The organism is Bacillus sp. SCT118 (genome assembly GCF_058566435.1).
Window position 1 is genome coordinate 3,753,872 of record NZ_CP191225.1, and the last position, 57,671, is coordinate 3,811,542.

Sequence of the window (57,671 nt, forward strand, 5' to 3'; positions counted from 1 at the left end):
CTTGATGATCGGGATTTCTATGATCATGATGCCTGCACAGACAAACGGTTTAAACCAACTGCCGCGCGAATTTTATCCAGACGGCACCGCCATTATGAACACGCTGCAGCAAATGGCCGGCGCTATCGGAACAGCGGTTGCGGTCAGCATTATGGCTGCAGGCCAGCATGATTATATGAGTACAGTTAAAAACCCTGCCGATCCGGCAGTCATCCCGCAAGCTTTGACAGCGGGTGTACAGCACGCATTTGTGTTTGCAATGATTGTTGCCATTATCGGTTTAATTGGCGCTTTCTTTATGAAGCGCGTGAAGGTAGATCATTAACATGAAAAGCCCCTGACCTAGTGTTCAGGGGTTTTTCTATGTTTACTTATAGACCATTTTCGCCGCGACTTCATCAATCGCGTGCCGCATTTCCTCCTTCGTATTATAAAAATGGGGAGCGAGACGGATAACATTGTCCCGCGGCGCGCAAATCACTTTTTTCTTCTTCAGCAACGCCGCCGTTTCCGATGCCCGCTCATCCCGGATCGCAACCATGCCCGGCTGAATCCCCTCTTGTCCCGCCGCCAGCTTCAGGCCTTTTTCAGCGGTATATTGAACTGCATCGGCACAGATCGTTTTCACATGATCCCGGATATGAGAAACCCCAATATGATTCAGCAGCGATAAAGCCGCTGCAGCTGCGTATACGCTGATAAAAGCTGGGGTGCCCGTTTGAAAACGACGCGCGTCTTTTGCATAAACCCCATCAAATCCGTTCTCTCTGCCGAACCAAGCTGATGCTTTCGGCTTCAGTGCGTCAGCCAGCTCCTTTCTCACATAAAGAAACGCCACACCCGGTATGCCGAGCAAATACTTCCGGGTGCCTGCTGCCAGCATATCTACGCCCCATTCCTTCACATCAATGGGAATATGCCCGGCTGATTGATAAGCATCTACAAACAATAAAGAGCCCTTTCTCTGAGAAATCTCGGCAATCGCTTTTATATCCTGAACATAGCCGTCACGATAATGAACGTGAGGAACACACGTCAGTACTGTTTCATCCGAAATATGCGTTTCATACTGTTCAAGCGGCAGCACGCCGTCTATTGATGGAATGACGGATACGGTATAATCGGAGTGTGCCTGCCAAACATGAGGCACCGCCGGAAAATCCATATCTGTATATACAACGTGCTTCTTTCCAAATGCAGTTAAGGACGATGCTACAGAAACCAGCGCATCAGAAACTGACGGCACAATCGCCACTTCATCCGGTTCAGCCCCGATCAGCTTTGCAAACTCGTTTCTCGCAAACTCTGTTTTTTCGATCGCTTCTTTCCAGTTCGTCCCCATATACAGCAGGCTATCATGATAATCCTGGATCGCCCTTGATACTGGCTCTGCCAATGCGCTCTGAGAACAGCTGGCAAGCATCGTATGCGTCTGCAAGGTTGGGAATAAATGACGATACTGCTGCGGCAAATGCTCCATTATGATTCACTCCTTTACATTATTTTGATGAAAAACCCATAAATAAACAATAGAATGAAAGAAAAAGGAGATGGGAAAATGAGAAAAAAAGTGCTGATCACTGGCTTTGACCCTTTTGACAAAGAAACCGTCAATCCATCATGGGAAGCGGCGAAACGGCTTAATGGCTTCGAGACGGAAGAAGCCATTATTACAGCGGAACAAATTCCAACCGTCTTTAGATCCGCTCTGGACACTCTGCGCCAAGCCATTCAAAAACATCAGCCAGATATCGTGATTTGTGTCGGCCAAGCAGGAGGACGGATGCAGATTACACCGGAACGAGTGGCGATCAACCTTGCAGATGCGCGAATCCCCGATAACGAAGGACAGCAGCCGATTGATGAAGAGATTTCTCCAGACGGACCCGCCGCTTACTGGACAGGGCTTCCCGTGAAACGAATGACTGCTAAGATGAAGGAACACGGCATTCCAGCTGCGGTTTCCTACACAGCGGGGACCTTTGTATGCAACTATTTGTTCTACGGGTTAATGGATCACATTAGCCGGACATCCCCGCACATTCGCGGCGGTTTTATTCATATTCCTTACATTCCGGAGCAAACAATCGACAAAACAGCGCCGAGCCTCAGCCTGGACACGATTGTCCGGGCATTGAGAATCGCCGCTGTTACGGCCGCACAATATGATGAGGATGTGAAGTCACCGGGCGGTACGCTGCACTAAGCGGCCGCCGCTGTTTCTTCCCTCAGCCTCTTTTTATAGACAAACGCCGATAGGGTGACACTCACTTCAAACAGGACAAGAAGCGGGATCATCACGAGAAAATCAGAAATAAAATCAGGCGGTGTAATCAATATGGACACGACAATCAGCAGAAAATAGGAAAGCTTTCTCGCTTTGGCCAGTCTGTAAGGATTTAAGAGGCCCAGCCTTGTTAAAAACATCACCACCAAGGGCATCTCAAACAAGAAGCCGAACGGCAGGCTCAAATTCACCATAAACCTAAAGTAGCGGTCAGCCGTAAACATTGTTTCAAAGTGGCCGGAGGATAAATGAGTCAAAAAACTGAGCACGATCGGAAACAAGACAAAGTATCCGAAGGAGATGCCCGCCAAAAACAACGCAAATAAACCTGGTATGTACATGAGCGTTACCTTGCGTTCCGTTTTCGTCAGCGCCGGTGCAACGAAACGCCACAGCTGGTACGCGGCAACAGGGATAGAAGCCGCAATGGCACAAATGCCGGAAAGCATCATATACACCCAGAGGATTTCACTCGGCCCAAGCACAGCCAGCTTTCCATCCAAATCCCTGATCAGCCAGTCATAAATGTCCTGTACGAACAAAAAAGCCGTGATGAGAAATAGTAAAAATGCCGCAAGGGTGACGATAATCCGGCGGCGAAGCTCTTCTAAATGCCCGATCAGATGGGTTTCTTTTTTATCCATTCAAAAAAGCCCTCCCTTTCATAAAAAAAGAGGCAGACCCGGTGTCTGCCTCATCAGCATTCAGCCCGCGTTTTTGTCCTGCTTTACCGCTGTCAGCTCAGCTGATTTCTCTTCTTTTTCATCACCAGACACAAGTGATTTTGTGGCGCTTTTAAATTCCAGCAGTGTCCGTCCGGCGGCACGCCCGATTTCCGGCAGCTTGGAAGGGCCAAAAATAATGAGGGCGATGACGAAGATCAGAATCAAGCCCGGTATTCCAATGTTTGAAAACATAATTTCCACTCCTTAATTCGTGATTTTTGCCCGCTTCTTAATCATTTGTTTTTCGTGGGCTTTGTTGTGCGCAAAGAAACGATCCTCTTCGACCTCATCGGATTGCTTCACCCCGCCTTGGATTGTTGTGGATGATACCTTTCTCAACCCAGTTTGGTCTTTCTGGTAAACGAATGAAGCCCTCGTGGAAATGGCTGCGCCCGGCTCGGTCACAAACGGCATCACCCGATAATCGGCTTTCCACTGGTGAGGCGTCACTGTACAGCGGACATATCCGCGATAGTCGTTAAAGAACTTGATGTGCGGATTTTCTTTTAAAATTTGGTCCGTATCCGCTCGCTTATCGGCTCCGTTTCCTCCGGATGTGATCGAGGTTCCGACAAATTCGGCTCCGAATATTTTTGAACTTGTCTTCTCGAAATCGACATGCAAATTCGATGCCCAGCTTGCGTGTACATCACCTGTCAGTACGACAACATTATTCAGATTTTTACTTTTAATGAAATTGATAACCCGTTCGCGCTGAGCCGGGTAGCCGTCCCACGAATCCATGCTGTAGATCGGACTTGCGCTTGTCCCGAAATTCCACTTTGCAAAGAAAATCTGCTGCGCCAGCACATTCCAGTGGGCTGTCGAGCTGCCCAAATTGTCGAAGAGCCACTGCTCCTGTTCTTTTCCAAGCAGGGTCCGATTCGGATTGCGCGATTCATCAGAAGGCGGCTTATTGCCGTCGTTATTGGCTTGGTCGTCCCTGTACTGGCGGGTATCAAGCACATTGAAGGACGCCAGGTTTCCGTACGTAAAGTGCCGGTACAGCTGCATATCTGGGCCATTCGGCAAAGAGGAAATGCGGAGCGGCATATGTTCATAGTATGCCTGGTATGCTGCCGCGCGGCGGAGCACGAATGCTTCAACCGACTGTCCTTTTTCAGGTATTTTATTGGCATAGTTGTTTTCAACTTCATGGTCATCCCAAGTTACAACCCAAGGGAATGCCGCATGTGCAGCTTTAAGATTGGCGTCAGAACGGTATTGAGCGTGACGGTTCCGATAGTCTTGCAGCGTAATGATTTCCGCGCTGTTGTGCGTGCGGACATTGCCTGTTTTTGATACATATTCATTTGGGCCGTATTCATATATGTAATCACCGAGATGGAAGACAAGATCAAGCTTTTCCTTTGCCATATGCTTGTAGGCCGTATAATATCCGTGCTCATATTGCTGGCAGGAAGCAAATGCAAAGGTCATTTGCGGCACATTGGCGCCAGGGGCAGGCAGTGTTTTTGTTTTTCCGACAGGGCTTAGTTCATGGCCGGTTTTGAAACGGTAATAGTACACTTTGTTTGGCTCAAGCCCGTCCGCTTCCACATGAACGGAATGGGCAAGACTCGGTTTAGCCATTTCAGTGCCTTTTCTTACGATTTTACGGAAATGCTCATCCTTTGCGACCTCCCATTTGACAGGCACTGCTTGCTTCGGCATTCCCCCGCCATTCAGCGGATCTGGTGCCAGGCGTGTCCAAAGCACGACGCTGTCAGAAAGCGGATCACCTGACGCTACCCCTAATGTAAACGGATAGCTTGAGAATTTAGGCGCAGCATTTACTTCAAAGGCCCCAACCGACTGGGCAATCGTTAATCCAAGAGAAAGTCCTGCAATCTTCCCCGCTCCTTGAATAAATTTACGGCGGTCAAACGTATTGTTTTGAAAGCTTTCCTCTTTCAGTTTCTGTACCCATTCATCAAAACGACTGTCGTATGCCATTCAAGATCCCCTCTCTCCTCATTGATCGTCTCCATTATAGGAAATCATTGTTAAACGACTGTGAAGAAGTGTGAACCGATTGTAAGCGCTGAACATCAAAAACAGGTCTTCCCTCACAAGCCTGCCGCTGAAACATGCCGAAAGCTGGCTGAATGACGCGTTTTCTGCATATCCTGTCGTTTGCAAGCCGCCCATTCGGACTATTTTTCTTCACATGATCTTAAAAAAACAAAAACACCGAGCCATTTCGCAGAATGACTCAGTGCCTTATCAGTTATTTCGAAAACAATCTGCTGAAAAAGCCCTTCTTTTTCGGCTTTTCAGCAGGAGGCTCTTGTTCTCTTACAATCCCTTTTTCCTTCGCTTCTTTCAGCCAAAATGGAAATTCAGCAAGCAGAGCATCATAAAGCTCATCATCAGAAATGCGGTCAATCTCTTCGATATGCAGGAAGTTCGTGTTATCAATGACACGCCCTTCTAACGTATCCAGTTTATTGAGAAAATCAAAGTTTCCGTTTCTGATGCCGACAAACTGCCAGAACACCGGTTTATCAGAAGAAGCTTCAATTATCGGTTTGATTGACTTTTTACAGCCCCCGTCATTGATAAAAACAATGAAAGCAGGATACGAGCTCGGTTCCTCCGCAACATATTTGCGCAGCACGTCCTTCATGACTGGCGGCTCATCATTTCTGCCGAATTTATGCAAGCTGTTATTATTTAAAATTTCACGATCGACATAGCCCGAAAAATCCTTTTCTGAAACTGGCTTTAATCGGGAAAATTCATTATCATACACCCATACATCCAGCAAACCGTTATCATCAAACTGATCAGCCACTGCCAAAATCCGCTCCACCACATTTTGAACCGTCCCGTTTTTGTAGAGCGGTCTCATCGATCCCGTCATATCAAGAACCAGTCCGACACGAGCCGTCACCTTCGTTAACTGCTTTTTCTCCAGTACGATCTTTACACTTTTCTTTTGCAGGTCAATTGTTGCCATTCTGTCATCTCCGTCAGCTCTTTTTTCTTCGATTATCTCACAGGCATATTTTCCATTGCATCTTTTCAAAGAAAAACACCGTTCAATTTGAACGGTGTCCTGTCTCTAAAATGTGTTATATACATTTTCACACGTCTCCGCCGTCGGCTGATAAAAGCAGTGTGACTTAAATCTGGCCACAAACGGCTGGTTATACCACTGGGCTGGACAGTCCCCCTCCGGCCTGAAGTACCATAAACTAAATTTTGCAGGCCAGCGCCTTTCACCATTAATCGACCGGCGTGCAAGGGCACGCTCGCTATCTCGAGCCCTTTGATAAAAATATCCATGAGTCACAGCCTCAAACGCGTGTGGCTGATAAATCATCTGCCTGATGGTGCGGAGGCCTTTAAAATCTGAGCAATTCGCCCGCAGCCGATTAATTCCAACGTTGCCGACAAGCAGCATACCCTGCTTGCCTTCACCTTCCGCTTCCGCTCTGAGCAGCCTTGCCATCAAATCGACATCCGCACTCGTTGCTTTCACGACCGCCATCACGTCACCTCCTCTTGATCTCTTTTCATCATATTTCATTACTTCAGAAGTGATGACGGAGGGACAGGAGAGTTTTTAAATTTATTCATCTAAAAACAGCAAACATAATGGGCTGTTGGGCATCAAAGCAGCGTCCGGTGCAGTACAAGCCTCACATTTCCGCTGTCGAAGCGCCGCAGCCTCAATTCCTGGATTCACATCATTGACCCCTCCCCAGCAGATTTGCACCCGCCTCCGAAAAGAAATAAGGTTTAACTTTTTACATTTGAGGAATTATACATAACAAATCAAATGACAAAAGGAGGAATTGTAATGACACATGTGAAAGCGCTCGCTATTAAAGGTATTATGACGATTATTGTGTTGTATCTGGTGCTTGGTCTGGGCTTTGGTTTCACGTTTGGTGATACGCTGCTAATGACGATTGTGTTAGGGGTTATTTCTTATTTGCTGGGCGATCTTTATGTATTGCCGAAATGGAATAATATGATTGCAACTTTGGCTGATTTTGGCTTGGCTTTTCTCGTGATTTGGCTGATGGGCATGCCGCTTTCTATGGGGATGACTGGCGGTGAAGTTGCATTGGCGGCTTTATTCGGCGCGATCGTCATGGCAATCGGTGAATATTGCTTCCATTTCTATATGATGAGCAAAGAGATTGGCAAGAAACATTATCTTGAAACAAGAACAGACTCATAATGGAAAGGCCGATGCTGACAGCATCGGCCTTTTATACATATTGGGCGCCTTTGTTTACGCATCCTGCTTGTCCGCATTCCTGATCGCCATGTAGGAAAAGAACAATCCGAATGCCGCTAACGATAGCGGGATATACACAACAGATGAAATCGAGAAGCCCGGACTTGTTGAGCTGATGAGCATCACAATTACTACAGATGAAATGATGGTCGCCGGAACTGAGTGTTTACGCATCCCAAAAAAAATGGGAACTAAACTGGTTCCAGCGGCGCCAAAAGCGAAAACCGCCATTTTGACCGCCTGTTGAGAAATGATCTCGGAAGTAAGTTCTCCCGGTATGAAATGGTAGATCGAGTTCAGCCAAAAGAAACCAGCGGCTATGAGTATATTTGAAAGTAAAATCGTGATAAACGTCAGTCCGCTCGCGATCATGAGCTTAGCGGTGAGCAGCTTTTTACGGCTGATCGGGTACGTGAACATCACAAGAATGGTTTTGTTTTTATATTCCGAAATCACCAATTTTACGATCAGCACAGCGCCAAATACGATAAATACCGCTCTGACGAAGGTGCCGATGATGAGGAATGCTTCATCCGTACTTTGGAACGAAACCCCGCCATCGGCTTTTTCGGAATAACTGATCAGCCACATAAAGCCCATAATGATCACGTTGGCAATGAGGGCACCTCTGATATACCAGCCCATTTTCATTTTTCTTAATTCGATTCTGATCAAATTCATCAACGTGTCTCTCCTCCTTTACGCACTGATGCTATTGCCGTTGATCAATTTGATAAAATAATCCTCCAGCGACGTATACTTTTTGTTCATTGATTCAATGTCTACATCATTTAAAATCAGCGCTTTGGATATAGAAGCCTGTGAGGCTTCGGCTTCGTAAATTCGGATTGTTTTCTCATTTAAAATTTTAAAGTTGGTTAATTGCAGCTCTTTCTCAAGAACGAAGCAGGCCTTTGTCTGATTCGATGTAACAAGCTCGATGTATTCAGTGTTCTGGCCCCTGACATCCTCCATTGATACCTCTTCAAGCAGTCTGCCGTCCCGAATGACGCCGATCGTGTCCGCGATTTGTTCGATTTCACTCAGCAAGTGGCTTGAGATCAGCAGCGTCATACCGTACTCTTTGCTCAGCACTTGAAACAATTGCCTGATCTTTTTAATGCCGATAGGGTCAAGACCATTCACCGGCTCATCCAGAATGAGCAGATCCGGCTTCGTGAGGATGGCACGCGCAATTCCAAGGCGCTGCTTCATCCCGAGGGAAAAGGTTTTGACGGGTTTTTTGTCGATTTGTTTTAAATTCACCATATCCAGCACTTCTTGTATGGCTTTTTTATTGTGGTAACCCATATATTCACAATGCAGATCTAAATTTTCTTCAGCTGTCAGGTTTTCATAAAAAATCGGATATTCAATCATGCTGCCGATGTTCCCCAGCACCTCATATGACGTGTGGGTGAACTTGTTCCCAAGGATGATGATTTCACCGCTAGTCGGTTTGACAAGGCTCGTCAGCATTTTCATCATGGTTGTTTTCCCCGCGCCGTTCGGGCCGAGAAAGCCATAGATTTCACCTTTTTTAATATGCATGCTGACATTGGATACGACCTCTTTGCCCTGATACGTTTTGGTCAGTCCGTTTGTTTGTACGATATAAGTCAACTTTGTTGCTCCTTCCCTCTCTTTTCCTGTTTTCTATTGTAGCGGCGAGCCCTGTCATTTTTATTTCTCAAACCTTAAGAAATTCTTACGATTAATATGTCATGCGTTTCAATGTGATCGTAAATGCAGTCTGTTCGTACGGCTTGCTTTGGACGGATATGGTGCCTCCCATTTTTTCTGTAAGCCGTTTTGTGATGGTTAAACCCAGTCCGCTTCCTTGAAATGCTTTATTTCTGGATTCTTCAAGTGTGTACAGCCTCTCAAACACCCGCTGCTGATCGGTTTCACTAATCCCTTTTCCGCGATCCCATACGGTGATGGCGATGTTCCTCTCATCATAAGACAGCGTCAGCCCGATTAACTTGCCGGCCGCGCCATATTGAATCGCATTGGACAATAGGTTTTGCAGGATTCTGTCCAGAGCCTCTTCATTCGCCTGCGCATACACCGGCGTATCGGGAATATCGATGGCTGCTTGAAAGCCTTTTGACTGAACAGTGTCATAATAGTGAAGGATATTTCGTTTGCATATGTCGTTCATATGTACTTTGGTGATCGGGATCTCTTTATCTTCAGATTCTAATTTCGCTAAATCAAAAAAGGAATTGATCATCTGAATAAGTTCATTTGTTTTCTGGCGGAGCTTCCCCAGCAATCTTTCCCGCTCTTCGTCCGGCATGTTCGGGTCACTTTGAATGGCTTCGATATAACCGAGAATGACCGTTAACGGCGTTTTCAGGTCGTGCGACATATTGGTCAGCATCCGCTTCATGGATTGCTCTGTTTTGGCAAATTGGGCGCTGATCTGCTGACGATTCTCAACGATAAGATTGATGTTAACAAGCAAGTCTTTGAGCGCATGATCGTTTGTAGGAAGCAAAATTTGTCCTGCCGAATCCCGGCTGAGCATGTAGCTAAGCTGGTCAGCCGTGTAAGCCAGATTCCCGTCCCGCTTCTTTTTCATTATGAATTGAATCACATTCAGACACGCCAGAGCGATGACAGTGGCCACCCATAGCACTGTCATTCTAAAACTCTCCTAATTTATAACCGATGCCCCATAGCGTTTTAATATATTGAGGGGAGGAGGGGTCATCCTCAATCTTTTCTCTGAGCCTCCGCATATGTACGTTAATGATGTTCTGATCATCAAAGTACTCTTCATTCCAAACGGAACGGTAGATTTGTTCTTTCGTAAACACTTTTTTAGGATTTGATGCGAATAAGCACAGCAGCTGCCATTCTGTTGACGTCAGCTGAAGCGGCTCTCCGTTTTTCAAAACGGAAACATTGTCTATATCTATCGCAAGCTGGTGAATCCGGATCACCTTATTCACAGCCGGCTCCTCTGCCGAATATTGCGTCGCCCGCCGTATCGCGGCTTTTACTCTGGCTGTCAGCTCAATCATCGAAAACGGTTTGGCGATATAATCATCCGCCCCAAAACCCAGTCCCAATGCCTTGTCTACATCTCCGTCTTTTGCCGAAATCATTAAGACCGGTATATTGCTTTTTTCCCGGATGATTTTCAGAAAATCCATGCCGTTCAGCTTCGGGAGCATGATATCAAGGAGGACCAAATCGTATGAATCCTGCTGAAACAGCCGGATGCCCTCTTCTCCGTCGAAAGCATGCACAATTCCAAAGCCTTCTTTTGTTAAATAATGATCCACCATTTCACTGATTGAGTGGTCGTCTTCTACAAGCAATATGCGCTGCATCTTCTCACCTAACCTTTACAAAATCAAAAAACACACACGTAATTACACTTATTGTAATTGAAAAACGTGTGTGTTTTATGAAAATTATTCTTTTTTTCCTATTTTCCTATTTTCAGCTTCCTGTATTCTATGCCCGTAATGACAAAGAATACAGCAGCGCATCCAATGACTTGAATAAGCCCGAGCCGTTCACCGAGAAATAAAGCTCCATAGAAAATCGTCAGGATAGGCCCTGCCATTGAAATGGCGGCGGCTCGCTGTGCCCCGATTCGTTTTATGCCCTCAAGCATTAGCACAAATGGAATCACTGTGGTCACGACTGCAATTACCGCGAACAAACCATACATAGAAAGCGGATATGCTGCCATTGGCGTATTCATGCCAGCCGCCGATTTTATCCCTGTGTAAAGCATCATGGCAGCTCCAGCAGCTGTCATCCCGTATGCATTGAGACGGATCCCCCCGATTTGATGGACGAGATGCCCGGAAAGGACAAGATAAGCAGCATAGACCGCCGAAGATAACAAAATGAATACAGCTCCAATCATATTCGCCTGGAAAAGCTCAGCATTCCAGCCGCCCAGCGCCAAGAAAAGCCCAAACATGACCGCCAGAACTGCGAAAAGGTCCTGAATTGAGGACATTTTCCGGTCACGACACGCGGTGAATCCAAACACAAACAACGGATAGCTCATCAGCAATATACGTTCAACCATTGCGGATACATGGTTCAGCCCGATAAAATCAAGCAAGGGAGACAGAAAAAAACAAAACACTCCCGCGCCACAAGCCTTCCATAGGTCTCCTTTTTTCTTACCGTCTGGCATTGGAGGTCGGTATATTAAAAAAATCAGCCAAAACAGCGGAACAGCCAGCAGCTGCCTGTATAGCAGCACGGCATCTGGCTCAGCACCCATTTGGTATGCCCATTTTATCCAAATCGATTTAGACGCAAAACAAACTGTTCCGATCAGCAAAAAAATCGTACCTGCTGCGGCCTCACGAATCTTACTCTGCTCTTCTGCTCTCATCTCAGCTCAGCTTTTCTCCTTTACTTATTCAAATGCTTTTGGATAAAATCCAGAAGCGTATATCCTTGAGCAGTCAGAATAACACCTTTGCCGCTGCAGGCCGGGCAAGGTGTTCCTTTGATTTCTCCCGCTCTTTCACATTTAGGACATGCGACCTCAAGATCATCAGTTGCAATGACCATTTGATATCCTCCTTTCTAACTCATCTGCTATGCCACCACCAGCCATCGTCCATTGGCCGTCACCTCCTTTAAGAAACACAAAAACCCCCGTCCTATGCAAAGGACGAGGGTCTCGCGGTACCACCTTTATTAACAGCTATACAGCCATTCACTCTAAGTACAGAAAACCTATGATTCGATACTCCTCTCTTGGTAACGGGGAGAGAAACCCGGCATCGCCTACTATCCGTTCAGCAAAGCAATTCAGAAGCCCATTCGGCATCAGGGGAGGATCGGTTCACACCTGCCACCGACTCTCTGAACCTCCATTCTGATGCGTACTTGCTCTTCCTCACGATTGTTGATCCGTTCTATTATTTGTAGAGTTTATAATAATCGGTTCATGAAACGAAGTCAATTCTTAATCCGATGTTACACCGAGTGCTTCTAGCGCCATATTGACGTGCTCCTCCTGCTGTGTTTGCAGAGCGAATTTAGCTATTTCCAGCGGATATGCCGCTTGCATCTCTGAGATGTGTTCCTGCATTTTTGCCCATTTCCGGCCGCCTGCTTGATCATAGTATTCAAGCAAACGGGCAGTTTCTTTTTCTCCGAAAATGGTTTGATAAAGAACAAAATCCTTGGCTGGGTCAGCAACCTTCGCTTCTGTCCAATCCAGAAGTCCTGTGACACGTCCATTTTGATCGATAAGGATATGCGGCGGGTGGAGATCGCCGTGTATCAAAGAAGAGAAACCCGGCCAGTATGCATCATCATCTATCCACTTTTGCCATCTTTCCCAAAGCGTCGTAGATACGCCAAGCTTATTCTTCACATCAACCATAGAGTCTGCTGTCATTTGCCTGAAATCTTCTGGCCTTATCACTTCTATTCCGGATTGCCCAGCAGATATTTGATCCGTGCCATGTAATTCAGCCAGTATGTCGGCAAGTGTGCGGACAAAGTCGTCTGACGGCGGCTGATGATTCATATTCCAAACATATTGCTTTTGTTCCAAATCAATCCCGGCCGCCGGCGTTCCTTTTAACATGGGGTAAGCGATCAATTCCGGCGTGTGAATTCTCCAATCCGGCACATCAGCAGTCAGATTCGCGCGGAGAAAGGCAAGCGTTATGCCTTCTGCGGATGCTCTTTCCACAACATCACTTCGCCGCGGTTTTCGCAGCACCCATGGCATACCTGTGTCGTCCTTGGCAAATACAACTTGAAAGTCCATTCCGGTTTCATTCAATTGCGCGTTCTCAGAATGAACCGTCAAACCTTGGCTGCGTGCAAGCCCGACAATCTCAGTGATAAGCTGTTTTTCGTTAAGGTTTGTCATCCCATTTCCCCTTTCTCATGCTCCGGCCTGCAGTAGAGAGAAGGGATGCTTGAAGGCACAAAAAAGGGCAGGCACGCCACCCTCTTTTTTGATAATCATGTAAGGGCTCATACATAGGCGGATTCATCCCGATTCTCTCGCATTCAGGCGAGAGTTGTTCACTATTGAATTCGTGTCACTCGGAATCTCATGAATGCCATGCTGGAACCCCTCCGTTCTTTGTTTGTTGATTATCATTTTACATCATATTCCAATTTCAATCTACTAGAACAATAAATCAAGTCACTGGAGCAGGATTAAACAAGCACAAATCATTATGAAGGCCCCAACGGTCCGCCCACGTTTGTTTGCGGCCGCTTGCCACATCCAAAATCGTCCTGAAGATTTCCCAGCCTACGTCTTCGATACTGGCCTCTCCTGTCGCGATTCGGCCGGCATTGATATCGATTAAATCAGCCCAATGCTCTGATAAGGAATGCCGCGTCGATACTTTCAGCACCGGCGCAGCAGCCAGGCCATATGGTGTTCCCCTCCCTGTCGTAAACACCTGCAGATTCATGCCCGCAGCCAGCTGCAGGGTACCGCACACAAAATCGCTTGCCGGTGTCGCCGCGAACAGCAGGCCTTTTTGCTCTGCTCTTTCACCAGGACCGAGCACGCCGGAGATGGGGCTTGTGCCTGATTTAGCTACCGAGCCTAACGCTTTTTCCACCACATTGGATAATCCGCCTTTTTTATTGCCTGGTGACGGGTTTGCGCTTCGGTCTGCGTCTCCCCGCCGGAGATAGCTGTCATACCACTTCATCTCTTCGATCAGCGATTGTCCGACCTCTTCACTGACAGCCCGCGGCGTTAATAAATGAATGGCATCCCGCACCTCTGTCACTTCAGAAAACAAAACCGTTGCACCTGCGCGAACCAATAAATCAGCCGCATACCCCACGGCAGGGTTCGCCGTCACGCCGGAAAACGCATCACTGCCGCCGCATTGCAGGCCGATAACCAGATCCGAAACAGGGCATGACACCCGGGTTCTGCTGTTCAGCCTGATTAACCGTTCCTCCGCCATTTCCAAAATGGATTGGATCATCGCCGCAAAACCTCGGTGATCCTGGAGCGATAGAATGTCATCATCATTTTCGGAGGCAATTCTTTCCGGGAGGAGCTTTTCACATCCCAATCCGATTACCATTACTTCTCCGCCGAAGTTCGGATGCTTCGCGAGATTTTGAATCGTGCGGATCGGAATAACAGCGTCGGGCGCATTGATCGCCACGCCGCATCCGTATTGATGATGCAGCGGCACAATGTCATCGACATTTGGGTATTTCGGCAGCAGCTCTTCTTTTATTCGTTTGACTGCATAATCCAAAACGCCAACAACACATTGAACACTTGTCGTGATGCCGAGGATATTTTTTGTCCCCACACTGCCATCCGCATTTCGGTATCCTTCAAACGTGTAGCCTTCAAGAGGCGGCCGCGGCTGCGGCACCCTGTTTGCGAGAGGAAGATCGTCTAACGCCGGAGGAGCGGGCATTCTCACGAGGGCTTCCCGTATCCAGCTCCCGCGTTTGATCGTCTCATCAGCAAATCCGATCACCTCTCCGTAACGCACGATCTCGTCCCCTTGATTGAGATCGGTGAGGGCCACCTTATGGCCTTGAGGAACATCCTCTTCAAGTACGAGCCCGCATGAGAAAACAGTGCCCTTTGGCAGTCCTCCATCATTTACAATAATCGCGGTGTTATCTATTTCATGCACTTTGATGTAAAGGGGCGCTTGGTTCTTCCTGAGGTTCATCGCCATATGAAAATCACTCCTCATATCTTAGTAAGCGTTTTCTAAATTGGTTTTAAAAAAACCGCAGCTCTTACGTTTCAACTGCGGTTGCTCACCATTATTTTTCATCCATTCCTTTTAGAATTTTGTCACGGACAAATTTCAGATGCTCATACATGTGGTAATGTGCTTTGTACGGATCTCTTTTGGCAAGGGCGTCGTATATTTTTTTGTGATATTCGACCGTTACATCTCTCTCCCTGTACGGAATTTGGCTGTCAATTTTCGCATGGGTGATCAGCAGGGACTGAATCATCCCTTCAACGACGGGGTTATTGGCGCTTAACGCAATAATTCGATGGAACTCTTTATCCGCTTCACCATAATGATTGTCAGTGCTGTTGGCAATATCGTCGATCGTCTTCTGCAAACGCTGAAGCTCTTCCTCATTGATTTTTTCCGCGGCAATTGTCACAAGTCCAAGTTCTAGCGCCATCCGCGCTTCAATGATAGCCGGAAGATTATCAGTGGCCAAAGCAAGCATGACGGAGAATGGCTGCATGCCGATTTTATCGTTGAAATATGTGCCCCCTCGTGTTTTTCTCGTAATGACGCCCAGCGTTTCAAGTGAACTGAGTGCTTCCCGTAGCACCGGCCTGCTGACATGCAAAATGTCCATCAGTTCCATTTCTGTCGGCAATTTGTCTCCGGCCCTCAACTGTCCGCTCGATAATAAATGGACAATCCGTTCGATGACCTGCTTGGCTAATGTTTTCCGATTGACTGTATCGACTTTCAAATCCTCTAAACCTTCGTACACGAACAACTCTCCCTTCAGTTGTTCAATTGTAAGACAAAATAGCGGATATGACAATATTTACAAACAAACTTATCGCACAAGACACGGGCGCTTCCGGTCAAATTCCCAGTTGCGGATCAGGAACTGCATTGGGATCGCGTCATTCCGTGCGCCTAAATTCATTTTCCGGTAGATCTCATGCGCTTTTTCCACTTGTTCCATATCAATATCGACGCCTAGTCCAGGCTTATCCGGCACCTTGACACAGCCAGAAGAAATCTCAAAAGGCTGTTTCGTTAATCGCTGCCCGTCCTGCCAGATCCAATGGGTATCAATCGCCGTGATCCGCCCCGGAGCCGCTGCTGCCACATGGGTAAACATCGCTAGGGAAATATCAAAGTGGTTGTTGGAATGCGAGCCCCATGTCAAACCCCAATCATGGCACATTTGCGCAACCCGCACCGACCCTTGCATCGTCCAAAAATGCGGATCAGCCAGCGGTATATCCACCGCATGGAGCTGAATTGCGTGACCCATTTCCCGCCAGTCAGTCGCAATCATATTTGTCGCAGTCGGAAGCCCTGTCGCACGGCGGAATTCAGCCATTACTTCACGAGCGGAGTAGCCATTCTCATCCCCGCACGGATCTTCCGCATACGCGAGCACATCTTGCTTTCCTTTGCATAATGCAATAGCTTCCTCTAATGACCATGCCCCGTTCGGATCAAGAGTGATCCTTGCCTCTGGAAAACGTTTCGATAATGCGGTAACAGCTTCGATTTCCTCTTCTCCCCGCAGCACCCCGCCTTTCAACTTGAAATCCTGAAAGCCATAGCGCTCCTGTGCTGATTCGGCAAGACGCACAATGGCCTCCGGCGTCAGCGCTTCCTCATGGCGCAGACGGAACCACGCACAATCTGACTGCTCATCGCTTTGATACGGCAAGGTCGTCCGCTTTCGGTCGCCGATGTAAAAGAGGTAACCGAGCATTTTTACTTCATCACGCTGCTTCCCTTCGCCCAGCAAAGCCGCGACCGGTTCCTGAAGAAACTTTCCAAGCAAATCTAACAAAGCCGCTTCCAGTGCGGTGACGGCGTGCACAGTGGTGCGCAAATCAAACGTCTGGTTTCCTCGCCCTCCCCTGTCCTGATCGCCAAACTGCTTTCTGACCGTTTGCAATATCGCTTGGTACGCACCGATAGATTTTCCGACAACAAGCGGCTCTGACAGCTCCAGTGTGCGGCGAATATGCTCTCCGCCAGGCACCTCGCCGACTCCCTGATTTCCGCTGCTGTCCGTTAAGATTACGATATTCCGGGTAAAAAACGGGCTGTGTGCTCCGCTTAGATTCAGCAGCATGCTGTCATGTCCCGCAACAGGAATCACCTTCATTTCAGAAATTGAGGGAATATTCGATCTTTTCTCTTTTTGAACCTGCTCTTGTATCGGTGAACTCATGCATTTTCCTCCCTTTATAAAGCGCTTTCATAAATATTAGACAGGCAACGATTGATCGGGGTCTTGTTCTTGTTTCTTTAACACGACCCGTTTGATCGGCCCGACCAGCAGCAAATAGCTGAGGATCGCCGCAATCGCGTTAGCGCCGACAAACACAAGCGCGCCATTAAAAGATCCAGTGGCATTAACAATGTATCCGATAATAATCGGTGTTGTAATCGAGGCAATATTGCCGAAAGTGTTGAACAAACCGCCGCTTAATCCTGCACATTCTTTCGGAGACGTGTCCGACACGACAGCCCAGCCCAATGCGCCGAAGCCTTTTCCGAAAAACGCGAGCGACATAATAACAACGACAAGCCACGCTGAATCTGTATAGTTGCAGACAATCATACTGCAAGACAGCAGCATGCCGGCAATGATTGGCACTTTTCTTGCAAAGGTCAGTGAACGGCCTTTTTTGAGTAAGATGTCTGACACAATGCCCCCAAGGACGCCGCCGGCAAATCCGCACAGCGCCGGCAGGGAAGCGACAAACCCAGCTTCAAGAATAGACATGCCGCGGGCCTGAACCAAATATACCGGAAACCATGTGAGAAAGAAATAGGTGAGAGTCGTAATACAGTATTGCGCGATGTACACGCCAATCAGCATGCGGTTCGTTAACAGCTGTTTGATATACGGCCATTTCGATTCTGTTTCTTGTTTGCTTTTACTGTCATCCATGGAAATCAGCCCGCCGCCCTGTTCGATGTACGCAAGCTCAGCTTCATTAACCTTTGGGTGTTTTTTCGGTTCATACACCGTTTTTAGCCAGATGACAGCCAGAAGAATGCCCGCAATACCCATGACAACGAAGACGGAATGCCAGCCGAAAGAGTGGGTAAGCCAGCCCATTAAAGGAGAAAAAATGACGATTGCGAAGTATTGTGCTGAATTAAAAAAGGCTGAAGCTGTCCCGCGCTCGGAGCTTGGAAACCATGAGGCAACAACTCTGCCGTTTCCGGGAAATGAAGGCGCTTCTGATAAACCAACCAGAAAACGCAGTGCAAACAGCAGGATAATCGCTGTGCCGGCGGAGAAAAAGCCAATCGCCCCTTGCAGCAGCGTAAAAAACGACCAGAAAAAGATGCTTAACGCAATGATAGTCTTTGAACCAAAACGGTCCAGCAGCCAGCCGCCCGGAAGCTGTCCGATAACATAGGCCCAGCCAAAGGCAGAAAAGACATATCCCATGGCGACCGAGTCCAATCCCAAATCATGCTGGACGGAATCTCCGGTGATGGAAAGCGTCGCTCGATCCGCGTAGTTAATAGAGGTCACAAGAAACAGCATAAACACGATGAACCAGCGCACGGACGTTTTTTTGCCCGCCGGTGTAACACTCGCAAAGTCTTTTTTCATAGTATCTTCTCCTTTTCAAAGTAGAGAATCATATGCTGGCTGTGATAAAGCCGGGAAAGAGACGCACGCCTCTTTCCAGCACCATTACGGCTTCACAAAAACGGTTTTAATCGCCGTGAAAAAGTCCTTCGCTGCCTCACCCTGTTCTCGGGAGTGGGAGCTCGACTGCTTCATGCCGCCAAAAGGCGCCTGCAGCTCAACACCTGCGCTTTCTGCATTGATCCGAACCAGCCCGGCATCGATTTCATCAATGAAAGAAAGCATTCGGCCGATGTTTTCCGTGAAGATGGATGCACTTAAACCGAACTTCACATCATTGGCGATGTTCAGCGCCTCCTCCATCGAGTCCACCTTGATCAAGGCGATCACCGGACCGAAAATTTCCTCCTGGGCAATTGTCATCTCAGATGTCACATTGTCAAAGATGGCAGGCTGAACATAATAGCCGTTTTGATACTTTCCGTTCTCCAGCTTTTCTCCTCCTATTAAAAGGGAAGCGCCCTCCTGTTTGCCTTTCTCAATGTATGACAGGCAGTTATCAAGCTGATTCTTGCTGGCAATCGGTCCCATCCAGACATCCTCTTTTAAGCTGTCTCCGATTGTAATATCTTTTGTGCGGTGAAGCAGTTTTTCTTTAAAGCGCTCATAAATTCCGCTTTGTACAATGACACGGCTTGTCGCGGTGCATTTCTGGCCGGTTGAACGGAAGGCCCCCGTTATGACAGCTTCTGCCGCAGCTTCAAGGTCAGCATCATCAGCTACGATGACAGGGTTTTTGCCGCCCATCTCAAGCTGGTACTTGGCTCCCCTCGCTAAAGCGGCTTGCCCGATGATTTTTCCGACTTGATTTGAACCGGTAAACGTAACGGCGTTTACACCGTCATGCTCAGCAAGCCCCTGCCCGACAACAGAACCCGGGCCTGTCACCAAATTGATGACCCCTGCCGGGAGCCCCGCTTCCTCAAAGCAGGCAATGATCTTCGCGCATGTCACAGCTGTTTCTGTCGCCGGTTTGATGACAACGGTATTGCCGTATACCAATGCCGGCGCCATTTTCCAAATCGGAATCGCCACTGGGAAGTTCCACGGAGAAATCACGCCGACCACACCGAGCGGAACACGGGTGGTAAACATGAGCGCGTCTTTGTCAGTAGACGGAATGACGTCACCCGTTTTTCGCATACCCTCTCCGGCATAATAGCGCAGAATGGCAATCCCCCGGGCTGTTTCTCCCTTCGCTTCCGGCAATGTTTTACCCATTTCACGCGTTGCACAGGCGGCGATTTCCTCCAAGCGCTGCTCCATGATATCCGCTGTTTTGTATAAGTATTGGCCGCGCTCGGCACCCGTCAGCTTTCTCCAAGCCGTTTTGGCTTCATTGGCGGCGACGACGGCACGTTCCACATCTTCAGCCGTTGAATTCTGTACATATCCGACAATATCATTCACATCGGCAGGGTTTTCGACCTTGACCATATCGCCTGATTGAGACTTAACCCACTCTCCGTTAATAAAGTTGAGGTACGTGTTTTGTTCCGTGATCACAGACATGCCCATTGCCCCTTTCGTGTTTTTTCTGGTCAAACCGTCGCGGCTTTTTTCGGAAAACGGTCAGCCGCCCGCTTCAAAATTGCTTCCAATTGCTGATAATGATCTTTTTCAACCGGGCCGACAGGCGGTCTGGCTGTATTCCTTACATTCAAACCCATGATTTCCATACCGGCTTTAATCAAGGATACGGCGTAGCCTTTCCGTTGTTTGCGAATGTCGTTGATCGGCAGAATCACATGCCGATAGAGTTCCTTCACAAGCTCGTCATTTCCGTTTTTCAATGCATCATAGAACATTCGCGAAATATGCGGGATATAATTTGAAATCGCTGAAGAGTAAGAGTGGAACCCGATCGGCAGATAAGCCGGCATCGTCACTTCAGCCATCGGCATTCCGTTGAGCCATCCTAAGCGGTCGCCGATCGTATAGACGAGGTTGATATTCAAATCCATATTTCCTACCCCGTCTTTGACACCGACAAGCTGTTCACATTCGGTCAGACGTTTGATCTGTTCAACTGAGAGAACGGCGTTATCGCGCTGATAAAGAATCGCGTTCAAGTCAGTGCTTTCAATAATCGTTTTCGCATACTGGTACAGCCCCTCCTGTTCGCCATGCACCAAATACGGAGGCAGAATCAAGTAGCCGTCGGCGCCTTTTTTCTCCGACAGCTGCGCCCAATCAAGCGCTGTGCTGAGGTTGCCGCCCACCCCCGTGTAGACCGGCACCTTTCCTCCGGCTGCCGAGACTGCGACTTCCACCATTTGCTCATATTCCTTCTGGCTGAGAGATTGGAATTCACCAGACCCACAAGCGATAAATATCGCTTCCAATCCTTCTTCCAGCAAAAACTCAATGTTTTGAAAAAGAGCTTCTTCCTCCAGTTTTCCTTGTGTGTTAAAAGGAGCAACCGGAAAACCTAAAATTCCAGCGGGTGCTTTTCTGATACGGCTCATCAACATAACCTCCTGTTATTTGTGTTTACAGCCCTTGACTGAAAGCGCTTTTATTAATTTTTCTTTTACAACCGCCCCTTCCCGTATATCCTTTTGTTTAATTGTAAGACAAATAAACAATAAGTCAATATCTTTATTTTCTGATATTTTATAAAAAAGCGGTAAATCACTGTCCGGCCGGGATTCTGCGCAGCAAAAAAACAGCCTGGTCAGCCGGCTGTTTGGTTTATATCCTTCTTTGTTTCATCGTTTCATGCAAAAGCTTTGCTTCCAAAAAAAACACGTGGATGAATTTTTTCATATTTATTCTAGCAGGTGCAAGGGGTTTTGCATCCTTGGATTGGAGTTCTTTCATTTTCTGGCTGACAACCGGAAAATCAAAGAATTTCGATGCATAGGTTTCAAATTTTGGATTCGAAAAATCAGTTGTGCCCAGTGAAGCAAAATGGTGCAGCGAATGAATAATCGCTCTGCGGATACGCTGCTCCGAGGCTTTCATTTCGCGATTGACTTCCGTCTGTGAGGCCCCTGTCCCCAGCTTCCGTACCGCTACTTGGGTGAATATTTGTTTTAGCGAAGGGCTTTGTTTTTCGTGCGGCTCGGATTGCTCGTGTTCTGCTAAATACTGCAGGACCGCCATGAGATCATGTGCGCCGCCTTCTCCCATCATGCCCAGCTCGGACAACAGGAATGTTCCTGCCTCTTTTAAACCGCTGTCACTCTTCTGCTGGGGACGCGCTTTCCGTTCAGTCCGATTGACAAGCCGGCTTAGAGAATGCTGAATGGCTCCAATCGAGTGTTCAAGCTCGATCCGCTCCTTCACCTTTTGGAGAACCGTGACAATTTCAATGCGGTTAATCGGCTTATGGATAAAATATTCGATGCCGAGCGAATACGCTTCCCCGACCATTTCCTTCGCCTCCACTTGAGAGATCATTACGATTTTGCCGGAGTACGTATTCTGGATCTGACGAATCGTCTCAATGCCGTCTCTTCCGGGCATTAACAGATCGATTAATAAAATATCAATCTGCTTAAATTGCAGCATATGCCCTTCCACTTGGCTTCCGTCGTCTGCTTCACCAGCAGCTTCCCCGAGATCTTCGTCCTCAATGATCTGCCTTAAAATTGACCGCACCGCACGGTCATCATCTGCAATAAAAAAACGCATAGCTTTTGGTTCACCCTTTCTGAATCAAATGCCGGACAGGCAGCCTGATGGCAAACACCACTCCCCGCTGCTGATTATCAAACGTGATATCCCCTTCTAGCTCTGTCACGATTTCCTTTACGTAGGAAAGTCCGATACCCGTAGAAGGCGTGCCAAATTCGTCATATTTTGAAGTAAAGCCCGGGTCAAACACAATGTCTCCGATTTTCTCAGAAATCCCGGGGCCATTGTCTTCCACCTGGAATTCTACCATACTCTCATTTGGCTTACGGAGCCTCAGGCTGACCATTCCCTCTTCATCCATAGCCTCTACCGCATTTGCTGTTAGATTATTAATGATCGAAAGCACGATAAATACGTGATATTCGTCATGCTCTCCCTCGATCGAGCAGTAAAAATCAATCTGCTTCCCTAGTGCTTCAGCGTACTTTTCATTCATTCGAATCACGAGCTGCAGCAAATCAGAAGCCCTCATATAATCTCTCAAACTCTCATTCGAAATCAATTTTGAAAGCCCTGCGAATATCCGCTGGTTGTCCTTTTTCACTTCATGAATCTCTCCGGCCAGTCTCAGGATTCTGCCGCTCAGCTGAACATCCTTGCCCTTCATTTCCCGATAGAGCTGATACGAATCGTTTGTCACTTTCTCTGTCGTTTTCAATGTCTTTTTTAGGTGCACCGTTTCTTCATATAAATTGGAAACGATCATCAGCATGTGCTCGTGCTGCTGCCTTGTCTGTTTTTCTCTCGATTGTGTTTCATACAGCTTCAGCACACTATAAAAGCTCATCACAATAAATGTGTGAGAAATCGCAATCACCGCAATGTCAGTGATTTTCTCAGGCGTGACAACCGTATGAAAAATGAGAAATTGCACAGCCAGCTCGACACAATCTGACACAACTTCAATCATAAACCCAATGAAACCGAGCATAATCGGCCGTTCACGGAAACGATTGGCCTTTAATATGGAAAACAGACAGGCGTAAGTCATATAAAAGAAAAAGCCAGACGCTTGATCATACAGAATCGGAGTCAGTCCATTGTGTCCTCCGCCCCATAATTCCAGTAAGACGCGAAAGATGAAAACAGCCGCTCCAGTCAGAAAACCCGGCAGCACAGCGGGCACATGCCGCAACAACGATAAAAAGAAGAAAAAAACCGGTGCCCCAAAGCTGACCCGGAATTCTTCATTAAGGGGATAAAATTTCAGTTCACCGGCCAGCGGCACCGTTATCAGCATGAGGGCCAGTATATATCCGTCTTTTTCAATAAACCGTTCCAGTTTTATGTTGATCACATCCTCGCTTTTTATTTTGGGGAATCGGGCGAAAACCTGCAAATTGCTTTTGACCCAGAAAATAAGGTTTTTATAAATCTTACTGCTTATTTTCAAAATGTTTTTGTCGTATTTTGTATGATTCTGTAGTCGCCATTATACAGTAATTATACCTTCCGCTATCATGAAAGCGTTTAACGCCCCTTTAGCCTTCGTTTTGATACACCTCAGTCCTTTAAGAAAAAATCAGTGAGGAGGAATTCGATGAAAGAATTGATAAAAGAGCACCAGAAAGACATAAACCCGGCGTTACAGCTGCATGATTGGGTTGCGTACTATCGCCCTTTTGCCGCCAATGGACAAAGTGCAAACTATATCCCCGCATTAGGAAAAATCAATGATTCACAGCTCGGCATCTGTGTATTGGAGCCTGATGGAACGATGATACACGCCGGCGACTGGAACGTCTCTTTTACCCTGCAAAGCATTTCAAAAGTGATTAGCTTTATTGCCGCCTGCATGAGCCGCGGCATTCCCTATGTGCTGGACCGCGTAGATGTCGAGCCGACAGGTGACGCCTTTAATTCAATCATTCGGCTCGAAATCAACAAGCCGGGAAAGCCCTTCAATCCCATGATCAACGCGGGTGCCCTCACCATCGCTTCGATCCTTCCCGGAGAATCGGCATACGAAAAGCTCGAGTTTCTTTACTCGGTGATGGAAACTTTGATAGGAAAACGGCCGAGAATTCATGAAGAAGTATTCCGTTCTGAATGGGAAACCGCCCACCGCAACAGAGCGCTGGCCTACTATTTAAAAGAAACAAACTTTTTAGAAGCTGAAGTAGAAGAAACACTTGAGGTGTACTTGAAGCAATGCGCTATGGAGAGCACTACAGAAGATATTGCATTGATCGGCCTGATCCTTGCTCATGACGGGTATCATCCGATTCGACGCGAGCAGGTGATTCCAAAAGATGTCGCAAAATTGGCCAAGGCATTAATGCTGACGTGCGGCATGTACAACGCTTCAGGCAAATATGCGGCGTTTGTCGGCGTGCCGGCCAAAAGCGGCGTCTCCGGCGGCATCATGGCGCTGGTGCCTCCAAGCGCCAGAAGAGAACAGCCTTTTCAATCCGGATGCGGCATCGGCATTTACGGGCCTGCCATTGATGAATACGGCAACAGCCTCACTGGCGGTATGCTGCTGAAGCATATGGCGCAGGAATGGGAGCTCAGCATTTTTTAAATATGAAAAAAGAGGTGATTCTATGCAGCAAATCCTGGAACATATCGTCGGTATTGCAAATGATCTTTTGTGGTCAAAGCTATTAATTGTTTTGCTCCTTTCTTTTGGAATCTATTTTACGTTCAGGCTGAAGTTTTTACAGGTTCGCATGCTGAAAGAAATGGTCAGGGTATTAAGAGAAGGTGCTGCTTCCCGGTCGAAAAACAGCATTTCTCCGTTTCAAGCCTTTTGCATCAGCATGGCGGCCCGTGTCGGAACGGGAAATATTACGGGCATTGCCATCGCCATTGCACTCGGCGGGCCCGGTGCAATCTTCTGGATGTGGATTATCGCCATTATCGGATCAGCATCCAGCTTTGTGGAAAGCACACTGGCTCAGATTTATAAAGTAAAAGATGTAAACGGCTTCCGCGGCGGGCCTGCGTATTACATGGAAAAAGGGCTGAACAAAAGGTGGATGGGCGCGCTGTTCGCTGTGTTAATCACCTTATCGTTCGGTATCGTCTTCAACTCGGTTCAATCCAATACAGTCAGCCTTGCCTTTGAAAACGCGTTTGGCACAAACCGCCTGACATTGGGACTCATTTTAATTGCTGTATTCGGCACGATTATTTTTGGCGGAGTCAAGCGCATTGCAAAGCTGGCTGAATCCATTGTCGTCGTATTGGCTGTCCTGTATATCGGAGTTGCGTTTTTCGTCATTTTTACCAACATTACGCAGCTGCCAGGTGTGCTTGCGCTAATCGTGAAAAATGCGTTTGGTTTTGACCAGGCCGCCGGCGGGGCTTTGGGCGCGGCACTCATGCAAGGCGTTAGACGGGGAATTTTTTCAAACGAAGCGGGAATGGGGAGCGCACCGAATGCCGCTGCCACCGCCACAACAAGCCATCCTGTCAAACAGGGGCTGATTCAAGCGCTTGGTGTCCTGTCAGATACGCTAATCATTTGTACAAGCACCGCCTTTATCATCCTGTTTTCGGACGCCTATCATACTCCGGGTCTGAGCGGAATCGCCTTGACACAAGCCTCCCTCAGCTCCCATGTCGGATCATGGGCATCAGGCTTTCTCGCCATTCTGATTTTGTTATTCGGATTCTGTGCTCTAATTGGAAACTATTATTATGGCGAAACCAATATCGGCTTTTTGAACAAAAGCAAAAAACTGATTTTTGTCTACCGTATCGGCGTGCTGGCAATGATCGTGTTTGGCTGTGTTGCCAAAGTCCAGCTCGTCTGGGATCTTGCTGATTTGTTCATGGGTTTGATGGTCGTCGTGAATTTAATCGCGATTTTCTTACTATCAAAGGTCGTTTTTACGGCGCTGAAAGACTATACACGCCAGAAAAAAGCAGGCAAGGATCCGGTCTTTTATAAAGATGTGCTCAAAAACCATAATGGCATTGAGTGCTGGCCGGTTTCAGACACAAAGACTGACACGCACAACAAACAAATATCATAAGAAAAGGGTGTTCAGACATATCGGCTGAACACCTTTTCCTTTTTGCGTTTATTGACAAACACGTAAGCCTCCATTACGATTTTCATATCTTTTTCAAAAAAATCTGAAAGAAGGCATCGGTACATTCTATGAATCCTATCCAACACATATTAGATACATACCCGCTTATTGTGCTAGACGGCGCCATGGCGACCGAGCTTGAACGCAAGGGCTGTGATTTGAACGACAGTCTGTGGTCGGCAAAAATCCTGATGGAAGAGCCAAATCTGATTAAACAAGTTCATACTGATTATTTCGCGGCAGGCGCCGATTGTGCAATCACTGCCAGCTATCAGTCTACATTTGAAGGCTTTGCCGCACGCGGGCTGAGCGAAGCGGAAGCACGCCGGCTCATCGAGTTATCCGTCAGCATCGCAGCTGAAGCACGTGATGAATTTTGGTCGCTTGAAGAGAACCGTTTGAATCGGCCAAAACCGATCATTGCGGCTTCTGTAGGCCCTTATGGCGCTTATCTTGCAGACGGGTCTGAATATCGCGGCAACTACGCAATACCAGAAGATGAACTGATTGAATTTCATCGTCCCCGGATGAAGGCGCTGATTGAAGCCGGAGCTGATGTTTTGGCATGCGAAACGATTCCGTGTCTGACTGAAGCCAAAGCGATTGTTCGGCTGTTGAAGGAATTTCCTGAAACGTATGCATGGATCAGCTTCAGTGCTAAAGACGGCCTGCATATCAGTGACGGAACACCTGCCGCTGACTGCGCATCGTGGCTTGATGAACACCGCCAAATTGCAGCACTCGGCATCAACTGCACGCCGCTTCAGCATATCCCTTCCTTGATAGAGGAGTTAAAAAAGAACACGTCAAAACCGATCATTGTCTATCCGAATTCAGGTGAGCAATATGATCCGGAAACAAAAACGTGGAACGGCGCAGCATGCGCAGAATCTTACGGGGCGAGCGCCCGCACCTGGCATGAAAAAGGGGCGAGGCTGATTGGCGGCTGCTGCCGGACAAAACCCGAAGATATTCAAGAAATTGCGGCTTGGGCCCGCTCTTTAAAAACAACTTGACTTATCGGAATAGTTTGTATATTCTAACTTAAAGCCGGTTCGCCGGAATCTCGTGTCACTTCCTGACATGAGATTTTTTATATTAGGAGGAAATAAATCGCTGATAGAAAGTTGGAAAAAGATGAACTCTGTCCACAACAAGAATGAGACAACCTTTCAGAGAAGTATGAAAAGCCGGCACCTCTTTATGCTTTCCTTGGGAGGTGTCATCGGAACCGGGCTGTTTTTAAGCTCAGGTTATACCATTCAGCAAGCAGGCCCGGCCGGAACGATACTTGCCTACTTAGTCGGGGCCGGCATCGTCTATCTGGTCATGCTATGCCTCGGTGAGCTGTCAGTCGCCATGCCTGTGACCGGCGCCTTTCACACCTATGCAGCCAAATACATAGGGCCGGGCACCGGATTTACGGTCGCTTGGCTGTACTGGCTGACATGGACCGTGGCATTGGGATCAGAATTCACAGCAGCCGGCCTGTTAATGCAGCGCTGGTTCCCCCATACATCGGTTTGGATGTGGAGTGCCGTCTTTGCGCTGTTCATTTTCTTGCTTAACGCATTTTCGGTCAAGTTTTTCGCTGAATCAGAATTTTGGTTTTCCAGCATCAAAGTGTTAGCCATTGTATTATTTATTCTTTTAGGCGGCTCTGCCATGTTCGGCATCATCCCGATCAAAGGCGGAGAAGCCGCTCCGATGCTGTCCAACTTCATGGCGGAAGGCGGGCTTTTTCCAAATGGATTTGTCCCGATTTTGATGACGATGCTGTCCGTTAATTTTGCCTTTTCGGGAACGGAACTAATCGGAATCGCAGCCGGTGAAAGCGTTGATCCTGACAAGACAATACCAAAAGCGATTAAAACAACGGTCTGGCGTCTCTCACTCTTCTTTGTCGGAACAATTTTTGTGCTGTCAGGGCTGATTCCGATTCAAGATGCAGGTGTCATCAAAAGCCCGTTTGTCGCTGTTTTTGACAGAGTCGGTGTACCATACGCAGCCGATATCATGAACTTTGTTATCCTGACAGCGATCCTGTCAGCGGCTAATTCCGGACTCTACGCTTCTTCCCGGATGCTGTGGTCTTTATCAAAAGAAAAAACGCTTCATCCGACATTTGCAAAGCTGACGTCAAAAGGAACCCCTTTTAACGCGCTGGTGTTCAGCATGATCGGCGGCATTCTGTCGTTGCTGTCCAGCGTATTTGCGCCAGACACTGTATACGTTGTGCTCGTGTCGATTTCCGGTTTTGCCGTCGTTGTCGTGTGGATGGGAATCGCTGCTTCTCAATTCATGTTCAGAAAACGTTATATCGAAGCGGGAAACAAGGTTACTGATTTGAAATACAGAACCCCTTTGTATCCGTTCGTGCCGATTGCCGCGTTCCTGTTATGCCTGGCTTCCGTTGTTGGCATTGCCTTTGATCCGAATCAAAGAATCGCACTCTATTGCGGCGTTCCATTTATGGCCATTTGCTATGCAACATATTATGTGAAAAACCGCAAAAGCCAGCCGGCTGCTGATATGACTCATTCAAAATAAAAAGAACCTGCCTCCGGGCAGGTTCTTTTTCGATTTTCACACTTCCACTGTCCAGTTAAACGGGCCTTTCATCTTGCCAAGCTGAATATCTGTTATCGTTTCATACAGCTTTTTCGAGAGCTCCCCGATTTTCCCGTCGCCTACAATCACCGTTTTTCCATGAATGTTGAGTTCACCGACAGGCGTAACGACTGCTGCCGTGCCTGTGCCGAAGACCTCTGTCAATTCTCCGCGTGCAGAGGCCGCATACACCTCATCAATCGATATTCTCTCTTCACGAACCGGAATGCCCCAGCTTCGAATCAGTTCAATCGCAGACGCACGTGTCACCCCGCTTAAAATACTTCCGCTTAAAGCAGGTGTGACAGCTTCCCCGTTTATGACGAAAAAGATGTTCATGCTCCCTACCTCTTCCACATATTTCCTTTCAATGGCATCCAGCCACAGCACCTGGTCATAACCCAGCTCATTCGCTTTCCGCTGTGCCTGAAGACTAGCCGCGTAATTTCCAGACGTTTTTGCACATCCGACTCCGCCGTTCACCGCCCGCACGTACTCATCTTCGACGTAGATTCTTACCGGCTTCAGCTGATCGTCGCCATAGTAGGAGCCTACAGGCGAAAGCACGATCATGAATGTATAGCTCTTGGATGCCTTCACACCAAGACTCGGTTCTGTGGCAATCACAAAAGGACGAATATACAGTGACGTTCCTTTTTCCTTTGGAACCCAATCTTTCTCCAGCTCAACTAATTGCGTCAATGCCTCAAGCACCAGCTCTTCGTCTAAAGGAGGCATACTCATGCGCTCACACGATCTGTTCAGCCGTTTGACATTTTGATCCGGACGGAACAGCAGCACCCTGCCGTCGTCTGTTCTGTATGCTTTTAATCCTTCAAAAACAGCCTGGCCGTAATGAAAAACAGATGAAGACGGATCAAGCGTAAGCGGTGCGTACGGCGCAATTCTCGGATGATGCCATCCAATTCCCTCTTCGTAGTCCATCACAAACATATAATCTGTAAAATATTGACCAAATCCCAAGGATGACGGATCGGGCTTTTCCTTATGAAATACAGTTTTTTCTCGTTCAATAAGCTTATTCAATCTAATCAGCACACCTTTCACATAATTGTTTAAATATTCAGTCTTTTTAAAGCTGCAAAAAGTATACAGCCTTTCCTTTGATCATACGCCGCTTCACACCTATAAATTTCAGAATATTCTTTAGGATCATCAGCTATTATACACCACATTCATTGTCAGATGAAGCTGAAATTAAAGAAAAACAGCCAGTTTTATTCTGGCTGTTTGATTTAGAGCGCTAAATAAAGGACGACAATGTGGCAAATCAGCAAAATATACACCGCGAATACAAATTGCCAATTGATCTTCCGCGCCCATGCAAACACCACCATCAAAACAGGCAGTATCACAATCCCCGCCAGCTTGTTAACTGTCAGATCCGGGCTGTTCGCTACATCATAATGAATCGGCATCTGCGTCGGCAGAAAAGGGTAAAATACAATTGAAAAGATGAATGCAGCAATTACTGCTCCCCACAGCACTTTTCCATTCGTCAATAGAAACATAGAACGACCATTCCCTTCTTATCACGTATTGCTTGAATGATATGACTGTTCTACGGTGAATTTCGTTCGGTCTCCCCGGGTAATAATTTGCGCATATTCCACCACTTCTTCATTTTTATCATAGGTAAGGGATTCTGATAAAAACGCAGGCGCTCCGACATTGGTTAATAAGTGGCCGCTGATCGTTTCATCCGTTAAAATTGGTTCGATCGATTCCGTGCCCCTGCTGATTTCAATATTGTATTTTGTCCTTAACAATTCAAACAGCGAGCCGGTGCATTCCTCCTGCGCCAGCCCCGGTGCCGCCTTCCAGGGAATATATGAGGTATGATACTGCAAAGGTTCCCCCTCGGCGTATCTGACTCGAACAAGCTTGTTGACAGGTTCATTCTCTTTCATTTTCAAAAGCTCGGCAATGGAGTGATCGGCAGGAATCACCACAAGCTCAAGCACTTTTGATTCAGAACGAAGGCCTCTCATTTGTTCTGCAAAGCTCGTAATCTTATGCGGAATCGGCGTTTGTATTTTTGCCGCCGATACAAATGTCCCTTTTCCTTGAATTCTTTTAATATATCCCTCAAGCTCTAGCTGCTGCAGAGCCAGTCTCACAGTTGTTCTGCTGACATCATATTGTTCGCAAAACTCACTCTCCGTCGGCAGCTGATCATTCGCCTGATATTTGCCCGATTTAATTAACTCAATGATTTTAAACTTAATAACAGAATATAAAGCTGTCATTTCATTCTCCCCATTCTGTATGCAATCCGTTCTTTTTCATTGAGACCATAATACCATTTGCCATCCCAATATGAAAGATTTGTATCCTTCTTTTATAACAAATTTTCAGAAATTAATATTGACAGTTTGATAAGGGCGGTGCTAAATTCGTAATGACAAGTATCATAAATTGGTCATAACAAATATGATGCTTGTCTATCTCTTTGAGGGGGTGTCACATGAAGATTCTGATCGCTGAGCACTACGCAGAACTCTGTAAGTTAAGCGCTGCCATTATTAAAGAACAAATACAAGCTAAGAAAGATGCCGTTCTCGGCCTGGCAACAGGAAGCACACCGGTCGGCTTGTATAAGCAGTTGATTTCAGACTATCAGGCAGGCGAAATTGATTTTTCAAAGGTTACTACATTTAATTTGGATGAATACGCTGGTCTCTCTCCATCTCATCCGCAAAGTTATAACCATTTTATGCATGAGCATCTTTTTCAGCATATCAATATGCAGCCTGATCATATTCATATCCCGCAAGGAGACAATCCGCAGCTTGAGGCTCAATGTAAAGTATACGAAGATCTCATCTGCCAGGCGGGAGGCATTGATGTCCAGATTCTCGGCATCGGCGCCAATGGCCATATCGGTTTCAATGAACCGGGATCTGATTTTGAAGACCGGACACGTGTTGTGAAGCTCTCGGAAAGCACGATACAGGCAAATGCCAGATTCTTCGGCGGCGATCCGGTGCTGGTTCCGAGACTCGCGATTTCAATGGGCATTAAAACCATCATGGAATTCAGCAAACATATTGTGCTTTTAGCAAGCGGAGAGGAAAAAGCAGACGCCATTCAAAAGATGGCTGAAGGTCCTGTCACGACAGAAGTACCAGCCTCCATTCTTCAAAAACACAATCATGTAACCGTTATCGCCGATTATAAAGCAGCTCAAAAATTAAAGAGTGCACCATGCTCATAACACAATAAAAGGAGACTGTCATGTTTAAAAAGGCATTTCAAATTCTGCAGCAGCTTGGCCGCGCGTTGATGACTCCGGTTGCCGTCCTGCCGGCAGCAGGTCTTTTGCTCCGTTTCGGAGACAAGGATCTACTGAACATCCCTATTATAAAGGATGCGGGCGGCGTTGTATTCGATAATCTCCCGCTGATTTTCGCCGTGGGGGTCGCGATCGGATTAGCCGGCGGAGAAGGTGTAGCCGGACTTGCCGCTGTCATCGGATACTTAATTTTAACCGTCACCCTCGACAATATGGGAAAATTGCTCGGCCTTCAGCCTCCGTATGAAGGAGCCGAGCACCTGATTGATATGGGGGTTTTCGGAGGAATCATCATCGGGCTTCTCGCCGCCTATTTATATAAGCGATTTTCATCAATCGAGCTGCATCCGGTCCTTGGATTTTTCTCTGGAAAACGCTTTGTCCCGATTATTACTTCCGTCAGTTCATTGGTGATCGGCGTCATTTTCTCATTCGTTTGGCCGCTGATCCAAAACGGAATTAACGCAGCCAGCAGTTTAATTGCCGATTCAACAGTCGGACTGTTCTTTTATGCAACGATCTATCGTTTGCTGATTCCTTTTGGCCTGCATCATATTTTTTATACACCTTTCTATTTTATGATGGGAGAATACACAGACCCATCAACAGGCAACACCGTAACCGGCGACCTGACAAGGTTTTTCGCGGGAGACCCGACAGCCGGGCGCTTTATGATGGGGGATTTCCCTTACATGATTTTCTGTCTGCCGGCAGTTGCTCTTGCCATTATCCATACCGCGCGTCCGGAAAAGAAAAAAATGATCTCTGGCGTGATGATTTCTGCGGCGCTCACATCTATGCTGACCGGAATTACAGAACCGGTTGAGTTTTCTTTCTTGTTCGTTGCGCCCGTGCTCTATTTGATTAACTCTATTCTTGCCGGCGTCATCTTTGTCGTTTGTGATTTATTCCATGTCCGCCACGGCTATACGTTCTCAGGCGGCGGAATTGACTACGTCTTGAACTACGGACTGTCTGCAAACGGCTGGGTTGTCATTCCTGTCGGGATCGTGTTTGCTTTCATTTATTATTATTTGTTCCGATTTGCGATTCTGAAATGGAATTTGAAAACGCCCGGCCGTGAGACAGATGAAGACGGTCAGAAAGAGGAGAAAGCTCCAGTTGCAAAAGACCAGCTTGCCTTTCATGTGCTGCAGGCCTTGGGCGGACAGCAAAATATCGCTAACCTGGATGCGTGTATCACTAGGCTTCGTGTGACCGTTCATCAGCCAAGCCAAGTCAGCAAGGATGAATTAAAACGGCTTGGTGCAGTAGGTGTGCTGGAGGTCAACAACAACTTCCAGGCAATATTCGGAACCAAGTCCGATGCCTTAAAAGACGACATCAAAACAATCATGGCCGGAGGCGTCCCGGACACTGCCGCCGCACTGGACACGGTAACTGACAAACCGCAGAAGCCCGATTCCAGTGAGACCTTTATTTATCCGATTAAAGGAGAAACAGTCTCATTAAAAGATGTGCCTGATCAAGTCTTTTCAGAAAAAATGATGGGCGAGGGCTTTGCGATTATACCATCAGAAGGAAAAGTCGTTGCACCTGCGGACGGCGAGATCGTCTCGATTTTTCCGACAAAACACGCCATCGGCTTTATGAGCGCCGGCGGCACTGAAATCCTGATTCATGTCGGCGTTGATACCGTCAAACTAAATGGGGAAGGCTTTGAAGCACATGTCACAAGCGGACAAGCGGTCAAACAAGGCGAACTGCTTCTCACCTTTGATCTCAATTACATCAAGCAGCATGCCGCTTCAGCAATAACACCGGTTATTTTCACAAATACCTCTGAAGAAGGTCTAAAGCACATTCAAATGAAGTAAAAAAGTCCCCCCTGCTGCGGGGGACTTTTTCGCCAACATAATGAAAGCGCTATCAAAATAAAATAACTTGAAAAAAGGTGTTTGCATTTGAATCACGAATGATATGAATATGCCTACATTCTATCGTTCTAAAGGGGGATTCATTTGAAAAAATTAATCGCGTTTCAAATTTTAATCGCTTTGGCTGTCGGCGCGGTGATCGGCCACTTTTTTCCTGATTTCGGGATGGCACTGAGGCCTGTCGGAGATGGATTTATCCGCCTGATTAAAATGATTGTTGTACCGATTGTATTTTCTACCATTGTCATTGGAGCCGCAGGAAGCGGAAGCATGAAAAAAATGGGCAGCCTCGGCATCAAGACGATCATTTGGTTCGAAGTGATTACAACATTGGTATTAGGACTTGGACTTTTATTAGCGAATGTCTTAAAACCAGGTGTCGGGCTTGACCTCTCCCATTTGGCAAAAAAAGATATCCATGAACTTTCCGGCTACACAGACAAAGTTGTTGATTTCAAGCAAATGATCCTGGATATTATCCCTACAAACATTATTGATGTCATGGCCAGAAATGATTTGCTTGCCGTTATTTTCTTCGCCATTTTATTTGGTGTCGCCGCAGCTGGTATCGGCAAAGCTTCTGAACCAGTAATGAAGTTTTTTGAATCTACAGCTCAGATTATGTTCAAGCTCACGCAAATCGTCATGGTCACTGCTCCTATCGGCGTGTTAGCCCTGATGGCTGCTTCTGTAGGCCAATATGGCATTGAACTCCTCCTCCCTATGTTTAAGCTGGTTGGCACCGTATTCCTTGGCCTGTTCCTGATCCTCTTTGTCCTCTTTCCGCTTGTCGGTCTCATCTTTCAGATTAAGTATTTCGAAGTATTGAAAATGATATGGGATCTGTTTTTAATTGCATTTTCCACCACCAGCACTGAAACCATTCTCCCTCAGCTGATGGATAGAATGGAGAAATACGGCTGTCCCAAACGAGTGGTATCATTTGTCGTTCCCTCCGGCTTGTCATTGAACTGTGACGGCTCCAGCTTATATTTATCGGTTTCTTGTATCTTTCTCGCACAGGCCTTTCAAGTAGACATGACATTGTCCCAGCAGCTGCTCATGATGCTTGTGCTTGTGATGACGAGTAAAGGCATTGCAGCTGTACCCTCAGGATCACTTGTAGTTCTTCTGGCGACTGCCAATGCTGTAGGACTGCCGGCTGAAGGCGTTGCCATTATCGCGGGTGTTGACCGCGTCATGGATATGGCGAGAACAGGCGTGAACGTACCGGGACATGCGATCGCCTGTATCGTGGTATCAAAATGGGAAAAGGCCTTCCGCCAAAAAGAATGGGTTTCCGCAAACAGCCAAACTGAAAGCATATAGAAAAAAGAACACCTCAATCCGAGGTGTTCTTTTTATTATTCAGCAGCAGCGTGATCTTCTGTTTCAATCGCTGCCAGTCTTGCGTTTACTTCTTCTTCTGTCATATTATGCTCTTTCACATACAGGTTTCTTGGGTTCGTGCGGCATTCGTGGCTGCAGCTGCGCATATATTTATACTCATTTTCCGGTGTGCATATCAATTTTTTATTGCAAGATGGATTTGCGCAGTTCACATAACGCTCACACGGTTCTCCTGTAAAGTAGTCCTTGCCGACAATCACATGCTCAACACGGTTGACAGGCACGCTGATTCTTTCATCAAATACGTAGCACTGGCCGTCCCAAAGCTTGCCTTGCACCTCAGGATCTTTTCCGTATGTCACGATTCCGCCGTCAAGCTGTGCTACATCTTCAAAGCCTTGCTTCACCAGCCACCCTGAGAACTTTTCACAGCGTACGCCGCCTGTACAGTACGTTAAAATCTTTTTGCCTTCAAGCATATCTTTGTGTTCTTCAATCCATTCGGGTAATTCGCGGAAGGCTTCGATGTCAGGACGGACCGCACCTCTGAAATGGCCAAGGTCATACTCGTAATCGTTACGCGCGTCGATGACAATTGTGTTTGGATCCTGCATCTTCTCATAAAATTCTGCAGGCTTCAAATGCTGGCCTGTTGTTTCGTTCGGATCGACATCATCTTCAAGACGAAGCGTTACAAGCTCTTTTTTATGGCGGACGAAGATTTTTTTGAAGGCATGGCCTTCTGCTTCATCAATTTTAAATACCATGTCCGCAAAACGAGGATCAGCTTTCATTGTTTCCATATATTTTTCAGTCTGTTCAACCGTACCTGATACCGTACCGTTAATTCCTTCAGAAGAAACAAGGATACGGCCTAACAAACCAAGCTCCTTACAAAAAGCCAGATGCTGCTCTCTAAACGCCTCTGGATCTTCAATCGGAACATATTTATAGTAAAGTAATACTCTGTATTGTTTTTCCATGTTTTAAACACCCTGTTCAATTATAGTTAGTTGCTATGCACACTCTTACTATATCATACAGGAAAATGCCGCAAAGATGAACAGATCCGCCCAGACTGATAAAAATATCCAAGCTCTTACAAACCTAAGCGGCACAAGGGTTTCTCATGGTACACAAGTATTTTCCATTCATTTACTAATAGATGTAGTTATCTGAAAACTATCAAACAAAGGGTGAACTCCACCTGTTATAGCACAGGGGACACCGTTCACTTGATAATGACAGATGGCGTGATATGCTCCAGCCAAATGACACCATCATATTGTTCCTTAAGGATCATCTGCTCTTCTGTGAATCCCCAATAGAGTGCTGTGCGCGGGGTATACATCCACGAAGTGCCTTTCTTGTTTTTTGTATGGAGAAAATCAACAAAAACAGCCGGCCGGTCCGCCGCTTTCAGCAAAGCTTCAAGGCTCCCAAACGGCGGCGGGCTTGTAACCGGCTTAACAGTCTTATTATCGGAGCTATCAAGACTTGCACCTGAGTAAGCATAAATGCCAATCGTATATGTTTGTTTTTTCAGCCGCTCCGGCAAATAATCACCCATGTTAGGGCCGTTTAGCTGTACCCAGTCCTTTATCATCTTCGTATTCTGTTTGCGCAGATGGTAATTGTGGCCCCAGACAATGATTTTCTTTTTCGGATAAAGGGTGTCAGCTACCCACTGAAATTGCTCAGCCATCATGCGGTCTCTCATAAAGAATGAAAAATCCTCAATATTCTCCGGATACTCCTCTAGTTTTTCTTTCATTTCTTCCAGCATATACGTTTCCATTACGTCAATTCTCAGCTGAAGAGAATGCATAAACATCTCATAAGCTTTCGGCTCTTTTGGAAGGTTATCTTTTAGCTCTGAAGCATGTGTTTTAGCGAACTTGATCAGCTTCTGATAGTTTTTCACAAGCTCTTGCTTCTTTTGCGTAAATTCATCAAACGTGTTGCTGTCTGTCACCAATGTCGAAAACTCATTTTCTGATTGGGAGAGCAACTCTGCTTTCTCAGGGTCCACCGCTTTTACCCATTGAGTCGCAGCATCATTGAATGAATTCTTCATGCTTTGAATATCAAAACCGGTAAGGATCAGCGGATCGCCTTTCTCTTTTTGCTCTTTCATGTAATCAAACAATTCAACGACAACTTCTGTGTGCCATACAGCGTAAATGGAGTTTTTCATCGTGCTTTTAGGGGTTAATTGGTCCATATTAAGGTAGGATGCATTTGTATCAGGAAAGCCGGACTCAAAGGCCAATACATCGTATCCCAGCTCTTCGTGGAGATATTTGATCATGCGGACCTTTGTGGCGTTGATTTCACCAGCGCCGTGTGTGGTTTCTCCTAACTGAACGATTCGTTTTCCCTTCAGCACCTTCTTCAGAAAGCGAAGGTCTTTGTTTGAAGCATTGGAAGCATCCAGCGGCTGTGCATGTCGTTCAATCCATGAATCCCAATATTTTTCTTCAGAAGCAGCACGGGCAGAGGCTGAAAAAGAAGAAAACGCCAGACAAACGATCAGCAGCGGCAGGGTCATTCTCACTATCATTCGTTTCAATTCTATCTCTCCTTTTCTGCTAGGTTCTCTAGTCATTACGAGATAGATATAGAAAAAGTTTCCTTTTCCTGCCAACAAAAAAAGCTTCTCTGTTGAAAGAAGCTTTAGCTGAATTCTCTCATCACCTGATGAAAGTAAAACCGATACGTATTTCGTAAAAATGTCTCAACCGGAAGCTGCACATCCGCTTGGTATTTGCTGATGATGAATGGAAACCGCTCAATTCCTTTTTCGCGCAAATTGTTCACTTGCTCTTCATCTCTTGCCTTCTCATGCAAAACTGTTTCAACGATCGGCCAGCATACTTCTCGCACTTGCCGCAGGACGGCTTCATCTCCGGTGTTCTGATAATCTGTAATCAAGCTGATGATTTGTTTCTCCATGAGTCTCACCTTTCTTCAAAAAAAGAGGCGCTGCGTTTATGCAAGCTCCTCTTTTTACTCTTCGTAACCTATCAGTTCTCCGACTTGAACTTCTTGGCCTTCTGTTAAATTGGCGGACGGCTGGAACGCGTCTTTTTCAAAAATCAAAATGACGGTTGACCCGAATGAAAAGTATCCCAGCTCCTCGCCGATCTCCAATTCAGCACGAGTATTCGTCTGCACGATAGAATTAATATTCATCGCGCCGACAGGAATCATCAGGACATTTCGGCTGCCGCTATTCAGCTCGTACACAAACCGGTAATTTTTCGACAGCACATCTTTCCCGTATTTTAAGCCTAGTTGATTTACCGGGTATGAGCGATTTCCGAGCTCGGCCAGCTTTTGATACCTGCAGCTGATCGGAGAATGGAAACGGTGATAATGCCTCGGGCTTAGATACAGCACGACGAAGTAACCGCCATTGTATTGATGGTCTGCGCTTTTACAGCCGGTCAGCTCAGCGAATGAGTAATCTTTCCCCTTCACCGTAAAGGTTTGATTCGGGTTGATGATTCCTACCGTCTGAACCACACCGTCAACAGGGCTGACCACCGCATGCGCCTCTTTTGATACAGGGCGCCGCTCCAGATTTATTTGTCGAATGAACAATTCGGACAGCGATCCGTAATCAGCAGCCGTACCGTCCACATCATCCCAATTCAGCCGAAAATGTTTTGAGAAAAGCGGAATGACCGGTTTGCTGATTTTTGACTCGCAAAATCCTTTAATCAGATAGGATGACAGACGATGATTCGTCAGCTCTATCAATGATCGATACAGAATCTTTACAGCCGTATTAAACATGAATAATCCCTATAACCCTTCCGATTGTAATAAAAACAAAGCACCATAAAAAGGCGCCGATTGCCGCAAACGCAACATACGTTTTCAGATCCATTTTGCCGATCCCCGAAAAGTAGCACGTCACATGTCTGACGCCGGGAATAAAATAACCTAAAATAAGAGAATATGGACCGTATTTCTTCATCCATTTTTCCACTTTCATCATTCTTTTTTCTTTTAAGCCGACCCACTTGCCGTACTTGTCAATAAACGGGCGTCCGGCTTTTCTGCCAATCATGTAGCTGATCAGCATACCTAACAAAGCCCCGACAAAACTAATCAATATCGAAAGCTCATAATTCAATACATCGGTATGCGTGAAATAGCCAACAACGGTCATCATCACTTCATCTGGAATCGGCAATCCTACAATTCCTAATACGAGCATCAAAAAAATAGCGAGATAACCGTAATCCGCTATGAGCTGCTGAACTAATTCCATCTCCCGGACTCCAGGTTTTCTGCCGCATGTTTTTTAAAATGAGGGAATTTTATTTTACTCACCATCAAATATGAAAGTCCGCAAGTGCCGATTGCCAGAAGGATCGGGTTATAGGTAAAGCTTAAAATAACGAGACACATGCCCGCAAACGGAATCGGCATACCGATAAATGTCGGGAGCTTGCTTTGTTCAATGTTAAATTTAGAGAGGCGAAGCATTCCGCAAATGCTGTACGTCAATGCGCATAAGATCCCGATAAATGGCAGGGTATACAACGCGACACTGTAAGCAAGCATAGAAGGAGCCACCCCAAACGTAACCAGATCGGCAAACGAATCCAGTTCTTTCCCCATATCAGAAACGGCATTCAGCTTACGAGCAGCCATCCCGTCAAAGAAATCAAGGAACATGCCTGTAAAAATAAAAAGCACTGCTGAATGAATGTTGTGATATAGCAAGGAATGAATCGCCAGCAATCCGCAAATGAAGTTTCCTATCGTAATCATACAGGGGATGTAATTCACAGTGTAACCAAACCTCCAATTGTAAAACCATCTATATTATTTGACGATAGTGATCGAATAGCGTTACAGGAAAAATTTTTCTCCAATAAGCATGATAACATAGAATGCTCCAAAAAAAGCAGCATTCAAATTCTATTATTATACAACATTTGTTACCTTTTGAAAAATGAATGCCAATCTTTTCATGTTCCTTACTATTTTATCCCCCCGCATAAAAAGGACAAGACGCGTTGATTGACGTACTCTGGCTGCTCCAGAGATAACAGATGTCCGGCGTTCTTTACGATTTCAGCCTGAATTCCCGGCACCAATACCGAAGCCCGCTCAAAGGCCATTTGCTGATGGTACATGACCTCGTGCTCACCGAACATCAGAAGTACCGGGACTTGTATCGATTTCAATTCCTGGTCTGTGAACACGTACGGAAAGCCGTTTTCTGTCGGCTTCAGGCTCCTTTGTTCCTCCTTCCATTCCACGCCCGCCACAATTTGTCTTTGCAGTAAAGGATGCAGATCATAACTGTTGCCTGTGATCCACTTGATATATGATTCAGCTCCTCTTGCCCCTGTAAGCTCTGCAGCGTATTTATAGACATCCGGATGAAATGAAATAAACGCTTCAGCGGGACTCATAACAACCGCCCGCTCTACTCTTTCAGGCGCGCGGAGTAAGAAATTCACGATATGGGAGCCGCCAAGCGAAAGACCGGCCAGGTGTGCCGTCTCAAGTCCAAGAGAATCAAAGACATCTTTCATCCATTCTGCAAAATCAGCTCTCGTTTCCATGGCTGCTGATGGTATACTTTTATTTTTGTCTCCTATTATATCGACCGCATATGTACGAAATTGACGGCTCAACGCCGCGATATTCGGATACCACATCGCAGAGCTGAAAAGGCCCCCGTGAAGCAAAATGAGCGAAGGTGCGTCCTTTGGCCCACTTGCAATAATATGTGTTTTTCCAAAACGAGTAGAAACATAGAATGCTTCCGACTCAATCGGCCACAAAGAAAGGCTTTGATCATATGCCTGGTAAAAGCGCAGACCACTTTCAACCGCGGCAAACTGCATTGAATCTTGTATCATCTTCTTCTTTTTCCTCCGGGTTTGATTAATATAAAATAAGGGATAGCGCCCCTTTTGTCTCGTAAGAAAAAATACCTATTTCTTATTATCTCACATAATAAATTTCCAGTATATAGTTTGGTTTCCTGCAATAAATAAAAAAAGGCAGTTCCCTTAAAATCAAGGAAACTGCTATTCTTTGAAGACTAACGGAATGGCATGATCTTTCTTATCCTCTGTTAACGAGATGTGATGGGTTACTGATATTTCACCCTTCGTCAACGCGACTGAGTAATCGCCTTTTCTGCCGGTATCCCATTTGATATCTCCGTTTTTGTCTGTTTTACCGAGTATCTCGCCAATCTCTGTACTCGGCTCCTCATCTGAAGAGGGCGCTTTGACAATCGTCACTTGAACCCCTTCGACCGGCAGCCCCTTAGCATCCTCCACATGAAGAGTGACAGGAATAGTCGTTTCTTTTTGAGAAGAATGCGTCTGCGAACTGCATCCGCATAAAAACAAAATAGACATGAATATGGCTAGTTTGCTGTATTTATTGATTTGCCCAATATTGAATATTGTTGAATACATCGTTCGTCACCCTTGTTCCCAAGTTATATGACGATCCTCCGTTCGTGTGAATGGCAATAGCTGTCTGCCCTGTATCACTGTAGTTTCGATAAACAGGCGAGCCGCTTTGGCAGCCGTACGTATCGGTTGTATAGGTCAGCTTATACGTTTCAGCGGAGCGTATCGGCTTTGTATCAGACCACATCGTGCCAAAGGTTTTGTCACACGGGAATCCTGTCACTGACGAGGAAAGGCCCACGGGACTGCTGCTGTTTGTAGTCCGGTAGCCGTACCAGCCAACCGTGTTTCCAGGAGAACCGTTTAATTTAATAGCTCCGTAATCATAATTGGTGTCTTTGCTTTCCGTCCATCCTTTGACGGAGTAAAACATCGTGCCTGAATAAGTACCGTACGGATAGGAAGAACCATTGCGGCCCGGCGCGGCGGTTATCGTCGAAGCCCATCCATGATCCTGGCTGTACACACAATGTCCAGCCGTGACGACTGTATTTGGATTGACTAAAAATCCGGTACATCCATAAGTGCTTGAAGTGTTGGGATACTTGATTGACAGTTGAACGGTTGCTCTATATGGAAAAGATGTCGTGCTGGAGATTCTGGTGCGTTCATCAGTTCCGATAATGCTCGAAGGCTGTAAGGTTTGAATGTTTTTCTCCAGTTCCGTTTGGCCGCCGTATAACGATTTACTTGTTTTTCCGGTTCCCTCATAAGGGGCAGAAACCTGTTCTGCTTTTGACGTTTGGTTTTTCGTGGCATCAGCTTCTTTACCGGTATTCGATACAGAAGTTTGCGGGTTCTCTGCCGCTTTTGCCGGTACGCCAAAAGATACCGCTGCTGCCAAAGCCAAACACAAAACCGTTAAGTAAGCGAACCATTGTTTTCTGAATCTTGGAACTAATTTCATTTTGTCATCTCCCTCCTTTAGTGTCAACCACCCGTATTGATGGAAGACTTTTACATTATAATCAGGTTTCTGATTCTTATGATAAAACTTTTACGGAGAAAGAAAAAAACAGGCCTTGTACCATGACAAGGCCTGCTCAAACTCTATTTTATCGTTAGCTGGTCCAACGCTTTCTTTGCATTCTCTCTTGCCGTTTCAACTGAATCAGCAGCAGAGAGCGCAACTGCCATACGACGTCCGGCTTTCGTTATCGGCTTTCCAAAGACGCGCACTTGAGTCTTTGGGACTGCCAGTGCGTTTTCCAATCCTTCAACAGTGTAATCCGCTAATTCTTCCGGCGCTTTGAGGGGCCTGCTGGCGCCAGGAGAAAGCTGTGTGATTTCTGTAATCGGAAAGCCTAGAATCGCCTGGACATGCAGTGCAAATTCTGACAAATTTTGCGTCACCAGCGTGACAAGGCCTGTATCATGCGGACGGGGAGATACCTCACTGAAATATACCCTATCTTTCGCAAGGAACAGCTCAACACCAAACAGGCCGTATCCGCCAAGCTCATCCGTGATCGTTTTCGCAATATGCTTCGCTTCTTCTATTTGCTGCTCTGTCAAATCATGCGGCTGCCATGATTCGATATAATCCCCGTCCTTTTGCACATGACCGATCGGCTCGCAAAATGCCGTACCGTTAACCGCACGTACGGTTAAAAGTGTGATTTCTGATTCGAATGGGATAAACTCCTCAACGATTACACGGCCGTTTTTCACCCGTCCGCCTTCCATCGCCGTCTCCCAGCAGCTCTCTAAATCCGATTCAGAGCGGCAGATACTTTGGCCTTTTCCAGAAGAACTCATCAATGGTTTAACGACACAAGGAAAACCGATCTGTGCTGCCGCTTGTATAAATTCATCATATGTATTCGCAAATTCATAGCCAGCCGTCGCAAGTCCAAGCGTTTCCGCCGCAAGCCGTCTAATGCCTTCCCGATCCATCGTCAGCTTGGCCGCACGGGCATTCGGGATGACATGAAATCCTTCCTCTTCAAGCTTCAGCAATTCATCCGTCGCGATCGCCTCCACCTCAGGCACAATCAAATCCGGCTTTTCTTTCTCAATAATGGCTCTGATCTGCTCTGGGTCCAGCATATCAACGACATAACTGTTATGTGCGACCTGCATCGCCGGAGCATGCTCGTAACTGTCAACTGCCACCGTCTGTACCCCAAGACGCTGGGCTTCAATCACTACCTCTTTACCTAACTCACCTGAACCTAACAATAAAACCTTCTTTGATTGATACATCTTTGCCCCTCCTATCTGTTCCAAACCATTATAACTGAAATATTTGAAAAATAAATTTTTATTAAAAAAGATAAAATAAGAATTCATCACGAGTTGCATGATTAGAAGGCTTTCCACAAAAAAATGGCTGGCGAACTCCGCACATACCGTACAGTACCACCTGAAATCTTCAATATAAAAACTGAGATCTGGAAGCCACCAAGAATGGGTACGACAGCTGATTCCAGTAGATTTTATATCTGCGAGTAAAATGAATAATTAGAATCAGTAAAAAAGTACTGTTTTTCCTTGATTTCTCAGTTTGCGCTCCTTTCCTAAATTCACCATGGTACCATATTTACAGGGAAATTCAGGCGAAAGGACATGTATTAAATGAAGATTCTTGAAGTAAGTACGATTTTAGAAACTGCCGAAACGCGCCTTAAAGCCTACCAAACATTGAGAGAGCACATGGCTACATTGAAAAAACAGTTCAAAAAGATGGCAAACTTGGATGATGCCATGACAGGCAAAGGAGCTAACGCAATTAAAGCCTTCTATAAGGAACAAGCGACAGGGGCGGATCTGTGGCTGGACCTCATTGACATGAGAATCGCTTTTTTCAAAAATATTCCATCCGCTATTGAAGCAGCAACATTTGATGACGATGCATATATCGAGGAATCTTATCTCGATAACGAACTGTATAATGGTCTAGTCAAAGCAGACGGTATTATAGAGGCACAGCAAAAAGAAATTAAATCAATTCTGAATTCTATTGATGACATTTTACCGCTGTCCCTCTTTGACAATTCCACAGTCACCGATAAACTGGATAAAGCAGATAAAAAACGAAAAAAAACGATTACACATCTGCATAACCTTGATGAGAAACTGAACAGTGATTACGAGGCCTCCGAAGTTGTAGAACATGAGGTTCGGGCATTTTTCGAAGCGCTGACCGGTGCCACCAGCAAAGGCGGAAGTACCAACCCAATAAGTTTTAATGCAAAAGCCTTTCACGAAACAGATGTTTATCAAAACAAAGCGGATATACACAAACAAGCTCAGCAGTTCATCAAAGCAAAAAAACAGGAAGAAATCGAGTATCTCAAGAAAAAACTCGACAAAACTACTGATCCTGATGAATACCTGAAAGTTGCAGAAAAGATTGGCACTGACAACCTGAGCGCTGAGCAATTACAATATTATTCAAGCATCGTTCAAATGAAAGCACAGCAGCAAACAGGAAAAATGCTTGTCGAAGGAGGAAAAGGTGTAATTGTCGGGCTTTGGGATGCCGGAAAGGATATCGTTACCGGTGCATGCGACCTCGCAGTCGGTGCTTACGATCTTGCTATATGGTCGTATAGAGCACAGGGCAAGATGGGCATCGAAGAACAAGTCAAAGCCGGACAGGAACTCCAAAATATCATTTATAGCGCTCCCGAAACTTTTGAATACATGGTCGATTCATTTAAAAAATCTTGGAACGACAATATGGTTCATGGTGATGTCTATAGCCGCTCCCACTACATCACCTACGCAGTTGCTTCCCTTTTTGGCGCCAAGGGACTCGGAAAAGTGGCATCTGCAACAAAAGCAGGGAAATTCGTGACAAAGGAAACAAAGGCTTTTGTGAACGATCATAAATCTATAGCAAAGAACATTACTGAAAAAGCAAAACCTTATTTCAAATTGCCAAGTAACAATCAACTAGAATCTGCAATACAAGGAGTTGGGAACATTGAAAGCCCTATTCCGAAACTAGAGAAGGGTTTTGATAAGAAACTTGAAAACTTTGTCCAGATTAATAGCAGCGACCATAGCAAATCAGGTGGCGTAGGACCAAATGAAAATTCTAAAATTACACGTGATATTAAAACCGTAGAGGAAGCACACCAATGGGGGAGCAAGTATTATGACGATTGGATTAAATCATTAACCCCAAGTGAACAAGAAGCAATTAAGCAATATACTGGTGATGATTATAAAAAAATAAATGATTATCTAAGAGGAATTAGTGATTCTTTAGATGGCATTGATTTAGATACAATCTATAATATAAAGAATGGGTTGGATAAAGCGCGAGTTCCACACAATTTACAAGTTTATAGAGGAACAGACCTAAGACCTTTAGAGTCATTAATTGAAATTAACAAATATGGAGACATTAATACTGAATCATTAATTGGAAAGATTTTCAGAGACAATGGTTTTGTTAGTACAGCAATTGTTAAGGAATCATCCTTTGATCACATGGAAGTCTCATGGGAAATAAATGTTCCAGCAGGAACCAATGCAGCCTATCTCGGAAAGATAAGCCACTTTCCTAATGAAGCTGAGTTACTTTTAAATTTTGGGCAAGAGATGGTTATTAAAAGCGCACATGTTGATAGCAACAATAAGTTACATATTATTTTAGACTTAATTTAAGTGGGTGAAAAAATGAGAGGCAGAAGAATGATAGATAGATGGGAAGATGACAATAAGAGCTTTCTTAAACTTAATATAAAAAACAAAGTTCTTCCAACAATATACGGTGGCATTATAGGAGATATGTTAGGAGTCCCTGTTGAATTCAAAAAAAGAGGAGATTTTCATGTGCAGGATATGGTAGGATACGGCACCTATAATCAACCTCCTGGAACCTGGTCTGACGATACATCTCTGACCTTGTGCCTGATGGAGAATATGATTGAAAAAGGGAACATAAATGATTTAATGCAGAAATTTAAACTGTATCAAGATGAAGGTTACTGGACGCCGTATGGTGAAATGTTTGACATTGGCAGGACGACCGTTGAAGCAATTACCCGATTTAGGAAAGGTGTTCTGCCAGAAAAATGCGGCGGTCAGTCAGAATTTGATAACGGAAATGGAGCATTAATGAGAATTTCACCATTAGTGTTTATTTTGCATAAGGAATTCGATTTTGTGAAAAAAGCAGAGATGATCAAGAAATACACTGAAATAACCCATGCCCATCCGCGTGCTATAGTTGGTTCCATTATTTATGTTGAACTATTACTAAGGCTATATTATAACAATTCAATTGATACATCTTTAAGAGAAGTGAAAGAGCTTTTCGACGAGAATTTCAAAAAAGAACATATATACCATAAAGAGTTAACACATTATAAAAGAATTTTTGAAAAAAGCTTTTTGAATACACCAAGAGAAGAAATTCGATCAGACGGGTATGTCGTTCATACTTTAGAAGCGGCAATTTGGTGTTTCGGCACTACATCTTCATTTACCGAGGCTGTGCTAACAGCAGTGAACTTAGGAGAAGATACTGATACTGTAGCATCAATAACAGGATCGATAGCAGGAATGTATTATAAGCTAGATGGTATCCCAGGAGATTGGTTAGAAAAAATAGCTCGTAAGCAAGATGTTGATAAATTAATAGAAGAATTTTATCAGTATTGTGCAGATAAAGCGATTATCGAGCAATATGGGGATATTTAGATTTACGTTAAAATACTTAATCATACAAGGTAACGAAAGCAGACCAATAACGGTCTGCTTTCTCTATTCCTAAACAGCAACATCATACAAGAAATCCCCCTAAATCATGCTACACTTAATCCAAGACCACCACACCGACAGGAGGCATCCCATGCAAAACGAAACCCGCACACTGCAGCTTGACCCACACCTTCATATAGAAGCCTACCGTTTCAAGGGAATTATGCAAAAGTTCCCGAACCACTTTCACGATTATTATGTGATTGGATTTATTGAAAAAGGGCAACGGTATCTGGCCTGTCAGGATCAAGAATATATCATCAATCCTGGTGATCTTCTCCTCTTTAACCCCCGTGACACGCATAGCTGTGAACAGATTGACGGCCGGACGCTTGATTATCGGTGTATCAATGTCATGCCGGATATCATGGAGAAGGCGGTGAAAGAGATTACTGGCGCCGGGCATCTCCCTTATTTCTCCCAGCATGTGTTATTCCGCCATGAGCTGACAGCCAGCCTGCAGGAATTGCATATTTTGATATCCGAGGAAAAACAAGCTTTGCGTAAGGAGGAGCTGTTTCTTCATCTATTAGAGGAGCTGATCCGCCATTATTCAGATGTCACGTTCCTTAGCAGCGTTCCAGAACCATCAGACGAAGTCAAAATGGTTTGTGAATTTTTAGAAGAGCATTATGCAGAAAATGTCACGCTCAATGATTTGAGTGAATTAACAGGCTGGAGCAAGTATCATTTATTGCGTTCATTTACAAAACAAAAAGGCATTACCCCTAATAGCTACATGGAAACAATCCGGATTAATCAAGCGAAAAAACTCCTTGAACAAGGGGTAAGGCCGATTGATGCGGCTTTTCAGACAGGATTCAGCGATCAGAGCCATATGACGAAGTTTTTTAAACGGCAGGTGGGGCTGACGCCGAAGCAATACATGAAGATTTTTGAAAAGGAGCTTCACAGATGAACATACAAAGAGAAACTGCGGGGCATATCGCAGCCATTGTGACCATTCTGATTTGGGGGACGACCTTTATTTCGACAAAAGTTCTGCTGGCTGACTTCTCTCCAATGGAAATATTATTTTATCGGTTTTTGATGGGCTTTATCGCTCTTATCCTCGTCCGTCCCAACATGATTCCTTTCAGGAATTGGCGACAGGAGCTGTTATTTGCCGGGGCTGGTTTATTTGGCGTAACCTTATACTTTCTATTAGAAAATATAGCTCTCACCTATACATACGCATCCAATGTCGGCATGATCGTGTCCATTATTCCGATGATCACTGCGGTTTTGGCCCATTTTCTGCTTGAAGGCGAAAAACTGCGGCTGACTTTTTTCATTGGATTTGGCTCGGCACTGATCGGGCTTTTATTGATTACGTTCAACGGCAATATCGTACTGCGTCTAAATCCTCTCGGAGACATCATGGCTGCCGGGGCTGCTCTCGTGTTTGGCGGATACTCGATATTCATGAAAAAATTAAGCGCTTACGAACACCACATCATCGAGCTGACACAGAGAGTATTTTTGTATGGTTTATTGTTTATGGTTCCCGCTTTATTTTTGTTCGACTTCCATTTTGACCTAAGCCGATTTTCATCAGCTTCAAATATACTCAACATGCTTTTCTTAGGGATTGGCGCTTCGGCCCTGTGCTTCGCCACTTGGAATTACTCAGTCGGCGTGCTCGGAGCCGTCAAATCCAGTGCGTATATATACATGGTCCCGGTTATCACAATCGCCGCTTCCGTCCTGATCCTGCATGAAAACATGACATGGATCGCTCTTCTAGGAGGCGCCCTTACGCTTTTAGGCCTCTACATCTCGGAGATGAAACCGAAAGCGAAGCTGATGGAGAACGGATGTAAAATGGATGCTTAACGGCATCTATACACGGGGTGTATGGGCAGACACAAACGGCGCTCACTGCGTTCCAAATCGACTTTATCAAAATCTACCTAACAGTCTTTGCTTACCGACTGAACTTTATGTAATTCAATAACTCAAACATTGAATACTTAATTTGTACCTTTTTGACGTTGCAATATATAACAATGCTACTTCTGGACTTAAAACTTCGATTACATTTAAAAAAGGCCCTGAAGCAGGAGCAGTTGCAGTACTCTTCCGTCCATTATTAATAGTCTTGATCTCCATGGGTCCTTTTAGAGGACTCATGGAGTTATTCTTAAGGGAGGATTCTATATGAAAAGTAATATACATAAATATCAGGAGATCACAAAAAAAATAGAAACTGACTTGTACCCTATCAGTCAAAACGATAATGATTTACTTTCGTACCTAATGAAACAAGACTCTTTCACACTCAACCAAATGAAAGTGTGTTTAATTGAACCACAGCTCACATTCAAACACACTGTCAAAATCGTATTTACAGTAACATTAATAACGTTATATATTTATTTTTTCAGTTCTCATTATAATGATTTAATAGAAATGGGTGTACAAATGTTTTTTGTGTTAATTGGCCTAATATGGGTATTTGGTGTTTACCCATTTTCAAGAAGAGTTCAAATTTCTGAACGCTTCAAACAAAAATCCGAAAACGCCCGCATAGTCGGTATGATCGACTTCGTATTAGAACAAAAATACAAAAAAAGCATCTCTGAATAATCCCACATCAGAGATGCTTTCCCTTTGTCCTCATCACTTGTCTACCACAGCCGCACTGTCACGCGTAACCGCAGCTGGCTCCCTCAGCATCACATTCATTACGCTCGCAAGCACGAGCATTCCAATCGACAAATAAAAAGCCAGTGTATACTCACCCGTTACCGTATAGATGACGCCGGGCACATACGCACCTAGTGCCGATCCGATCTGATGGGCGAGTGACAGCCAGCCAATCATGAGGCCGATCGAGTAGTTTTGAAAGTACTGGGTGGCGAGCATTTGAGTCGGTGCTACCGTTGCAAAGTCCACTAATCCAAACAGAATCGCAAAGGCTAAAAGCAAGTAAGGCTCGTGGCTGTAAATAAGAATCACGATCGACAACGCCCGCACCGCATATAAAAAGCACAGGATTTTCCGGCTGCTCCACCGGTCCGCTACAATTCCGGACAGCAAGATGCCAGCAATATTAAAGCCTGCCAGCAGACTGACAGCAGCACTCGTGACTGTCGTTGAAAAGCCATGATCATGAGAAAACGGAATCAAATGGGTATCCATCAGCCCCACGGTCGTAAATCCACAGATCAAAAACGGAAAAATCAAGTACCAGAATTGCCTCATCCGAAACATCCCGGTCACTGAAAGAGCTGTTGTTTTGGGTGCTGTTTCTTTTTCTGATGCAGCCAGTCCGCCTATCGGCTCTGTATTCTTTTCTGAAGGATTGTTCCGCAGCATCAGCAGCGCAGCCGGAAAGACAATCACGATTAACAGCAGTCCCAACACCACAACCGTCAGCTTCCAGCTAAACCAATGGATCAACATGAGTGAGCCGGGAACGAGAAGCATTTGCCCCGCGCCAAAGCCTGCTTCCATGATCCCAAAGGCTAGTCCCCGCTTTTTGCTGAACCAATTGACGACCAATACACTTGCCGCCACATTCGATGCTCCGCCCACTCCAAGTGAGACACCCAGCCCATAAAGCAGAAACAGCTGCCAAGGCGAAGTCACAAGGTATGTTAAGAAAATGCTGACTCCTGTCAGTAACGCACTCCATGCCAAAACAGCCCGGGCACCCCATTTGTCCACAAGCCGCCCAATCACAGGCTGTGATATGCCATAAACAATAAAACTCATCGTCGAAATCAGCGAGATGGTGCTTCTATCCATTGAAAACTGCCGTTCCCACGGCTCCACAAACGCACCAAATGACAGCCGCACCCCCTGAACCGCCAATAAGATCAAAAAGGTGACGGAGACGATGATCCACGCATAATGCAGTCTTTTCATGACAGCTCCAAATCCCACCGTTCTTCTGTCAGCTGCTGTCCCCATAATGGCGCTTCTTGTTTTACTTCACTTATCCTGAATCCAAATTTTTTATAGAGCGGACGAGCCTCAGCCATGGTGCTCACCGTCCAAAGGAAAATGCGGTCAAACTTCATGTCTTGGCAGTATGCAACCAGATGCTCCAGCAATTGCGTGCCGAGCCCCCTGCCCCGAAAATCCGCATCAACCAGAAACCATCTGAGCTGGACTGTCTTTTCATCATGCTTGACCAATCCGACAGAGCCGGCAAATTTCCCGCCGCTTTCCGCAATCCATATTTTTTCGATGTCAGCATCAAATGTCTCCTGAAGATAAGCTAAAAACGTGTCATCCCAACCGTGAGCCTCCGCGTAAAATTGTCTTTGTTTCTCAATAAGGAGTTGTAGATCCTCCGAAAGAAAATAATCTCTAATCGATATCTCTGATGTTCTGGCAGAAAGCGACTGTGAAAGGATCGCTTCAATCTCTGCCATCGCCTCGGTAAGCTTGTGCTGCTCCTTTTGGTTGATTTCCTTCAGCATCAGTTCTACTTGTTCGTTGGCTTTCTCCTCCAGCTTTTTATAAATCATTTTTCCTGTTTCTGTGACAAAAATATAATGGTGGCGGGCGTCATCTTTGCTCCTCTGTTTATAGATCAAATCTTCTTTTTCAAACTGCTTCACAATCCTGCTGACATATCCCCTGTCAAGCCCCAGTTTATCCTGAAGAGCTTTTGCCGTACAATTAGGCGTATTATAAATCTCAAATAAAATCCGTGTTTCTGTTAAGGAAAACGGGCTGTCGTAAATGTGCTCATTAAGGAAACCAAGGACGTTTGTATAAAATCGATTGAACTTTCTGAATTTTAACCCGACAGATGATTCTCTTGTTTTCAAATCAATCCCCACTTTCTAATATTGTTGACTAAGGCAATTATAATCACATATAGTTGCTTTAGTCAACGATATGTTAGAAAGTGAGGTCTTTTTAATTTCCTGATTCCTTCCTTTTCCTTACCACAATCAATGTGATATAGGATAAAGCCAGAGAAAACAAGCTATAGACAACAGCCCATCCCAAAAATGATTCATTAAAAATGGTAAAGGTGAGCACAAGAGAAATCACCAAACTAAGCATTGGCATCAGATACGGGTTTTTACAAATACAGGTCCCGACAATCGATAGCAGCATAATTCCTAACGGTAAAATAAAGAATGCGATATCTAATTCATCCACCTTTAAACAGCCTCCCTCCAGATTTTTATGTTACTAGTAAAAAAACATAACTGCATTTAGTAAAAGGATAATATTTACTTCCATAAGGTCCAATTTGAAAATTACCCGTTTACATTCGCTCCGGACTATGATAATTTAAGAAAGCGCTATCATGATAAGTTAATAGCTTGGATGGAGATGAGGAGAGCCAGGAATCCAACCCCTTTTGACAAGGGGTGTTTTCTGGCTCTTTTTGTTTTTCGGGAAAGGAGGCACGCCACACATCCAGCACAAACAGCAAAGGGGGATAATTGTTAATGCTTAATATATTTAAACCGGCTCCTCACATTGAGAGACTGGATGATTCAAAGATGGATGCGGCATACAAACGGCTCAGGCTGCAAGTATTCATTGGTATTTTCATTGGCTACGCAGGCTACTACCTGCTGCGGAAAAACTTTGCCTTTGCCATTCCTTATCTGCAGGAACAGGGATTTTCGAAAACAGAACTGGGTTTGGTGCTGGCCGCTGTGTCCATTGCGTACGGCTTCAGCAAATTCATCATGGGAATGGTGTCTGACCGCTGTAATCCGAGATATTTTCTGGCGACAGGCCTATTTTTATCAGCAATCGTTAATATTCTATTCGTTTCAATGCCTTGGGTGACTTCGAGCGTCACCATCATGTTTATTTTTATGTTTATCAACGGATGGTTTCAAGGAATGGGCTGGCCGCCATGCGGCAGGACGATGGCCCATTGGTTCTCCATAAGTGAACGCGGCACAAAAATGTCGATCTGGAATGTCGCCCATAACATAGGCGGCGGTATTCTTGCTCCGCTTGTCACTCTTGGGATCGCGATGTTCGTCACTTGGAAAAGCGTGTTTTTCTTCCCTGCCATCATCGCCATTATCATTTCATTTTTAATTGTTTTATTGGTTCGTGATACGCCTCAATCCTGCGGACTCCCGCCAATTGAAGAGTATCGGAATGACTATCCAAAACACGCTTTTAAAAATCAGGAAAAAGAATTAACAACAAAAGAAATTCTTTTTCAATATGTGCTGAACAACAAATTTCTTTGGTACATCGCTTTTGCCAATGTATTTGTTTATTTCGTGCGGTACGGCGTGGTTGACTGGGCGCCTACTTACTTAACAGAAGCCAAAGGCTTTTCTCCTGAAGACTCGCGCTGGTCGTATTTTCTTTACGAATACGCAGGCATACCGGGAACGATCTTGTGCGGCTGGATCAGTGACCGATTCTTCAAAAGCCGCCGGGCACCGGCAGGCGTTTTGTTTATGGCGGGTGTTTTCATTGCCGTATTGGTGTACTGGCTGAATCCGGCCGGCAATCCGCTCGTAGACAATATCGCCTTAATCAGCATTGGCTTCTTAATCTACGGACCTGTTATGCTAATCGGCCTGCAAGCGATCGATCTAGCACCGAAAAAAGCAGCCGGAACTGCAGCCGGTTTGACCGGATTTTTCGGATACATCGGCGGATCCGCTTTCGCAAACGCCATTATGGGCTTTGTCGTTGACCGTTTTAACTGGAACGGCGGCTTTATCATGCTGATCTCATCCTGCATTCTTGCCATCGTCTTCTTGGCTTTGACGTGGAATACAGGAAAACGGGCAGAGCATGTTTAAGAAAGACACATAAAAGATTAATAGTTTTCCAACACGCCGTTTACATCCGTTTTTTAATATGAAAGACAGGTAGTGCTTATCTATAAGGAGGAGAAATCATGAGAAAAAATAGAATACTGGCCTTGTTTGTTCTGTCGCTGGGCTTACTCTCATTTATGGTAACGCCAGTGTCGGCAGCGTCAAAAGGAAACCTGCTGTCACCTGACCGTATCCTGACCGTCGCGCACAGAGGGGCTTCTGGATATGTGCCTGAGCACACGATTCTGTCTTACGAAACCGCTCAGAAAATGAAAGCTGATTATATTGAATTGGATCTGCAAATGACAAAAGACGGAAAATTGATTGTCATGCATGATGAAAAACTGGACCGCACCACAAACGGAACGGGCTGGGTGAAAGACCATACGCTCGCAGACATTAAGAAGCTTGACGCCGGTTCTTGGTTTAATGAATCCTATCCTGAAAAAGCAAAGCCGCAGTACGTCGGCCTTAAAGTTCCTACATTAGAAGAGGTATTAGACCGTTTCGGAAAGCACGCAAACTACTACATTGAAACAAAATCGCCTGACACCTACCCAGGTATGGAAGAAAAACTGATCGCTTCTTTGCAGAAACATAAATTACTGGGGAAGCATTCTAAGCCAGGCCAGGTGATCATTCAATCGTTCAGCAAAGAAAGTCTGGTAAAAGTCCATCAATTACAGCCAAACCTGCCGACCGTTCAATTGCTGGAAGCCAAACAAATGGCGTCAATGACAGATGCTGCCCTGGAAGAAATCAAAACATACGCTGTCGGTGTGGGCCCGGATTATAAAGCTTTAAATCAAGAAAACGTCCGTATGATCCGCATCCACGGCCTCCTGCTTCACCCTTACACAGTCAATAATGAATCTGATATGCATCGCCTGCTTGATTGGGGCGTAACAGGAGTGTTCACCAACTATCCTGATCTTTTCCACAAAGTAAAAAAGAGTTATTAAAAGCAAAAAACCTTGCGACAACTATCGCAAGGTTTTCTTCTATATTTTATTCTTTTCCGGCAGCAGCTTCTGACTGTCCATTATGCAGCTGAGAATTTATCTCTTTCGCATCCTTTAAGTATTCTGTCTGGTAGCCGCTCTTCAGCGCCCACACATAGAATACAAGTGATACCATCGCAATCAGAACCATATCCCAGCCATAATGAATGACATTCAGGCCGCCGAATTTATCACTGCCCAAATAAGAAATGACCATCATGGCCAGCAGATAAAACACCATCCAGACGCCGGCTTTAAAGTTCCGGCCAAACCCTTTCCATTTCGCCTTCGCCTGATAATAGAAATAAATCGGAAGACCGATCAGGATAATAAACAGAACCTGTCCTGTTAACGGCCAGCGTGCCCAATACAGCACCAGTGACGCAAAGATAAATCCAAGCGGCGCAATCACGTTTAAGCCTTTTAAACGAAGAGGCCTGTACAGGTCTTTCCCCGTCCGTCTCAATGTCATCACTGTGATCGGGCCGGTGATATAAGAAATTAACGTAGCAACGGAAATAATTTCCGCTAATACGCCCCACCCTCTGAACAGGAACAAAAAGATGAACGACACAATCAAGTTAAAGAACATTGCTTGTCGCGGAACGCCGTAAATCGGATGAAGCTTCCCGAATATACTCGGCATGTATTTGTTTTTTTCCATTCCGTAAATCATTCGGGACGTTGTCGCCGTATACGTAATCCCTGTTCCAGACGGTGATACAAATGCATCTGCATATAACACAATAACAAGCCAGTTAATATTCAGCGCAATCGCCAGATCAGCAAAAGGAGAATTAAAATTCAGATGGCTCCAGCCGTGAGCAATATCAGAAGGATTCACCGCTCCGATGAAGGCGATCTGCAGCAGGACATAAATCACTGTTGCAACGAAAAGAGAGCCGACAACCGCAATCGGAATTGATTTCCCCGGATTTTTTGCTTCACCCGCCATATTAATCGGGCTTTGGAAACCATTAAACGCAAAAACGATACCTGAAGTGGCAACCGCCGTCAGCACACTTGCCCAGCCATTCGGCGCAATGCTTTGACCGCCAGTAAAGTTTTCTCCGTGGAATCCGACAAACAGCAAAGCTCCAATCGTAAGACCCGGAATAATAATTTTAAAAATCGTAATTAATGAATTCGCTTTCGAAAATAGATTGACTGTCCAGTAGTTCAGCAGAAAATAAATGAGAAGCAATACAGAGGCAAATGCTAGTCCTTCCCCAGTCAGCGTTCCATTCTTCACCAAACCGCTTGTCCATTTCGCCCATTCCCAAGGCCAAGAACTCATATATTGAACGGAGGCCACCGCTTCAACCGGAATGACGGACACAATCGCAATCCAGTTGGCCCAGCCCGCAATAAAACCGATAAACGAACCGTGTGAATATTGCGTATATTTTACCATTCCCCCCGCTTCAGGGAACATAGAACCTAGTTCACTATAAGAAAGAGCAATAAATAAAATGACGACCATTCCAATAACCCATGAAATAATAGCAGCTGGCCCTGCTATTTGAGCCGCACGCCAAGCCCCGAACAGCCAGCCTGAACCGATCATCGATCCGAGCCCGACCATCATGAGGGAAAACGTTCCCATTCTTCGATGCAATTGATTCATATCGTAAACACCTTTCATGTATGATGACATTCTCTTGCTAATTATATTATTATTCTGATTACTTTACTTTGTCAATATTTATCGAATTTTGACTGAAACTATAATAAGTCAATGTATATTACCTTCCAATACAGGAATGAAGTCACTAGTTTCTTCTTAAATGGAATTTACTGTGAACCCCAATGATAAAAACACAATAGGTTTAGCTATTTCCAAAACGGGAATGATACAGGAAACACTATTCTTAAAATAGAAAGGAGTATCACCATGAAACAAAAGCTGTTACTTTCAGGTCTCGCTGTTTCAACTGTCGGCATCACTTCTTATCTATTAAAAGACCCGTCAAATCGCCAAAAGGCAAGAGAATTCATTCACAGCATGAAGATGAAAATAACAAAACAGCCAGACATGGAAACGTTCCCAGTCGATAAAGCCGGCCACCCGGACCCGCAAGATATCGAGGACAACAAAATGGTATCAGAGGGCTCCATGTATCCCGTCCAATACTACGATGAAAAAAAGAAGTAATCAAAAAGCTCTCTTCGATAAAGGAAGAGAGCTTTTTAATTTAACCTTTTCGTCTGATTCCGCTCATTACAAAGCC

At 45.5% G+C, this 57,671-nt stretch carries 59 protein-coding genes and 1 other annotated feature (2 of these 60 running past the window's edge); of the genes, 19 read left to right on the plus strand and 40 right to left on the minus strand.

Annotation, left to right across the window (positions count from 1 at the left end):
• Positions 1-325 carry the 3' end of a lincomycin efflux MFS transporter Lmr(B) gene (gene lmr(B) / locus ACQVGT_RS19195; RefSeq protein ID WP_010886396.1) on the plus strand. The gene continues 1,115 nt to the left of window position 1, outside the view, so only the last 325 of its 1,440 coding nucleotides appear in the window; its start codon lies beyond the left edge, outside the window; its stop codon occupies positions 323-325.
• 42 nt (positions 326-367) lie between these two features.
• Here the strand turns inward: lmr(B) and ACQVGT_RS19200 are convergent, their stop codons facing one another.
• Positions 368-1,480: an aminotransferase class V-fold PLP-dependent enzyme gene (locus tag ACQVGT_RS19200; protein ID WP_015382676.1), complete on the minus strand. Its 1,113-nt coding sequence runs from the start codon at positions 1,478-1,480 to the stop codon at positions 368-370.
• A 78-nt stretch (positions 1,481-1,558) separates the two neighbouring features.
• Here ACQVGT_RS19200 and pcp point away from each other — a divergent pair, with 78 nt between their 5' ends.
• The gene (pcp, locus tag ACQVGT_RS19205; RefSeq protein WP_015482753.1) at positions 1,559-2,206 is read left to right on the plus strand and encodes a pyroglutamyl-peptidase I; all 648 of its coding nucleotides are present in this window, start codon (positions 1,559-1,561) and stop codon (positions 2,204-2,206) included.
• Here the strand turns inward: pcp and tatC are convergent.
• From tatC to cwlJ, 6 genes are all read right to left on the minus strand, one after another.
• Positions 2,203-2,931 carry a twin-arginine translocase subunit TatC gene (gene tatC, locus ACQVGT_RS19210; RefSeq protein ID WP_015382674.1) on the minus strand — a complete coding sequence of 243 codons (729 nt, stop codon included), beginning with the start codon at positions 2,929-2,931 and terminating at the stop codon, positions 2,203-2,205. The two genes, pcp and tatC, sit on opposite strands and share 4 nt — an antisense overlap.
• Before the next feature lie 60 nt (positions 2,932-2,991).
• Positions 2,992-3,204 (minus strand): sec-independent protein translocase protein TatAD, encoded by a 213-nt coding sequence (gene tatAD, locus ACQVGT_RS19215; protein ID WP_003223835.1) that lies wholly within the window; start codon positions 3,202-3,204, stop codon positions 2,992-2,994.
• Between the two features lie 12 nt (positions 3,205-3,216).
• On the minus strand, positions 3,217-4,968 hold the full coding sequence (gene phoD / locus ACQVGT_RS19220) for an alkaline phosphatase PhoD (RefSeq protein ID WP_015382673.1): 1,752 nt from the start codon (positions 4,966-4,968) through the stop codon (positions 3,217-3,219).
• Positions 4,969-4,986: 18 nt separating this feature from the next.
• Positions 4,987-5,163 carry a hypothetical protein gene (locus ACQVGT_RS19225; protein ID WP_003234785.1) on the minus strand — a complete coding sequence of 59 codons (177 nt, stop codon included), beginning with the start codon at positions 5,161-5,163 and terminating at the stop codon, positions 4,987-4,989.
• 79 nt (positions 5,164-5,242) lie between these two features.
• The gene (locus ACQVGT_RS19230) at positions 5,243-5,974 is read right to left on the minus strand and encodes a vWA domain-containing protein (protein ID WP_041518183.1); all 732 of its coding nucleotides are present in this window, start codon (positions 5,972-5,974) and stop codon (positions 5,243-5,245) included.
• Positions 5,975-6,079: 105 nt separating this feature from the next.
• The gene (cwlJ, locus tag ACQVGT_RS19235; RefSeq protein ID WP_015482750.1) at positions 6,080-6,508 is read right to left on the minus strand and encodes a cell wall hydrolase CwlJ; all 429 of its coding nucleotides are present in this window, start codon (positions 6,506-6,508) and stop codon (positions 6,080-6,082) included.
• Positions 6,509-6,820: 312 nt separating this feature from the next.
• Between cwlJ and ACQVGT_RS19240 the strand changes: the two genes are divergently transcribed.
• Together ACQVGT_RS19240 and ACQVGT_RS19245 are read left to right on the plus strand one after the other, a co-directional pair.
• Positions 6,821-7,207: a YndM family protein gene (locus ACQVGT_RS19240; RefSeq protein WP_003246313.1), complete on the plus strand. Its 387-nt coding sequence runs from the start codon at positions 6,821-6,823 to the stop codon at positions 7,205-7,207.
• Positions 7,167-7,301: a hypothetical protein gene (locus ACQVGT_RS19245; protein WP_144055304.1), complete on the plus strand. Its 135-nt coding sequence runs from the start codon at positions 7,167-7,169 to the stop codon at positions 7,299-7,301. Before ACQVGT_RS19240 ends, ACQVGT_RS19245 begins: the two co-directional genes overlap by 41 nt.
• On the opposite strand, the gene ACQVGT_RS19250 is transcribed toward ACQVGT_RS19245, so the two are convergent.
• The 15 genes from ACQVGT_RS19250 to glnK all read right to left on the minus strand — a co-directional run bounded on the left by ACQVGT_RS19250 (position 7,262) and on the right by glnK (position 23,510).
• Entirely contained in the window at positions 7,262-7,948 is a 687-nt protein-coding gene (locus ACQVGT_RS19250; protein ID WP_015382669.1) for an ABC transporter permease, read from the minus strand. The two genes, ACQVGT_RS19245 and ACQVGT_RS19250, sit on opposite strands and share 40 nt — an antisense overlap.
• 18 nt (positions 7,949-7,966) lie before the next feature.
• The gene (locus tag ACQVGT_RS19255) at positions 7,967-8,890 is read right to left on the minus strand and encodes an ABC transporter ATP-binding protein (protein ID WP_015382668.1); all 924 of its coding nucleotides are present in this window, start codon (positions 8,888-8,890) and stop codon (positions 7,967-7,969) included.
• Between the two features lie 91 nt (positions 8,891-8,981).
• Positions 8,982-9,917 (minus strand): two-component system sensor histidine kinase YcbM, encoded by a 936-nt coding sequence (ycbM, locus tag ACQVGT_RS19260; protein ID WP_015382667.1) that lies wholly within the window; start codon positions 9,915-9,917, stop codon positions 8,982-8,984.
• Between the two features lies 1 nt (position 9,918).
• Complete coding sequence (ycbL, locus tag ACQVGT_RS19265) at positions 9,919-10,599, minus strand: two-component system response regulator YcbL (protein WP_080010608.1); 681 nt, start codon at positions 10,597-10,599, stop codon at positions 9,919-9,921.
• Positions 10,600-10,709: 110 nt separating this feature from the next.
• Positions 10,710-11,642, minus strand: coding sequence for a DMT family transporter (locus ACQVGT_RS19270; protein ID WP_015482747.1), 933 nt, complete (start codon positions 11,640-11,642; stop codon positions 10,710-10,712).
• Positions 11,643-11,662: 20 nt separating this feature from the next.
• Entirely contained in the window at positions 11,663-11,824 is a 162-nt protein-coding gene (gene rtpA, locus ACQVGT_RS19275) for an anti-TRAP regulator (RefSeq protein ID WP_015382665.1), read from the minus strand.
• A gap of 96 nt (positions 11,825-11,920) precedes the next feature.
• Positions 11,921-12,168 (minus strand) — a binding site (T-box leader).
• A gap of 56 nt (positions 12,169-12,224) precedes the next feature.
• Positions 12,225-13,145, minus strand: coding sequence for a macrolide 2'-phosphotransferase MphK (gene mphK, locus ACQVGT_RS19280; protein ID WP_015382664.1), 921 nt, complete (start codon positions 13,143-13,145; stop codon positions 12,225-12,227).
• Positions 13,146-13,422: 277 nt separating this feature from the next.
• The gene (gene garD, locus ACQVGT_RS19285) at positions 13,423-14,955 is read right to left on the minus strand and encodes a galactarate dehydratase (protein WP_041517627.1); all 1,533 of its coding nucleotides are present in this window, start codon (positions 14,953-14,955) and stop codon (positions 13,423-13,425) included.
• A 91-nt stretch (positions 14,956-15,046) separates the two neighbouring features.
• Positions 15,047-15,748, minus strand: a complete 702-nt coding sequence (locus tag ACQVGT_RS19290; RefSeq protein WP_003246338.1) for a FadR/GntR family transcriptional regulator — start codon at positions 15,746-15,748, stop codon at positions 15,047-15,049.
• A gap of 69 nt (positions 15,749-15,817) precedes the next feature.
• Positions 15,818-17,185 carry a glucarate dehydratase gene (gene gudD / locus ACQVGT_RS19295; protein WP_015382662.1) on the minus strand — a complete coding sequence of 456 codons (1,368 nt, stop codon included), beginning with the start codon at positions 17,183-17,185 and terminating at the stop codon, positions 15,818-15,820.
• 36 nt (positions 17,186-17,221) lie between these two features.
• Positions 17,222-18,589: a glucarate transporter GudP gene (gudP, locus tag ACQVGT_RS19300; protein WP_003234818.1), complete on the minus strand. Its 1,368-nt coding sequence runs from the start codon at positions 18,587-18,589 to the stop codon at positions 17,222-17,224.
• A gap of 84 nt (positions 18,590-18,673) precedes the next feature.
• On the minus strand, positions 18,674-20,140 hold the full coding sequence (gene gucD / locus ACQVGT_RS19305; protein WP_015482745.1) for an alpha-ketoglutaric semialdehyde dehydrogenase GucD: 1,467 nt from the start codon (positions 20,138-20,140) through the stop codon (positions 18,674-18,676).
• A 29-nt stretch (positions 20,141-20,169) separates the two neighbouring features.
• Positions 20,170-21,096, minus strand: coding sequence for a 5-dehydro-4-deoxyglucarate dehydratase (kdgD, locus tag ACQVGT_RS19310; RefSeq protein ID WP_015482744.1), 927 nt, complete (start codon positions 21,094-21,096; stop codon positions 20,170-20,172).
• Positions 21,097-21,322: 226 nt separating this feature from the next.
• Positions 21,323-22,267 (minus strand): glutamine utilization two-component system response regulator GlnL, encoded by a 945-nt coding sequence (gene glnL, locus ACQVGT_RS19315; RefSeq protein ID WP_003234824.1) that lies wholly within the window; start codon positions 22,265-22,267, stop codon positions 21,323-21,325.
• A 10-nt stretch (positions 22,268-22,277) separates the two neighbouring features.
• On the minus strand, positions 22,278-23,510 hold the full coding sequence (gene glnK, locus ACQVGT_RS19320; protein WP_080030709.1) for a two-component system sensor histidine kinase GlnK: 1,233 nt from the start codon (positions 23,508-23,510) through the stop codon (positions 22,278-22,280).
• A 300-nt stretch (positions 23,511-23,810) separates the two neighbouring features.
• On the opposite strand from glnK, the gene ACQVGT_RS19325 reads away from it, so the two are divergent.
• From ACQVGT_RS19325 to mmuP, 4 genes are all read left to right on the plus strand, one after another.
• The gene (locus ACQVGT_RS19325; protein ID WP_015382658.1) at positions 23,811-24,794 is read left to right on the plus strand and encodes a glutaminase; all 984 of its coding nucleotides are present in this window, start codon (positions 23,811-23,813) and stop codon (positions 24,792-24,794) included.
• Between the two features lie 22 nt (positions 24,795-24,816).
• Entirely contained in the window at positions 24,817-26,253 is a 1,437-nt protein-coding gene (locus tag ACQVGT_RS19330; protein WP_015382657.1) for an alanine/glycine:cation symporter family protein, read from the plus strand.
• A 128-nt stretch (positions 26,254-26,381) separates the two neighbouring features.
• Positions 26,382-27,329, plus strand: coding sequence for a homocysteine S-methyltransferase (gene mmuM, locus ACQVGT_RS19335; protein WP_015382655.1), 948 nt, complete (start codon positions 26,382-26,384; stop codon positions 27,327-27,329).
• 121 nt (positions 27,330-27,450) lie between these two features.
• Positions 27,451-28,863, plus strand: a complete 1,413-nt coding sequence (gene mmuP / locus ACQVGT_RS19340) for an S-methylmethionine permease (protein ID WP_015482742.1) — start codon at positions 27,451-27,453, stop codon at positions 28,861-28,863.
• 36 nt (positions 28,864-28,899) lie between these two features.
• Here mmuP and ACQVGT_RS19345 read toward each other — a convergent pair whose 3' ends face one another.
• The 3 genes from ACQVGT_RS19345 to gamR all read right to left on the minus strand — a co-directional run bounded on the left by ACQVGT_RS19345 (position 28,900) and on the right by gamR (position 31,193).
• A complete protein-coding gene (locus ACQVGT_RS19345; RefSeq protein ID WP_015482741.1) occupies positions 28,900-29,970 on the minus strand; it encodes a branched-chain amino acid aminotransferase in 1,071 nt (356 codons plus the stop codon).
• A gap of 209 nt (positions 29,971-30,179) precedes the next feature.
• On the minus strand, positions 30,180-30,455 hold the full coding sequence (locus ACQVGT_RS19350; RefSeq protein ID WP_015382652.1) for a DUF1648 domain-containing protein: 276 nt from the start codon (positions 30,453-30,455) through the stop codon (positions 30,180-30,182).
• A 21-nt stretch (positions 30,456-30,476) separates the two neighbouring features.
• Complete coding sequence (gene gamR, locus ACQVGT_RS19355; RefSeq protein ID WP_015382651.1) at positions 30,477-31,193, minus strand: transcriptional regulator GamR; 717 nt, start codon at positions 31,191-31,193, stop codon at positions 30,477-30,479.
• Between the two features lie 218 nt (positions 31,194-31,411).
• On the opposite strand from gamR, the gene nagB reads away from it, so the two are divergent.
• The 3 genes from nagB (at position 31,412) to gltP (ending at position 35,466) form a co-directional block, all read left to right on the plus strand.
• The gene (gene nagB / locus ACQVGT_RS19360) at positions 31,412-32,161 is read left to right on the plus strand and encodes a glucosamine-6-phosphate deaminase (protein WP_015382650.1); all 750 of its coding nucleotides are present in this window, start codon (positions 31,412-31,414) and stop codon (positions 32,159-32,161) included.
• Positions 32,162-32,181: 20 nt separating this feature from the next.
• A complete protein-coding gene (ptsG, locus tag ACQVGT_RS19365) occupies positions 32,182-34,077 on the plus strand; it encodes a glucose-specific PTS transporter subunit IIBC (protein ID WP_015482740.1) in 1,896 nt (631 codons plus the stop codon).
• 144 nt (positions 34,078-34,221) lie between these two features.
• On the plus strand, positions 34,222-35,466 hold the full coding sequence (gene gltP, locus ACQVGT_RS19370; RefSeq protein ID WP_003234847.1) for a glutamate-aspartate/proton symporter GltP: 1,245 nt from the start codon (positions 34,222-34,224) through the stop codon (positions 35,464-35,466).
• Positions 35,467-35,501: 35 nt separating this feature from the next.
• Here gltP and trhO read toward each other — a convergent pair whose 3' ends face one another.
• The 10 genes from trhO to purT all read right to left on the minus strand — a co-directional run bounded on the left by trhO (position 35,502) and on the right by purT (position 44,240).
• Positions 35,502-36,470: an oxygen-dependent tRNA uridine(34) hydroxylase TrhO gene (trhO, locus tag ACQVGT_RS19375; protein ID WP_015382648.1), complete on the minus strand. Its 969-nt coding sequence runs from the start codon at positions 36,468-36,470 to the stop codon at positions 35,502-35,504.
• Between the two features lie 248 nt (positions 36,471-36,718).
• Positions 36,719-38,059, minus strand: a complete 1,341-nt coding sequence (locus ACQVGT_RS19380; RefSeq protein WP_041517621.1) for an erythromycin esterase family protein — start codon at positions 38,057-38,059, stop codon at positions 36,719-36,721.
• A gap of 104 nt (positions 38,060-38,163) precedes the next feature.
• The gene (locus ACQVGT_RS19385; RefSeq protein WP_015382646.1) at positions 38,164-38,442 is read right to left on the minus strand and encodes a hypothetical protein; all 279 of its coding nucleotides are present in this window, start codon (positions 38,440-38,442) and stop codon (positions 38,164-38,166) included.
• A 54-nt stretch (positions 38,443-38,496) separates the two neighbouring features.
• On the minus strand, positions 38,497-39,288 hold the full coding sequence (locus ACQVGT_RS19390) for a phosphatidylserine decarboxylase (protein WP_014475662.1): 792 nt from the start codon (positions 39,286-39,288) through the stop codon (positions 38,497-38,499).
• On the minus strand, positions 39,281-39,769 hold the full coding sequence (locus ACQVGT_RS19395; protein ID WP_003234861.1) for a DedA family protein: 489 nt from the start codon (positions 39,767-39,769) through the stop codon (positions 39,281-39,283). Before ACQVGT_RS19395 ends, ACQVGT_RS19390 begins: the two co-directional genes overlap by 8 nt.
• Positions 39,760-40,293 (minus strand): CDP-diacylglycerol--serine O-phosphatidyltransferase, encoded by a 534-nt coding sequence (pssA, locus tag ACQVGT_RS19400; protein WP_014475661.1) that lies wholly within the window; start codon positions 40,291-40,293, stop codon positions 39,760-39,762. Before pssA ends, ACQVGT_RS19395 begins: the two co-directional genes overlap by 10 nt.
• Positions 40,294-40,487: 194 nt before the next feature.
• Entirely contained in the window at positions 40,488-41,378 is an 891-nt protein-coding gene (gene cesB, locus ACQVGT_RS19405) for an enantioselective carboxylesterase CesB (RefSeq protein WP_015482737.1), read from the minus strand.
• Between the two features lie 171 nt (positions 41,379-41,549).
• Complete coding sequence (locus ACQVGT_RS19410; protein ID WP_015482736.1) at positions 41,550-41,948, minus strand: YbfJ family protein; 399 nt, start codon at positions 41,946-41,948, stop codon at positions 41,550-41,552.
• Positions 41,911-42,852: an extracellular metalloprotease Mpr gene (mpr, locus tag ACQVGT_RS19415; protein WP_015252930.1), complete on the minus strand. Its 942-nt coding sequence runs from the start codon at positions 42,850-42,852 to the stop codon at positions 41,911-41,913. The genes ACQVGT_RS19410 and mpr overlap by 38 nt, the downstream gene beginning before the upstream one ends.
• A 143-nt stretch (positions 42,853-42,995) precedes the next feature.
• Positions 42,996-44,240, minus strand: coding sequence for a phosphoribosylglycinamide formyltransferase 2 (gene purT / locus ACQVGT_RS19420; protein WP_015382642.1), 1,245 nt, complete (start codon positions 44,238-44,240; stop codon positions 42,996-42,998).
• A gap of 282 nt (positions 44,241-44,522) precedes the next feature.
• Between purT and ACQVGT_RS19425 the strand changes: the two genes are divergently transcribed.
• The 5 genes from ACQVGT_RS19425 (at position 44,523) to ACQVGT_RS19445 (ending at position 50,252) form a co-directional block, all read left to right on the plus strand.
• Positions 44,523-46,565: a T7SS effector LXG polymorphic toxin gene (locus tag ACQVGT_RS19425; protein WP_041517617.1), complete on the plus strand. Its 2,043-nt coding sequence runs from the start codon at positions 44,523-44,525 to the stop codon at positions 46,563-46,565.
• A gap of 12 nt (positions 46,566-46,577) precedes the next feature.
• Positions 46,578-47,603 (plus strand): ADP-ribosylglycohydrolase family protein, encoded by a 1,026-nt coding sequence (locus ACQVGT_RS19430; RefSeq protein ID WP_015252933.1) that lies wholly within the window; start codon positions 46,578-46,580, stop codon positions 47,601-47,603.
• A gap of 151 nt (positions 47,604-47,754) precedes the next feature.
• Positions 47,755-48,582, plus strand: a complete 828-nt coding sequence (locus tag ACQVGT_RS19435; RefSeq protein ID WP_015382640.1) for an AraC family ligand binding domain-containing protein — start codon at positions 47,755-47,757, stop codon at positions 48,580-48,582.
• Positions 48,579-49,499 carry a DMT family transporter gene (locus tag ACQVGT_RS19440; protein ID WP_015382639.1) on the plus strand — a complete coding sequence of 307 codons (921 nt, stop codon included), beginning with the start codon at positions 48,579-48,581 and terminating at the stop codon, positions 49,497-49,499. Before ACQVGT_RS19435 ends, ACQVGT_RS19440 begins: the two co-directional genes overlap by 4 nt.
• A 324-nt stretch (positions 49,500-49,823) precedes the next feature.
• The gene (locus ACQVGT_RS19445; RefSeq protein ID WP_015482733.1) at positions 49,824-50,252 is read left to right on the plus strand and encodes a hypothetical protein; all 429 of its coding nucleotides are present in this window, start codon (positions 49,824-49,826) and stop codon (positions 50,250-50,252) included.
• 33 nt (positions 50,253-50,285) lie between these two features.
• Here ACQVGT_RS19445 and ACQVGT_RS19450 read toward each other — a convergent pair whose 3' ends face one another.
• The 3 genes from ACQVGT_RS19450 to ACQVGT_RS19460 all read right to left on the minus strand — a co-directional run bounded on the left by ACQVGT_RS19450 (position 50,286) and on the right by ACQVGT_RS19460 (position 52,790).
• Complete coding sequence (locus ACQVGT_RS19450; protein WP_041518179.1) at positions 50,286-51,536, minus strand: MFS transporter; 1,251 nt, start codon at positions 51,534-51,536, stop codon at positions 50,286-50,288.
• Entirely contained in the window at positions 51,533-52,450 is a 918-nt protein-coding gene (locus tag ACQVGT_RS19455) for a bifunctional helix-turn-helix transcriptional regulator/GNAT family N-acetyltransferase (RefSeq protein ID WP_015482731.1), read from the minus strand. The genes ACQVGT_RS19450 and ACQVGT_RS19455 overlap by 4 nt, the downstream gene beginning before the upstream one ends.
• A 91-nt stretch (positions 52,451-52,541) precedes the next feature.
• Positions 52,542-52,790: a YbeF family protein gene (locus tag ACQVGT_RS19460; protein ID WP_015382635.1), complete on the minus strand. Its 249-nt coding sequence runs from the start codon at positions 52,788-52,790 to the stop codon at positions 52,542-52,544.
• A 296-nt stretch (positions 52,791-53,086) separates the two neighbouring features.
• Between ACQVGT_RS19460 and glpT the strand changes: the two genes are divergently transcribed.
• The gene (gene glpT, locus ACQVGT_RS19465; RefSeq protein ID WP_003246460.1) at positions 53,087-54,421 is read left to right on the plus strand and encodes a glycerol-3-phosphate transporter; all 1,335 of its coding nucleotides are present in this window, start codon (positions 53,087-53,089) and stop codon (positions 54,419-54,421) included.
• A gap of 98 nt (positions 54,422-54,519) precedes the next feature.
• Positions 54,520-55,401 (plus strand): glycerophosphodiester phosphodiesterase, encoded by an 882-nt coding sequence (locus ACQVGT_RS19470; RefSeq protein WP_015382634.1) that lies wholly within the window; start codon positions 54,520-54,522, stop codon positions 55,399-55,401.
• A gap of 46 nt (positions 55,402-55,447) precedes the next feature.
• Here the strand turns inward: ACQVGT_RS19470 and aimA are convergent, their stop codons facing one another.
• A complete protein-coding gene (aimA, locus tag ACQVGT_RS19475) occupies positions 55,448-57,067 on the minus strand; it encodes a glutamate/serine transporter AimA (RefSeq protein ID WP_015482728.1) in 1,620 nt (539 codons plus the stop codon).
• A 267-nt stretch (positions 57,068-57,334) separates the two neighbouring features.
• Here aimA and ACQVGT_RS19480 point away from each other — a divergent pair, with 267 nt between their 5' ends.
• Entirely contained in the window at positions 57,335-57,595 is a 261-nt protein-coding gene (locus ACQVGT_RS19480; protein WP_003234883.1) for a YbyB family protein, read from the plus strand.
• A 40-nt stretch (positions 57,596-57,635) separates the two neighbouring features.
• Here ACQVGT_RS19480 and cypC read toward each other — a convergent pair whose 3' ends face one another.
• Positions 57,636-57,671, minus strand: the 3' portion of a protein-coding gene (cypC, locus tag ACQVGT_RS19485; RefSeq protein ID WP_015382632.1) for a CYP152 family fatty-acid peroxygenase CypC. The gene runs 1,218 nt beyond the window's last position; 36 of the gene's 1,254 nt are visible here — the last part of the coding sequence; the start codon falls outside the window, past its right edge — the gene reads right to left on this strand; it ends in the stop codon at positions 57,636-57,638.

What these genes read in the sequence shown, in the direction of transcription:
- ACQVGT_RS19200 (WP_015382676.1), bottom strand. Translation starts at nt 1,480, where the DNA reads ATGGAGCATTTGCCGCAGCAGTATCGTCATTTATTCCCAACCTTGCAG.
- pcp (WP_015482753.1), top strand. Translation starts at nt 1,559, where the DNA reads ATGAGAAAAAAAGTGCTGATCACTGGCTTTGACCCTTTTGACAAAGAA.
- tatC (WP_015382674.1), bottom strand. Translation starts at nt 2,931, where the DNA reads ATGGATAAAAAAGAAACCCATCTGATCGGGCATTTAGAAGAGCTTCGC.
- tatAD (WP_003223835.1), bottom strand. Translation starts at nt 3,204, where the DNA reads ATGTTTTCAAACATTGGAATACCGGGCTTGATTCTGATCTTCGTCATC.
- phoD (WP_015382673.1), bottom strand. Translation starts at nt 4,968, where the DNA reads ATGGCATACGACAGTCGTTTTGATGAATGGGTACAGAAACTGAAAGAG.
- ACQVGT_RS19225 (WP_003234785.1), bottom strand. Translation starts at nt 5,163, where the DNA reads ATGGGCGGCTTGCAAACGACAGGATATGCAGAAAACGCGTCATTCAGC.
- ACQVGT_RS19230 (WP_041518183.1), bottom strand. Translation starts at nt 5,974, where the DNA reads ATGGCAACAATTGACCTGCAAAAGAAAAGTGTAAAGATCGTACTGGAG.
- cwlJ (WP_015482750.1), bottom strand. Translation starts at nt 6,508, where the DNA reads ATGGCGGTCGTGAAAGCAACGAGTGCGGATGTCGATTTGATGGCAAGG.
- ACQVGT_RS19240 (WP_003246313.1), top strand. Translation starts at nt 6,821, where the DNA reads ATGACACATGTGAAAGCGCTCGCTATTAAAGGTATTATGACGATTATT.
- ACQVGT_RS19250 (WP_015382669.1), bottom strand. Translation starts at nt 7,948, where the DNA reads ATGAATTTGATCAGAATCGAATTAAGAAAAATGAAAATGGGCTGGTAT.
- ycbM (WP_015382667.1), bottom strand. Translation starts at nt 9,917, where the DNA reads ATGACAGTGCTATGGGTGGCCACTGTCATCGCTCTGGCGTGTCTGAAT.
- ACQVGT_RS19270 (WP_015482747.1), bottom strand. Translation starts at nt 11,642, where the DNA reads ATGAGAGCAGAAGAGCAGAGTAAGATTCGTGAGGCCGCAGCAGGTACG.
- rtpA (WP_015382665.1), bottom strand. Translation starts at nt 11,824, where the DNA reads ATGGTCATTGCAACTGATGATCTTGAGGTCGCATGTCCTAAATGTGAA.
- mphK (WP_015382664.1), bottom strand. Translation starts at nt 13,145, where the DNA reads ATGACAAACCTTAACGAAAAACAGCTTATCACTGAGATTGTCGGGCTT.
- garD (WP_041517627.1), bottom strand. Translation starts at nt 14,955, where the DNA reads ATGGCGATGAACCTCAGGAAGAACCAAGCGCCCCTTTACATCAAAGTG.
- gudD (WP_015382662.1), bottom strand. Translation starts at nt 17,185, where the DNA reads ATGAGTTCACCGATACAAGAGCAGGTTCAAAAAGAGAAAAGATCGAAT.
- gudP (WP_003234818.1), bottom strand. Translation starts at nt 18,589, where the DNA reads ATGAAAAAAGACTTTGCGAGTGTTACACCGGCGGGCAAAAAAACGTCC.
- gucD (WP_015482745.1), bottom strand. Translation starts at nt 20,140, where the DNA reads ATGTCTGTGATCACGGAACAAAACACGTACCTCAACTTTATTAACGGA.
- kdgD (WP_015482744.1), bottom strand. Translation starts at nt 21,096, where the DNA reads ATGAGCCGTATCAGAAAAGCACCCGCTGGAATTTTAGGTTTTCCGGTT.
- glnL (WP_003234824.1), bottom strand. Translation starts at nt 22,267, where the DNA reads ATGCGTTTTTTTATTGCAGATGATGACCGTGCGGTGCGGTCAATTTTA.
- glnK (WP_080030709.1), bottom strand. Translation starts at nt 23,510, where the DNA reads ATGCTGATAACGGTGCCGCTGGCCGGTGAACTGAAATTTTATCCCCTT.
- ACQVGT_RS19325 (WP_015382658.1), top strand. Translation starts at nt 23,811, where the DNA reads ATGAAAGAATTGATAAAAGAGCACCAGAAAGACATAAACCCGGCGTTA.
- ACQVGT_RS19330 (WP_015382657.1), top strand. Translation starts at nt 24,817, where the DNA reads ATGCAGCAAATCCTGGAACATATCGTCGGTATTGCAAATGATCTTTTG.
- mmuM (WP_015382655.1), top strand. Translation starts at nt 26,382, where the DNA reads ATGAATCCTATCCAACACATATTAGATACATACCCGCTTATTGTGCTA.
- mmuP (WP_015482742.1), top strand. Translation starts at nt 27,451, where the DNA reads ATGAACTCTGTCCACAACAAGAATGAGACAACCTTTCAGAGAAGTATG.
- ACQVGT_RS19350 (WP_015382652.1), bottom strand. Translation starts at nt 30,455, where the DNA reads ATGTTTCTATTGACGAATGGAAAAGTGCTGTGGGGAGCAGTAATTGCT.
- gamR (WP_015382651.1), bottom strand. Translation starts at nt 31,193, where the DNA reads ATGACAGCTTTATATTCTGTTATTAAGTTTAAAATCATTGAGTTAATT.
- nagB (WP_015382650.1), top strand. Translation starts at nt 31,412, where the DNA reads ATGAAGATTCTGATCGCTGAGCACTACGCAGAACTCTGTAAGTTAAGC.
- ptsG (WP_015482740.1), top strand. Translation starts at nt 32,182, where the DNA reads ATGTTTAAAAAGGCATTTCAAATTCTGCAGCAGCTTGGCCGCGCGTTG.
- trhO (WP_015382648.1), bottom strand. Translation starts at nt 36,470, where the DNA reads ATGGAAAAACAATACAGAGTATTACTTTACTATAAATATGTTCCGATT.
- ACQVGT_RS19385 (WP_015382646.1), bottom strand. Translation starts at nt 38,442, where the DNA reads ATGGAGAAACAAATCATCAGCTTGATTACAGATTATCAGAACACCGGA.
- ACQVGT_RS19390 (WP_014475662.1), bottom strand. Translation starts at nt 39,288, where the DNA reads ATGTTTAATACGGCTGTAAAGATTCTGTATCGATCATTGATAGAGCTG.
- ACQVGT_RS19395 (WP_003234861.1), bottom strand. Translation starts at nt 39,769, where the DNA reads ATGGAATTAGTTCAGCAGCTCATAGCGGATTACGGTTATCTCGCTATT.
- cesB (WP_015482737.1), bottom strand. Translation starts at nt 41,378, where the DNA reads ATGATACAAGATTCAATGCAGTTTGCCGCGGTTGAAAGTGGTCTGCGC.
- ACQVGT_RS19410 (WP_015482736.1), bottom strand. Translation starts at nt 41,948, where the DNA reads ATGTATTCAACAATATTCAATATTGGGCAAATCAATAAATACAGCAAA.
- mpr (WP_015252930.1), bottom strand. Translation starts at nt 42,852, where the DNA reads ATGAAATTAGTTCCAAGATTCAGAAAACAATGGTTCGCTTACTTAACG.
- ACQVGT_RS19425 (WP_041517617.1), top strand. Translation starts at nt 44,523, where the DNA reads ATGAAGATTCTTGAAGTAAGTACGATTTTAGAAACTGCCGAAACGCGC.
- ACQVGT_RS19430 (WP_015252933.1), top strand. Translation starts at nt 46,578, where the DNA reads ATGAGAGGCAGAAGAATGATAGATAGATGGGAAGATGACAATAAGAGC.
- ACQVGT_RS19435 (WP_015382640.1), top strand. Translation starts at nt 47,755, where the DNA reads ATGCAAAACGAAACCCGCACACTGCAGCTTGACCCACACCTTCATATA.
- ACQVGT_RS19440 (WP_015382639.1), top strand. Translation starts at nt 48,579, where the DNA reads ATGAACATACAAAGAGAAACTGCGGGGCATATCGCAGCCATTGTGACC.
- ACQVGT_RS19445 (WP_015482733.1), top strand. Translation starts at nt 49,824, where the DNA reads ATGAAAAGTAATATACATAAATATCAGGAGATCACAAAAAAAATAGAA.
- ACQVGT_RS19450 (WP_041518179.1), bottom strand. Translation starts at nt 51,536, where the DNA reads ATGAAAAGACTGCATTATGCGTGGATCATCGTCTCCGTCACCTTTTTG.
- glpT (WP_003246460.1), top strand. Translation starts at nt 53,087, where the DNA reads ATGCTTAATATATTTAAACCGGCTCCTCACATTGAGAGACTGGATGAT.
- ACQVGT_RS19470 (WP_015382634.1), top strand. Translation starts at nt 54,520, where the DNA reads ATGAGAAAAAATAGAATACTGGCCTTGTTTGTTCTGTCGCTGGGCTTA.
- aimA (WP_015482728.1), bottom strand. Translation starts at nt 57,067, where the DNA reads ATGAATCAATTGCATCGAAGAATGGGAACGTTTTCCCTCATGATGGTC.
- ACQVGT_RS19480 (WP_003234883.1), top strand. Translation starts at nt 57,335, where the DNA reads ATGAAACAAAAGCTGTTACTTTCAGGTCTCGCTGTTTCAACTGTCGGC.